Origin of the sequence: Burkholderia sp. AU31624, assembly GCF_020420065.1 — a bacterium.
Lineage (GTDB): Bacteria > Pseudomonadota > Gammaproteobacteria > Burkholderiales > Burkholderiaceae > Burkholderia.
The window spans coordinates 1-57,044 of record NZ_JAIZRT010000016.1; the positions used below are offsets into that span (position 1 = coordinate 1).

Below are 57,044 nucleotides of genomic sequence, written 5' to 3' on the forward strand. Positions count from 1 at the left end.
CGCCCGCCGAGCCGGCCGCCGCCGCCGCGCAAGCGCCGCAGCCGGCTCAGCCGGCGGCGCAGGCCGACCACGCGCCGCAACCCGCCGCGCATCACGACGACAAGCGCGCCCGCCCGGCGGCCGCGGCGGCATCGGGCGCCGAAGGCAGCTCGATTCGCGTCGGTGTCGAGAAGGTCGACCAGCTGATCAACCTGGTCGGCGAGCTCGTGATCACGCAGGCGATGCTCGCGGAAACCGCGAGCGCGTTCGATCCGGCGCTGCACGACCGCCTGTTCAACGGGATGGCGCAGCTCGAGCGCAACGCGCGCGACCTGCAGGAAGCGGTGATGTCGATCCGCATGATGCCGATGGACTACGTGTTCAGCCGCTTCCCGCGTCTCGTGCGCGACCTCGCCGGCAAGCTCGGCAAGCAGGTCGAGCTCGTCACGTTCGGCCAGGCGACCGAGCTCGACAAGAGCCTGATCGAACGGATCATCGATCCGCTGACCCACCTCGTGCGCAACAGCCTCGACCACGGGATCGAGACGGTCGACAAGCGCGTGGCCGCCGGCAAGGACGCCGTTGGCCAGCTCGTGCTGTCGGCCGCGCATCACGGCGGCAACATCGTGATCGAGGTGAGCGACGACGGCGCGGGCCTGAACCGCGAGCGGATCCTCGCGAAGGCCGCGAAGCAGGGCATGCAGGTGTCCGACAACATCAGCGACGACGAAGTCTGGCAGCTGATCTTCGCGCCGGGCTTCTCGACCGCCGAGACGGTGACCGACGTGTCGGGCCGCGGCGTCGGGATGGACGTCGTGAAGCGCAACATCCAGTCGATGGGCGGCCACGTGGAAATCACGTCGGTGGCCGGCCGCGGCACGACCACGCGGATCGTGCTGCCGCTGACGCTCGCGATCCTCGACGGGATGTCGGTGAAGGTCGGCAACGAGATCTTCATCCTGCCGCTGAACTTCGTGATGGAGTCGCTGCAGCCGTCGAACGACGACATCTACACGGTCGGCAACGGCGAGCGCGTGGTGCGCGTGCGCGGCGAATACCTGCCGCTGGTCGCGCTGCACGAGGTGTTCTCGGTCGACGACGCGCGCACCGACCCGACGCAAGGAATCGTCACGATCATGGAAACCGAGGGGCGCCGCTTCGCGATGCTGATCGACGAGCTGGTCGGCCAGCAGCAGGTGGTCGTGAAGAACCTCGAAACCAATTACCGCAAGGTGCACGGCATCTCGGCGGCGACCATCCTCGGCGACGGCAGCGTCGCGCTGATCGTCGACGTCGCGGCGCTGAACCGCGAAACCCGTGCGATGCACGGCGCCCGTGCCGGCGCCGAGCTCGCGATGTTCTGATGTCACTCGCCATTCAACCGATTGGGGGCAAACGTGTCTGCTGAAGTCCAAATGATCAATCCGGCCGCGGCGAACGCGGCGACGAGCCGCCGCGACGCGGAACAAGGCGACGCGACGGGCCAGGAATTCCTCGTGTTCACGCTCGGCGACGAGGAATACGGGATCGACATCCTGAAGGTGCAGGAAATCCGCGGCTACGACAGCGTCACGCGCATCGCGAACGCGCCGGAGTTCATCAAGGGCGTGATCAACCTGCGCGGGATCATCGTGCCGATCGTCGACATGCGGATCAAGTTCCATCTCGGCCGCGTCGAGTACGACCACCAGACCGTCGTGATCATCCTGAACGTCGCGCATCGCGTGGTCGGGATGGTGGTCGATGGCGTGTCGGACGTGCTGACGCTGCAGACCGACCAGATCATGCCGGCGCCGGAATTCGGCGCGACGCTGACGACCGAGTACCTGACGGGCCTCGGCACGGTCGACGGCCGGATGCTGATCCTGATGGACATCGAGAAGCTGATGTCGAGCCGTGAAATGGCGCTGATCGAGACGCTCGGCGGGTAAGCGCGCTGCGCGCGCAGGAATTTCGGGAGAATCTGCAATGTTGCAAAACTGGTCGATCCGCACGACGCTCACGGCGGTCGGACTCATCCTCGTGGCGCTGGCCGCAGCCGTCGGCGGGCTCGGCCTGGTCGCGCTGAATCACGCGAGCCGCTCGCTCGACGCGATCGCGCACGTCGACCTGCCGGCGATCCACTCGCTCGACGATACGTCGTCGTACCTGCTGCGCGCGCGCGTGTCGCTCGACCGCTTCCGCTCGCTGACGGAAGCCGGCAACACGGCCGAAGCGGCCAAGGTGCTCGACCGCGCGCAGGAGCTGTACGCGAAGTCGAACCAGAACTGGCAGGCGTTCCAGGCGACGCCGAAGCTGGGCGTCGAGCAGGCGCTCGTCGACGAGCTGGCCACCCGCTACGCGACGATCGTGAAGGAAGGCGTCGAGCCCGAGTTCGCGGCCGCGCGCGCGGGCGACATGGCCGCGTACCACGCGGTCGCCGATACCAAGATCAGCCCGATGTTCGTCGCGTACGACCAGGCCGCGGCGGCCGTGGTCGCGTCGCTGCAGAAGCGCGCGGAAGATCGCCAGGCCACGACGCAATCGCAGATCTCGCTGATGATCGGGTTGATCGCGGCGGGCATCGCGATCGCGTTCGTCGTCGTGATCGCGATCCGCTTCGCGCTGCGCGGGCTGATCGTGCAGCCGCTGGAAGACGCGATCGCGCACTTCGAGCGCATCGCCGGCGGCGACCTCACGCAGCCGGTCAACGTGTTCAGCACCAACGAGATCGGCCGCCTGTTCGGCGGCATCAAGCGGATGCAGGACGCCGTCACGACGATGGTGCAGGCCGTGCATCGCGGTACCGAGTCGATCGACGTCGGCGCGCGCGAGATCTCGACCGGCAACACCGACCTGTCGCAGCGCACCGAGGAACAGGCCGCATCGCTGCAGGAAACCGCGTCGAGCATGGAGCAGCTGACGGGCACCGTGCGGCAGAACGCGGAAAACGCGCGACAGGCCAGCCAGCTCGCGGTGAACGCATCGGACATCGCGACGCAGGGCGGCGAGGTGGTCGGCCAGGTCGTGTCGACGATGCAGGACATCGCGGCAAGCTCGGGCAAGGTCGTCGACATCATCGGCACGATCGAAGGCATCGCGTTCCAGACCAACATCCTCGCGCTGAACGCGGCGGTCGAAGCCGCGCGTGCGGGCGAACAGGGCCGCGGCTTCGCGGTGGTCGCGGGCGAGGTGCGCTCGCTCGCGCAGCGCAGCGCGAGCGCCGCGAAGGAAATCAAGCAGCTGATCGGCGATTCGGCCGAGAAGGTCGAAAGCGGGTCCGCGCTCGTGTCGCGCGCCGGCACGACGATGGACGAGATCGTGCAGGCCGTGCGCCGCGTGACCGACATCATGGGCGAGATCAGCGCCGCGTCGGACGAGCAGTCGACCGGCATCGAGCAGGTCAATCGCGCGGTCGGCCAGATGGATTCGGTCACGCAGCAGAACGCCGCGCTCGTCGAGCAGGCGGCTGCCGCGGCGGCGTCGCTCGAGGAGCAGACGCGCCAGATGAAGGCGATCGTGTCGGGCTGGCGCGTGGCGGGCGGTATCGTGCTCGCGCCGTCGCGCGGTGTCGCGCGGCCGGTCGCCCATGAGCACGCGCCGGCGCTGACGTCGGAGCCGCGTTTCGATGCGACGCCGGTCGCCGCGCTGCCGGCGCCGCAGGCTGCCGCACAACCGGCACGGCGCGCCGCGCCGGCGCCGCGTGCCGCCGCATCGGGTGCTGCGGGTGCGGGCCATGAAACGAAGCGTGCGGCCGATACGGGCGCGCACGCGCACAAGGATGCACCGGCTTCCCGCGGCACCGCTGCGGGTGGCTATGGGCCGCGTCTCGCAAAAACCGCCGCACCGGCCGACAAGCCGGCCGCGAAGCCCGCGCTCGTGCGCCCGGCGCTGAACGGCGAGAAGCCGGCGGCGGCCACGGCCGGCACGTCCGACGACGATTGGGAGACCTTCTAAACCATGCCGCACGCGCGCGCGCCGTTTCGACCCGATGCACCGGATGCCTCGCCTCGCGCGGGCGAGCCGGGGCGCGATTTCGCGTTCACCAGCGCGGATTTCGCACGCATTCGCGCGCTGATCCATCAACGCGCGGGGATCTCGCTGTCCGAGCACAAGCGCGACATGGCGTACAGCCGTCTCGCGCGCCGCTTGCGGGCACGCGGCCTCGACACGTTCCGCGACTACCTCGACCTGCTCGAGCAGGAAGACGATCCACTCGAGTGGGAAGCGTTCACCAATGCGCTGACGACGAACCTGACCGCGTTCTTCCGCGAGGCCCACCATTTCCCGATCCTGTCGGATTTCGTGAAAGGGCGGCCGGCGCCGGTCTCGGTCTGGTGCTCGGCGGCGTCGACCGGCGAAGAGCCTTACTCGATCGCGATCACGCTGATCGAGGCGCTCGGCGAATCGGCTGCGCGCGGCGCGTCGATCCTCGCGACCGACCTCGACACGCAGGTGCTTGCGAAGGCGGAGGCCGGCATCTATACGTACGACCAGGTCAAGCACCTCGCGCCGGAGCGGCTGAAGCGCTTCTTCCTGAAGGGCACCGGCGCGCAGGCCGGCCGCGTGAAGGTGCGTCCCGAGCTGCGCGCGATGATCCGCTTCGAGCAGCTGAACCTGACCGATGCGGATTACGGGATCGCGAAGCCGTTCGACGCGATCTTCTGCCGCAACGTGATGATCTATTTCGACAAGCCGACGCAGGGGCAGGTGCTGTCGCGCTTCGAGCCGCTCGTGAAGCCGGGTGGGCTGCTGTTCGCCGGCCATTCGGAGAACTTCACGTATGTCACGCAGGCGTTCCGGCTGCGCGGGCAGACGGTGTACGAACTGACCCGCGACGCCGCCCAGGGCGCGCGGCCGCGGGGCGCGCAGGCGTCCGCGATGCCGTCTCCCGCGCGCATGCATGCCGCGGGCGCCGCATCCGCTCTGGGAGAGCGCGGATGAGCGCCTTGCCGATCGCCACCAATCGCTACTTCGACAACCACTTCGGCCGTCCCGGCGTGAAGCTGCTGCCGAACGAGTTCTACACGACGGCCGAGGACATGGTGCTGATGACCGTGCTCGGCTCGTGCGTCGCCGCGTGCCTGCACGATCCGTACGCGGGCATCGGCGGGATGAACCACTTCATGCTGCCCGACGACGGCGCCGATCCGGGCGCGGCCGCGTCGGAATCGATGCGCTACGGCGCGTATGCGATGGAAGTGCTGATCAACGAGATGATCAAGGCCGGCGGGCGCCGCGAACGCTTCGAGGCGAAGGTGTTCGGGGGCGCCGCCGTGCTGGCAGGGATGACGACGATCAACATCGGCGACCGCAACGCGGATTTCGTGCGCCGCTACCTCGCGCTCGAACGCATCCGCATCACGGCGGAAGACCTGCAAGGCGTGCACCCGCGCAAGGTCGCGTTCATGGCGGCCACGGGGCGCGCGGCGGTGAAGAAGCTGCGGCTGCAGGTGCCGGGCGTCACCGAGCGCGAAGCCGCGCTCGCCCGCGAGGCCGATCGCGCCCGCACCGCACGGCCGCGTCCGCAAGTCGAGCTGTTCGCGGCGAAGCGTCCGGCGCCGCCGCAGCCGACGCGGCCGCGCATCGAGCTGTTCGGCGCGCGCAGCGCGGCGCCGGCCGCCGGCGTGCGGCCGGCGAACCTATCAAGAAAGCAGGAGGCATGACCGCAGTGCAGAAGATCAAAGTGTTGTGCGTCGACGATTCGGCGCTGATCCGCAGCCTGATGACCGAGATCATCAACAGCCAGCCCGACATGACGGTGTGCGCGACCGCGCCCGATCCGCTCGTCGCGCGCGAGCTCATCAAGCAGCACAACCCCGACGTGCTCACGCTCGACGTCGAAATGCCGCGCATGGACGGGCTCGACTTCCTCGAGAAGCTGATGCGCCTGCGGCCGATGCCGGTCGTGATGGTGTCGTCGCTGACCGAGCGCGGCTCGGAAATCACGCTGCGCGCACTCGAACTCGGCGCGGTCGATTTCGTCACGAAGCCGCGCGTCGGGATTCGCGACGGGATGCTCGACTACGCGGAGAAGCTCGCCGACAAGATCCGCGCGGCGTCGCGGGCGCGCGTGCGCCAGGCGCCGCAGCCGCAGGCCGCCGCGCGCGCGGCGGACAGCCACCCGGCCGCGCCGATGATCAACAACCCACTCGTCAGTACCGAGAAGCTGATCATCATCGGCGCGTCGACGGGCGGCACCGAGGCGATCCGCGAAGTGCTGACGCCGCTGCCGCCGGATGCGCCGGCCGTGCTGATCGCGCAGCACATGCCGCCGGGTTTCACGAAGTCGTTCGCGCAACGGCTGAACGGCCTGTGCCGGATCGCGGTGAAGGAAGCCGAGCACGGCGAGCGCGTGCTGCCGGGGCACGCGTATATTGCGCCGGGCCACGCGCACCTGTTGCTTGCGAGAAGCGGGGCGAACTATATTGCGCAACTGTCGGACGAGCCGCCGGTGAACCGGCACCGCCCGTCGGTCGACGTGCTGTTCCGCTCGGCGGCGACGCACGCGGGCAAGAACGCGATCGGGGTGATCCTGACCGGGATGGGCCGCGACGGCGCGGCCGGCCTGCTGGAAATGAAACGCGCGGGCGCTCACACGTTCGCGCAGGATGAAGCAAGCTGCATCGTGTTCGGGATGCCGCGCGAGGCGATCGCGCTCGGCGGCGCGGACGAGATCGTGCCGCTCGCCGAGATGAGCCGTCGCGTGATGGCGCGCCTGGCGACGATGGGCGACCGCGTGCAGCGCGTTTGAATGGAATGTCACGGGGCGCGTGCCACGATACGCGTCCCGACGGAAACGAATCTGGAAAGGAACGACGATGGACAAGAGCATGAAAATCCTGGTGGTGGACGATTTCCCGACGATGCGCCGGATCGTCCGCAACCTGCTCAAGGAACTGGGCTATTCGAACGTCGACGAGGCCGAGGACGGCGCGGCCGGCCTCGCGCGGCTGCGCGGCGGCGGTTTCGACTTCGTGATCTCCGACTGGAACATGCCGAACCTCGACGGCCTCGCGATGCTGAAGGAAATCCGCGCGGACGCGACGCTCACGCACCTGCCGGTGCTGATGGTCACGGCCGAGTCGAAGAAGGAGAACATCATCGCGGCCGCGCAGGCCGGCGCGAGCGGCTACGTCGTGAAGCCGTTCACGGCCGCGACGCTCGACGAGAAGCTGAACAAGATCATCGACAAGATGGCGAAGACCGGGAGCTGACGTGAACGAGCCGATCCATGCCGCGCTGACCGGCGCCGGGTTCAGCGCCGACGGCCAGGCCGAAGGCGCCGATTTCGCGAGCGACCGCATCCTCGCGCGCATCGGCCATGTCACGCGCGCGCTGCGCGATTCGATGCGCGAGCTCGGGCTCGACAAGCATGTCGAGCGGGCGGCGGAAGCCGTGCCCGATGCGCGCGACCGGCTGCGCTACGTCGCGACGATGACCGAACAGGCCGCCGTGCGCGTGCTGAACGCGATCGAGGTCGCGAAGCCGATGCAGGAGCGCATCCAGAACGAGGCCGAGGCGCTCGACGCGCGCTGGGCGCAGTGGTACGCGGCACCGATCGAGCACGCGGAAGTGCGCGAGCTGATGGACGATACGCGCACGTTCCTGCGCACGCTGCCCGAGTCGGCTTCGGCCACCCGCGCGCAACTGCTCGAGATCATGCTCGCGCAGGATTTCCAGGACCTGACCGGGCAGGTGATCAAGAAGATCATGGACATGGTCTACCTGATCGAGCAGCAGCTCCTCACGGTGCTCGTCGAGAACATCGCGCCCGAGCGGCGCGAGCAGTTCGCCGCCACCGCGGCTGCGCTCGCGGCCGAGCAGGTCAGCCCGACCGGTAGCCCCGAGTCGCTGCTGAACGGCCCGCAGATCGCGCCGGAAGGCAAGACCGACGTGGTCCAGGACCAGGGGCAGGTGGACGACCTGCTCGCCAGCCTGGGCTTCTGACCTGCCGCAGGCATCGGCGCGCCGCGTATCGCAGCGGCGCCCGATGCCCGCGTCACACGTTCCCCGCACCGCTTTCCCACGCACGTCTCACCTGCGAGGCCCAGGGTCGTCCTGCGTCAAATTGACACTTCGACACACTCAGCAGGCATACTACGCGTCAGCAGCAACGTAGCGTCATTCGTACGATTTCATATGTTGGCAGGTGGCGCGGGCGCGATGGCCGCACCGCCGGCAACAAAGCCAGTCCCTTGGGGGGGAACGTGAAGCTGAAACGCTTGGGCTGGGCCGTCGCGCACGCGACGGCTGCAATGGGTGTGCTGTGGAGCGTCCACGCATACGCGGAACTGGGCGGCGCGCCGATGTCGCCGCCGGCGGACGATCGGGCCGCGACCGTGCGCGCCTTGCAGCGCGCGATGCGTTCGGCGGACGGCATGCAGACGAGCACGGCCGCCTATACCGTCCGCGAGATCACGCTCGGATCGGGCACCGTCATCCACGAATACACGTCGGCCGCCGGCAGCGTGTTCGGCCTCGCATGGCAAGGGCCGACGATGCCGGATCTCGCGTCGCTGCTCGGCAGCTATTTCCCGCAGTACACCGCAGGCGTCCAGGCGGCGCACCAGGCGCGCGGCTGGCGCGCGCCCGTGTCCGTCGACACCAGCGGCCTCGTGATCCGGACCGGCGGCCACATGGGCGCCTTCTCGGGCCAGGCGTGGCTGCCGGCGGCGCTGCCTGCCGGCCTGACCGGCACCGACATCCAGTGACAGCGGGAGAGCGATCTTGAGAATTCCTCGTACATTCAAGCGCTGGCTCGGCGTGCTGGGCCTCGCGGCGGCGACGGCCGTCCTCGTGACGGCTTGCGGCGGCGGAGACGGCGGCGGCAGCAGCTCGGGCAGCAACGGCAACGGCGGCAACAACGGTAACGGCGGCTCGGACGGCAATTCCGGGAACACGGCCGTCATCACCGTGAGCGCCGGCGTCGCGAACGTGATCAACATCCCGACCATCAGCCTGAAGGTCTGCGCGCCGGGCACGTCGAACTGCCAGGTGGTCAACAACGTGCTCGTCGATACCGCGTCCTACGGGCTGCGGCTCGTCGGCAGCGCCGTGTCGGGCGTGCTCGGCAGCCTCCCGCAGGTGACGAGCGGCGGCGCGCCGGTCGCCGAGTGCGGCAAGTTCGTGTCGAGCTATACGTGGGGGTCGGTGCGCACGGTCGACCTGTCGATCGGCTCCGAGCAGGCGAGTTCGCTGCCCGTGCAGATCATCGGCGACCTCGGCACGACCAACGTGCCGAGCTCGTGCACGAACGGCGGCGCGTCGGCCAACTCGGCGAGCGCGCTCGGCGCGAACGGGATCCTCGGCATCGGGCCGGCGCCGGTCGACTGCGGCACGACCTGCGCGACGTCGACGTCGACGAACAACAACTATTACGCGTGCCCGAACGGCAACAACGCGAACTGCACGGTCGCACTCGTGCCGGTGGCGCAGCAGGTGGCCAACCCGGTGCATCGCTTCGCCGACAGCAGCGGGGTGAGCGTGAGCATGCCGCAAATTTCGGACAGCGGGCAGGCCAGCGCAACCGGGACGCTGACGTTCGGCCTGCCCGACCTGACCGGGAAGACGGTGATGACGTCGACCACGACGGGCGACGTCAGCGCGACGTTCCAGGGGCGCAACGTGACCGCGTTCTTCGATACGGGTTCGAATGCGTACTTCTTCAACGATACGTCGGGCAAGTTGCCGGCCTGCTCGAAGAACACGCAGTTCTACTGCCCGTCGACGACGATCAGCAACTCGGCGACGCTGACCGGCCAGAACGGCGTGAGCGGCACGGTGACGATGCCCGTCGTGAACGCGGATTCGCTGTTCTCGAACCCGTCGACGTTCGCGTTCGACGACATCGCCGGCCCGTTCGGTTCGTCCAGCTGGCTCGATATCGGCATGCCGCACTTCTACAACCGGACGATCTACTTCGGGATGGACAAGACCGCGAGCGGCGGCGCGGCGCCTTTCGTCGCGTTCTGACGCGGCACGGCGACACGCAGGACCCAGGGGGCGAGCGATCGCCCCCTTTTTTATTCGACGGCCGTGCGCGGCACGACGGGTCCGACCGGTGCGCCGCCGCGCGCGGGCACAGCGCCTACGATGTAATACCGGCACCCATGCCGGCACGACATCGAGGAGGCAGCGCCATGAACCCGCGCATACAACGCATCACGCCGTTCCTGTGGTTCGACCGCGAAGCAGAGGCGGCCGCCGGTTTCTACGTATCGGTGTTCGACAACGCGCGCATCGTGCACGTCGCGCGCTACGGCAAGGCCGGCGCGCATGCGTCCGGCAGCGCGGAGGGCGCGGTGATGACCGTCGCATTCGAGCTCGACGGGCAAGCCTTCGTCGCGCTGAACGGCGGCCCCGTGTTCCAGATCACGCCGGCCGTGTCGTTCGTCGTCAACTGCCGGGACCAGGACGAAATCGACCGCTACTGGGCGCGCCTGTCGGAAGGCGGCGACGAGCGTGCGCAGCAGTGCGGCTGGCTGCGCGACCGCTTCGGCGTGTCGTGGCAGGTCGTGCCGGCGCAGATGAGCGAGCTGATGACGGGCGATCCGGCGCGCGCGGAGCGCGTGATGGCGCAGGTGATGACGATGAAGAAGCTCGACCTCGACGCGCTGCAGCGGGCGGCGGCGGGCTAGGCGGCGGGAACCCGTTGCAGGCGTGAACCGGCGAACCGGCGCTAGGCCGGCGGCCGGCCGTCGCGCATCAGGCGCGTGTGATCGAGAAAGCGGTGGCCGGGCCCGTACGCGGTGCTTTCGATCCGGACGGCGTCGGCCGGCGCGACCGGGCGCCCGGCGGCATCGACCGGCACCGATTCGATCTCGACGACCGGCACGCACCAGGCCGCGCGGGCGCGTTCCGCCGGCTCGCCGCGCGTGTCGACGCAGCGGAAGGTGAAGCTCGCGGGAAAATCCTGCGCGTGCAGGGTTTGCGTCGATCCGTTCCACGCGTGGCGCAGGGCGATCGTGCCGGGATGCGGCGCGTCAGGCGCCTGCGCGCCGGGCGGGCGGGCCGGCGTGCCCGCGCAGCCGGCGGCCAGCGCGCAGGCAAGCGACAGCAACGGAACGAGCGGATGACGGAGCATGGTGCGGTTCGACCGGAATCGGCGAGTCATGGCGAAGCGTAGCGCGCTTTGCGCGCCCGCGTAATGCCGGCCGGTTAATCGAATGCGGCACACTCGTTGCCGATTATCGATCGCACTCGATTTCATTCGGACGTAATCAAATGCTGGATTATCCAGGGCTGTCGTTTCTGTCAGGTCTTCAAGATTATTAAAATGACGCGGCATGCAAGCCGATGGCCCCGGATTCTGCTATTGCAGCCATTCCCGCACCATGCGGGGCGGCGAGACGGCGCGGTGCGCGCACTACCCGGCATGTGAAAAGAGATGGAGTCCGTCGACATTCAAACATATAATGCCGGCGTTGTTTCCGGGGTCGTCTATATAAAACAGGAGGGTAATAAAATGAATTTTTCCGAAGCCGTTCGTGCCGTACTCAATAAATACGCGACATTCGAAGGCCGTGCGCGTCGTGCCGAATACTGGTATTTCGTGCTGCTGACCACGGTGCTGTCGATCGCCGCGCAGATCATCGGCGTGGCCGGCCGCGACGGCGGCCTGATCACGCTGCTGCTGCTCGGCGTGCTCGCCCTGGTTTCGCTGGCGCTGATCATTCCGGGCATCGCGGTCAGCGTTCGCCGCCTGCACGATACGGGCCGCTCGGGCTGGTTCCTGCTGCTCGGCCTGATTCCGGTCGTCGGCGGCATCCTGCTGCTGGTATGGACGTGCTCGCGCGGCACCGAAGGTCCGAACCGCTTCGGCGCGGACCCGATCGTGGCGGCCTGACCGACGCCTGCCCCGACGCGCGACGCCGCCGCGTCGGGGCCCGATTTCGCGTCGCCCCCGCTGCACCGCTTTACTGCTTCACCGTTTCCGCGTTTTTCCCCGCTTCACGCCGTCGCCGCTCCGCCCGGAGCCGACACCCGCCATCGCCCCCGCCGGCACGTTTTTCCGCCGCGCCGCACACCGTTCCGTCCCCCGTCCAGCGCCGTTCGCACCGGCTCGCCCGATTCCCCGAAATACCCCCCTTTCCCGGCTTTGCTCGACCGATCGGCGTTTGACGCCTCCATGAATAATCGGTGTCACTGGAAAGCGGCATTCCGCCGTACCCGACTGGAGGCCCCGTGGCAGACGAGAGCGATCTCGACAAGACCGAAGCCGCCACTCCCAGGCGCCGCGAGAAGGCGCGTGAGGAGGGGCAGGTCGCGCGTTCGCGCGAGCTGGCTTCGTTCGCGCTGCTCGCGGCCGGGTTCTATGGCGCGTGGCTGCTCGCGGGCCCGTCGGGCGGGCATCTGCAGGCGATGCTGCGTGGTGCGTTCACGTTCGATCGCGCGACCGCGTTCGACACGAGCCGGATGCTGTCGGCGGCCGGCAGCGCGAGCCTCGAGGGCTTCGCCGCGCTGCTGCCGATCCTCGCGCTCACCGGCGTCGCCGCGCTGCTCGCGCCGATGGCGCTCGGCGGCTGGCTGATCTCGTCGAAGACGTTCGAGCTGAAGTTCGACCGCCTGAACCCGATCTCGGGCCTCGGTCGGATCTTCTCGATCCAGGGGCCGATCCAGCTCGGGATGTCGTTCGCGAAGACGCTGGTCGTCGGCGGCATCGGCGGCATCGCGATCTGGCGCAGCAAGGACGAGCTGCTCGCCCTCGCGACGCAGCCGCTGCGCGTGGCGCTGCCCGATGCGCTGCACCTGATCGCCGTGTGCTGCGGCACGACGGTCGCCGGGATGCTGGTGGTCGCCGCACTCGATGTGCCTTACCAAATCTGGCAGTACAACAAGAAGTTGCGCATGACGAAGGAAGAAGTGAAGCGCGAGCATCGCGAGAACGAAGGCGATCCGCACGTGAAGGGGCGGATCCGCCAGCAGCAGCGTGCGATCGCGCGCCGCCGGATGATGGCGGCCGTGCCGAAGGCCGACGTGGTCGTGACGAACCCGACGCACTTCGCCGTCGCGCTGCAATACACGGACGGCGAGATGCGCGCGCCGAAGGTCGTCGCGAAGGGCGTGAACCTCGTCGCCGCGCGCATCCGCGAACTCGCGGCCGAACACAACGTGCCGCTGCTCGAAGCGCCGCCGCTCGCGCGTGCGCTGTATCACAACGTCGAACTCGAACGCGAGATTCCCGGCTCGCTGTACTCGGCCGTCGCCGAAGTGCTCGCGTGGGTCTACCAGCTCAAGCGCTTCCGTTCGGAAGGCGGCGCGTTCCCGGCGATGCCGGTCGATCTGGAGGTGCCGGCCGACCTCGACAAGGGCGCGTCGGTGTCCGCCGAAGACGAGCGCGAAGAACAGGAAGACACGCTCGGTAACGGAGGCACTGCATGATTAGCCCCCACGCTCACTTTCGTTCGCTGCCCCCCGAGGGGGTGGCTGCCTCCCTTGGGGCGGCCCGGCGGGAGGCAGCATGAGCACCCCGACCGGCCTGTTCGCGAAGCGCCCGAACCCGTTCGCGGGCACGAACCTGCGCGCGCTCGCGGGCCCGATCCTCATCTGCATGATTTTGGGGATGATGATCCTGCCGCTGCCGCCGATGCTGCTGGATCTGCTGTTCACGTTCAACATCGCGCTGTCCGTGATGGTGCTGCTCGTCAGCATGTACACGATGAAGCCGCTCGACTTCGCGGCGTTCCCGAGCGTGCTGCTGTTCTCCACGCTTCTGCGCCTGTCGCTGAACGTCGCGTCGACGCGCGTCGTGCTGCTCGAAGGCCACACGGGCCCGGACGCGGCCGGCCAGGTGATCGAGGCGTTCGGCCACTTCCTGGTCGGCGGCAACTTTGCGGTCGGCATCGTCGTGTTCGTGATCCTGATGATCATCAACTTCATGGTGATCACGAAGGGCGCGGGGCGGATCGCCGAAGTGTCCGCGCGCTTCACGCTCGACGCGATGCCCGGCAAGCAGATGGCGATCGACGCCGACCTGAACGCCGGCCTCATCAACGAAGAGCAGGCGCGCAAGCGCCGCCTGGCCGTGTCGCAGGAAGCCGAGTTCTACGGGTCGATGGACGGCGCGTCGAAGTTCGTGCGCGGCGACGCGATCGCCGGCCTGATCATCATGGCGATCAACGTGATCGGCGGGCTGATCGTCGGGATGGTCCAGCACGACATGACGTTCGCGGCCGCCGGCACGAACTACACGCTGCTGACGATCGGCGACGGCCTCGTCGCGCAGATCCCGTCGCTGGTGATCTCGACCGCGGCCGGCGTGATCGTGTCGCGCGTCGCGACCGACGAGGACATCGGCACGCAGATCACCGGCCAGCTGTTCACGAACCCGCGCGTGCTGAACATCACCGGTGCGATCATCGTGCTGATGGGGCTGATCCCCGGCATGCCGCACTTCGCGTTCCTTGCACTCGGCGGCGGCGCGATCTGGCTGGCCCGCACGCTGACCAAGCGCGCGGCGGCCCGCAAGGCGGCCGGCGACCTGACCGACATCGCGCCGCCCGCGGTGCTGCCGGTGGACAGCCACGAGGCGACCTGGGACGACGTGCAGCTGATCGACCCGCTCGGCCTCGAAGTCGGTTACCGGCTGATCCCGCTCGTCGACAAGAACAGCGACGGCGAACTGCTCAAGCGCATCAAGAGCATCCGCAAGAAATTCGCGCAGGAAATCGGTTTCCTGCCGCCGGTGATCCATATCCGCGACAACCTCGAGCTGCGGCCGAACGCGTACCGGATCGCGCTGAAGGGCGTCGAGATCGGGGTCGGCGAAGTGTTCCCGGGCCAGTGGCTCGCGATCAACCCCGGCCAGGTGACGGCCGCGCTGCCGGGCGCCGTCACGCAGGATCCCGCGTTCGGGCTGCCGGCCGTGTGGATCGACGTCGCGATGCGCGAACAGGCGCAGGTGTACGGCTACACGGTGGTCGACGCGAGCACGGTCGTCGCGACGCACCTGAACCATCTGGTCGTCCAGCACGCGGCCGAGCTGCTCGGCCGCCAGGAAGTGCAGTCGCTCATCGAGCGCACCGGCAAGGATGCGCCGTCGCTCGTCGAGGACCTCGTGCCGAAGACGATCTCGCTGACGACGCTGCAGAAGGTGCTGCAGAACCTGCTCGAGGAAGGCGTGCCGATCCGCGACATGCGCACGATTCTCGAAGCCGTGTCCGAACACGCGGGCCGCGGCGATGCGTTCGAGATCACGGCCGCCGTGCGGCTGTCGCTCGGCCGCGCGATCACGCAGCAGTGGTATCCGGGTGCCGGCGAGATGCAGGTGATGGGCCTCGACTCGAATCTGGAGCGCGTGCTGTCGCAGGCGCTCGCCACCGGCGCGAACCCGGGCCTCGAACCCGGCCTCGCGCACAACCTTCTGACCGGCACGCAACAGGCGATGCTGCGTCAACAGAATCTCGGGCTGCCGCCCGTGCTGCTGGTGCAGCACGCGCTGCGCGCGATGCTCGCGCGTTTCCTGCGCCGCAGCCTGCCGCAATTGAAAGTGCTGTCGTATGCCGAAGTGCCGGACACACGCACGATCAAAGTCGTTAACGTCATCGGGGGTTCCGCTTGAACATTCGCAAATTCACCGGCGCAACGAGCCGCGACGCACTTCGTCTCGTGCGCGAGGCGCTCGGCGCCGACGCGGTCGTGCTGTCGAACCGCACGCTCGATGACGGCAGCGTGGAAATCGTCGCCCTGGCAGATTCGGACCTGGCCGCCGTGGCGCCGCCGGCCGCGGCACGCCCGCGCATCGCCGCGTCGCGCCCGCCGGAATCGGTGCCGGCCGCCGCCGTGCCGGGCATCGTGTCGCGCCCGGGCGCGCCGCTGGCCCGCCCGACGGTCAATCCGTATGCGGCAGGCGAAGGCGGGCTGCCGGACGTGTTCTCGTCGGTGTTCGGTGCAAGCGCCGACGCGGACGCGGCGATGCCGCAACCTTCGGCGCTCGATGACGAAGCGCCGGCCGCGGCAGTGCCGTCTTCCGCCGCCCCCGCGCCGACCGCCGCCGCACCGGCCGCCGCGTCCGAACCCGCGCCGTGGCTCGTCGAGCACGCGAAGCGCCTGACGCAGCAGCGCGACGCGCTGATGGCGCGTGCGCAGGCGGCGCCCGCCGCGCCGCCAGCGAGCGCGCCTGCGCCGCAGGCCGCCGCGAGCGCGACGCCGCCCAACTGGGCGCGCGACATCGTGCGCGACGCCGAACGCCGGATGCCGGCCGCCGCCACCCGCGCGCCCGACGCGAACACGAGCGCGGCGCATGCCGCGAAGGCGGCCGAGCGCACGCGCCTGTCCGCCGACGCAGCCGCCGCGGTGGCCGACGCCGTGAAGTCGCGCATCGAGCGGATCGTCAACGATACGGTGATGCAGGAGCTCGGCGAACTGCGCGGGATGATGGCAGAGCAGTTCGACAGCCTGATGTGGCACGACCGCCAGCGTCGCAGCGCCGTGCATGGCGCGCTGACGAAGCACCTGTTCGCGGCCGGCTTCTCCGCGCAGCTCGTGCGGATGCTGGTCGACAACATGCCGGCCGGCGACGGCGCGCAGACCTTCGAACAGGCCGCCGAATGGGCGCAGTCGGTGCTCGCGTCGAACCTGCCGGTGCTCGACAGCGAAGATGCGCTGATGGAGCGCGGCGGCGTGTTCGCGCTGATGGGGCCGACGGGCGTCGGCAAGACGACCACCACCGCGAAGCTGGCCGCGCGTTGCGTGATGCGCTTCGGCGCGAGCAAGGTCGCGCTGCTGACCACCGACAGCTACCGGATCGGCGGCCACGAGCAGTTGCGCATCTTCGGCAAGATCCTCGGCGTGCCCGTGCACGCGGTGAAGGATGCGGGCGACCTCGCGCTCGCGCTGTCCGAGCTGCGCAACAAGCACATCGTGCTGATCGACACGATCGGCATGAGCCAGCGCGACCGCGCGGTATCCGACCAGATCGCGATGCTGCACGGGGCGAACGCGCCGGTGCAGCGCCTGCTGCTGCTCAACGCGACCAGCCACGGCGACACGCTCAACGAAGTCGTGCAGGCGTACCGCAGCGCGGGCGAGCATCCGGACCTGGCCGGCTGCATCCTCACGAAGCTCGACGAGGCGACCCACCTCGGCGGCGTGCTCGACACGGTGATCCGCTACAAGCTGCCGATCCATTACGTGTCGACCGGCCAGAAGGTGCCGGAGAACCTGTACGTCGCGTCGACCAAATTCCTGCTGAAGAGCGCGTTCTGTGTACCGCGTGACGGCTCGCCCTTCGTGCCGCAAGACGAGGACATGCCGACGCTGCTTTCCGCACTGACCGCACGTTCCACCGCCGAGCTTCACGAGGTGCGATTTGGATAAACGAATCATCGACCAGGCCGAAGGGCTGCGGCGCCTGCTGGCCGGGCGCGCGTCACGCATCGTCGCGGTGGCGGGCGGGCCGGCGGGGGTCGGCTGCACGTCCACCGTCGTGAACCTGGCGGCGGCGCTCGCGTCGCTCGGCAAGGATGTGCTCGTCGTCGACGAGCGTGCCGACGTGCATTCGGCCAGCGCGACGCTGGCGGGCGCGTGGCTGCGCGACGGCGAGCGCACGCGGGTCGCGGCCGGCTTCGGCCTGTGCGCCGCGGCGCGGCTCGCGCGCACCGGCTACACCGACGCGCAGCTGAGCGATTTCATCGACGGCCCGGCCGACATCGTCCTCGTCGACGCGCAGCTCGGCGCCGACGGCTCGTTCTCGGCGCTCGCCCGCGAAGCGCACGACGTGCTGGTCGTCACGCGGGTCGCCGCGCAGGCGATCACCGAGGCGTACGCGTACATGAAGCGGCTGCATTTCGCGCATGCGTTCGCGCAGTTCCGCGTGCTGACCAATCACGTCGGCAGCCACGCGGACGCGAAGACGGCGTTCGACAACCTCGCGGGCGTCGCGAGCCGCTACCTGACGGTGTCGATCGCCGACGCGGGCTGCGTGAGCGCCGATCCGCTCGTCGAGCATGCGCGCGAGCTGACGCGTGCCGCGGTCGACGCGTTCCCGTCGTCGGCCGCCGCGCGTGACTACCGGCAGATTGCCGCCGACCTGCTGTACTGGCCGATGCGTCCGCGTTCGGGTGCCGGCCGCGCCGTGCACGCGGGCGGCAAGCCGTCGTATGAGGCGGGCGCGGCACACGCCGCGTGAGCGCCACCGGAAGGAGAGAGCCATGATGTACAACGCTCAAGGAAAGATGTCCCAGGCCGACGTGCTCGCGCAATATGCGCCGCTCGTGCGACGCCTCGGGCTGCAGCTCGTCGCGAAGATGCCGGCGAGCGTCGACCTCGACGACCTGATCCAGGCCGGCATGATCGGCCTGATGGACGCGGCCGGCCGCTACAAGGAAGACCAGGGCGCGCAGTTCGAGACCTACGCGACGCAGCGTATCCGCGGTGCGATGCTCGACGAGCTGCGCAGCAACGACTGGCTGCCGCGCAGCCTGCGCAAGACGTCGCGCGAGGTCGAGCACGCGGTGCACCAGGTCGAGCAGCATCTCGGCCGCTCGGCGAGCGAGACCGAGATCGCGCAGCACCTGAACATGCCGCTCGACGAATACCAGGGGATGCTGCAGGATCTGCACGGCAGCCAGCTGATCTACTACGAGGATTTCGACCGTGCAGCCGACGACGAGCCGTTCCTCGACCGCTACCGCGTCGATCACGCCGATCCGCTGTCGGCGCTGCTCGACGAGCACCTGCGCGAAGCGCTCGTCGAGGCGATCGAGCGGCTGCCGGAGCGCGAGAAGCTGCTGATGTCGCTGTACTACGAACGGGGTCTGAATCTGCGCGAGATCGGCGCGGTGCTCGAAGTGAGCGAATCGCGCGTGTGCCAGCTGCACAGCCAGGCCGTCGCACGCCTGCGCGCCCGGCTGCGCGAACAGGCGTGGGTCGGCGCGGAGTCCTGACCCTTTACTGACGGCCGCGCGCGCCGACGCCGCGCGCCCCGGGTGCGCGTCGTGAGTGTGCGTGCTTGCGCATTCTGCGCGCCGATTTGCTACAATCCTCTCCGCTTTCCGAGGAGCGTTGCGACGGACCACCCTGCGTCCGCCAGGCTCGGAAGGCTTCACCAAGCAGCCGTGCGGCACAACCGCGTCGGCCCCGCTTCCTGAACGGCGCTCACGTCACCAATCTAGAAACTTTTTAGAAAGGAGGGCGTGATGAACGCCATTATCGATTCCAAAGCTTCCAACGATTACGTCGTCGCCGACATGGCGCTGGCCGGCTGGGGCCGCAAGGAACTGAACATCGCCGAGACCGAAATGCCGGGCCTCGTGCAGATCCGTGACGAATACAAGGCGCAGCAGCCGCTGAAGGGCGCGCGCATCGCCGGTTCGCTGCACATGACGATCCAGACGGGCGTGCTGATCGAGACGCTGAAGGCGCTTGGCGCGGACGTCCGCTGGGCCTCGTGCAACATTTTCTCGACGCAGGACCACGCCGCTGCCGCGATCGTCGAAGCCGGCACGCCGGTGTTCGCGTTCAAGGGCGAATCGCTCGACGAATACTGGGAGTTCTCGCACCGCATCTTCGAATGGCCGAACGGCGAATTCGCGAACATGATCCTGGACGACGGCGGCGACGCAACGCTGCTGCTGATCCTCGGCGCGAAGGCCGAGAAGGACCGTTCGGTGATCGCGAAGCCGACCAACGAGGAAGAAGTCGCACTGTACAAGTCGATCGCGCAGCACCTCGACGCGGACCCGACCTGGTACTCGACGCGCCTCGCGCACATCAAGGGCGTGACCGAGGAAACCACGACCGGCGTGCACCGCCTGTACCAGATGGAAAAGGACGGCCGCCTGCCGTTCCCGGCGTTCAACGTGAACGATTCGGTCACGAAGTCGAAGTTCGACAACCTGTACGGCTGCCGTGAATCGCTGGTCGACGGCATCAAGCGCGCGACCGACGTGATGATCGCGGGCAAGGTCGCGGTCGTCGCGGGCTACGGCGACGTGGGCAAGGGCTGCGCGCAATCGCTGCGCGGCCTGGGCGCGACCGTGTGGGTCACCGAAATCGACCCGATCTGCGCGCTGCAGGCGGCGATGGAAGGCTACCGCGTCGTGACGATGGAATACGCGGCCGACAAGGCCGACATCTTCGTGACGGCCACCGGCAACTACCACGTGATCAACCACGATCACATGAAGGCGATGCGCCACAACGCGATCGTCTGCAACATCGGCCACTTCGACTCGGAAATCGACGTCGCGTCGACCCGCCAGTACCAGTGGGAAAACATCAAGCCGCAGGTCGACCACATCATCTTCCCGGACGGCAAGCGCGTGATCCTGCTGGCGGAAGGCCGCCTCGTGAACCTCGGCTGCGCGACCGGCCACCCGTCGTTCGTGATGTCGAACTCGTTCGCGAACCAGACGCTCGCGCAGATCGAGCTGTTCGTGCGCGGCAACGAGTACGAGAACAAGGTGTACGTGCTGCCGAAGCACCTCGATGAAAAGGTTGCGCGCCTGCACCTCGCGCGCATCGGCGCGAACCTGTCCGTGCTGTCGGACGAGCAGGCTTCGTACATCGGCGTGCAGAAGGACGGCCCGTTCAAGCCGAACCACTACCGCTACTGATCCGATGCGCCGCTGCCGCGGTGCCGGGCGCGCGTCACCCGCGCGCACCCGGTACGGCGGCACGGCGCGGGATCGCCGGCTGCCGCGGCGCGCCTTCGGGCACCCGCGGCAGCCGGCGGCGGCCACTGATCGTACCGATCGACAACCGAACCGGAGCACTCCATGAGCGTCATCCTCACCTGGGTCATCAACGCGCTCGCGCTGCTGATCATCACCTACCTCGTGCCGTCGATCCACATCAAGAGCTTCGGCACGGCGCTGATCATCGCGGTCGTGCTCGGCCTGATCAACACGGTGATCCGTCCGGTGCTGATCCTGCTGACGCTGCCCGTCACGATCGTCACGCTCGGGGTGTTCATCCTCGTCGTGAACGCGTTGTGCTTCTGGTTCGCGTCGTCGCTGCTGAAGGGCTTCGAGGTGTCGGGCTTCTGGTCCGCGTTCTTCGGTTCGATCCTGTACAGCATCGTGTCGTGGCTGCTGTCCGCCCTGATCTTCGGTCAGCGCGACATCGGCTGACGCCCCAGGGCCTGTTCCCTCAGAATCATGAAACCGATCGAACTCTCGTTTGAATTCTTCCCGCCGAAGACGGCGGAAGGCGTCGAGAAGCTGCGCGCCACGCGTGCGCAGCTGCTGCCGCTGAAGCCGAAATTCGTGTCCTGCACGTTCGGCGCCGGCGGTTCGACGCAGCAGGGCACGCTCGATACGGTGCTCGACATGCAGAAGGACGGCCTCGAGGCCGCGCCGCACCTGTCGTGCATCGGTTCGTCGCGCGACAGCCTGCGCGCGATCCTCGACCAGTACCGCTCGTACGGCATCCGCCACATCGTCGCGCTGCGTGGCGACCTGCCGTCGGGGATGGGCGAAGTCGGCGAACTGCGCTATGCGTCGGAGCTCGTCAGCTTCATCCGTGCCGAGCACGGCGACTGGTTCCACATCGAGGTGGCCGGCTATCCGGAGTACCACCCGCAGGCGCGCTCGCCGAAGGCCGATCTCGAGAATTTCGCGCGCAAGGTGAAAGCCGGCGCGAATTCCGCGATCACGCAGTACTTCTTCAACGCCGACGCGTATTTCCGCTTCGTCGACGATGCGCGCAAGCTGGGCGTGGAGGTGCCGATCGTGCCGGGCATCATGCCGATCACGAACTTCTCGCAGCTGATGCGCTTCTCCGAGATGTGCGGCGCCGAAGTGCCGCGCTGGGTCGCGCGCCGGCTCGAGAGCTTCGGCGACGATCGCGAGTCGATCCGCGCGTTCGGCGCGGACGTCGTCACGAGCCTGTGCCAGCGTCTGGTCGACGCGGGCGTGCCGGGTCTGCATTTCTATACGCTGAACACGGCGGCCGCGACGCGGACGATCTGTGAACGGCTCGTCATGTAAGCGCGCTTACGCGATTGCATGCGTCAAAGCCCCGCCGGTTGTGCCGGCGGGGCTTTTTTTTCGATGACGGCGGCGCGCGGCCGCGTGCGTCAGCGCTGCGCCTGCATCAGCGGCGGGCGGCGCTCGAACCACGGCCGCGCCTGTTCGAGCTGGCGGGCGAGCCGGAGCAGCAGCGCGTCGTCGGCATGACGCGCGGCGAACTGCACGCCGATCGGCAGCCCGCGCGCGTTCCAGTAGAGCGGCACCGACATCGCCGGCTGGCCGGTCAGGTTGAACAGCTCGGTGCAGCCGGCCCACGTGAACGCCTTTTCCGACGACTTCGCGAGCATTTCCTTCAGCAGCGGCTTCACCGGCAGCGCGGCGAGCACCTTCATCTGCGCCGCTTCGAACGGCGTCGGCTGCAATTCGCCGATCTTCACCGGCGGGCCCGCGAGCGACGCGCACAGGATTGCGTCGTAGCGCGACACGAGGCCGGCCACCTGCACGGTGAGCTGGCGCTGCCATTCGAGCACGTCCGGCAGCCGCGTGCGCGCGAGGCGCCGGCCGATCACGGCCATCGCCCACGTCGCGGCCTCGAATTCGCCGCGCTTCGGCGTGCGGCCGGTCAGTGCGCGCGCGCCGAGCACCATCTCCTCGGCGATCGTCGCCCATAGCGTGAGGAAGGTTTCGGCCGCGCGCGCGTAGTTGACGTGCAGCGTCGCCGGCTCGACATGGTGGCCGAGCGATTCGAGCAGCGCGGCCGCGTCGTCGAGCGCCGCGCGCGTGTCGTCGGCGAGTGCCGGCGCGAGCATCGGATCGAGCACGAGGCCGATCCGCAGCGGGCCGGGCGGCGTGTCGAGCTCGCCGAGGAACGTGCCGGGCGCGCCCGGTGGCAAGGTCTGGCCGGTCGTCACGTCGAGCAGCAGCGCGCTGTCGCGCACGCTGCGCGTGACCGCATGCTGGACGACCAGCTCGCCGTTCGACGGCAGGTCGACGAGTACCGGGTTGCGGCTCGGCTTCAGGCCGAACAGCCCGCAGCACGACGCCGGAATGCGGATCGAGCCGCCGCCGTCCGACGCATGCGCGAGCGGCACGATGCCGGCCGCGACGGCCGCCGCCGCACCGCCGCTCGAGCCGCCGGGCGTGTGATCGAGATTCCACGGGTTGCGGCACGCGCCGAACAGTTCGGGTTCCGTGTACGGCATCTGGCCGATCTCCGACGTGTTGGTCTTGCCGAACACGTTGAGACCGGCCGCGCGGCTGCGCGCGATCACCGGCGAATCGTCGGCGGGCACGAAATACCGGTAGTGCCGGCTGCCCATCGACAGCGGCAGCCCGGCGACCGCCGCGCCGAGATCCTTCACGAGATAGGGAACGCCGGCGAACGGCGCGTCGGCGCCGCCGTCGGGTGGGGCGGCCGCGCGCTGGCGTGCGGCTTCGTAGTCCTGCAGCACGATCGCGTTGATCGCGCCGTTGACCGCTTCGGCCTGGCCGATCGCGGCGTCGAGCAGTTCGCGCGGGCTCGCCTTGCGTTCGCGTACCAGTGTGGCGAGGCCGATCGCGTCATGCGCGAGATAGTCCGAGTGCATCGCTGTCATCCCCGTGGTGGCTCGTGGCGATGACAGCAGCATAACGCGGGCCCGGTGCGCGGGGCCCGCGGCCGGCCGTTTTTAGAGGTGCTCGGCGAGGAACGTCAGCGTGCGGCCGTGCGCGAGCGCCGACGCGCGCTGGTTGTACGACGCGCGATCCGTGCAGTTGAAGCCGTGCTCCGCGCCCGGATAGTCGTGGAACGACGCGTGGCCGTGGCCGGCGAAGGCGGCCTTCACCTGGTCGACGGCCTCGGGCGGGATCGCGTGGTCGTGTCCCGCGTAGTGGAACAGGATCGGCTGCTTGATCTGGCCGGCCAGATCGAGCGCGTTCTGGATGCCGCCGCCGTAGTAGGCCACGGCCGCGTCGATCTTGCCGGTCGCGGCCGCGCGGTACGCGAGCTGGCCGCCGAAGCAGTAGCCGATCGCGGCGATCTTGCCGGCCACTTCCGGGCGCGCGCGCAACGCATCGGCGGCCGCGCCGATGTCCGCGACCGCGAGGCCCACGTCGGTCTTTTTCATCAGCTCGATGCCCTTGTCGCGATCCGCGCCTTCGTAGGTCAGCTCGACGCGCGGCTGCGTGCGCCAGAACACGTCCGGCGCGAGCGCGACGAAGCCGTCGGACGCGTACTGGTCGGCGACCGCGCGGATGTGCGCGTTCACGCCGAAGATCTCCTGGATGATGATGACGGCAGGGCCTTTGCCGCGCTTGGGCAGCGCGAGATAGCCGCCGAAAGTGTCGTTACCGGCGGGGATGTCGATCCATTGGGCAGTCACGTTCTGAACTCCTGGCGAACGGGGTGCGCGATGCGCGCCCCTAGGGGGAAGAGGGCGGCCTAGTGTGCCATCGATCGTGTGACGCTGCAGCGCACGCGCCCGCTTCTCGCGCAGCGATCGTTTCGATCTCGATAATTCATTTTTCGGCGCTGCGCCGCTTCGATAGAGTCGATGTGCCGGCCTTTACAAAGCGCTTTCGCGCACCGTCATCGAAGGATTCACCATGTCCGCCCGTCTGTTTTCCACGCCCTTTTCCGAACGCTTCGGCCTGCGCCTGCCGCTCGTGCAGGCGCCGATGGTCGGCGCGACCACGACCGCGATGGTCGCCGCCGCGTCGAATGCCGGCGCGCTCGGCAGTCTCGGTGCCGCCGCGTTCGCGCCCGAGCGCCTCGCGACCGAAGTCGACGCCATCCGCGCGGCGACCGATCGCCCGTTCGCGATCAACCTGTTCGTGCTGCCGGACGCGACGCCCGACGCGGCGACCGTCGCCCGCGCGCTCGCCGCGATCGACCCGCTGCATGCAGCGCTCGGGTTGCCGCCGGGCACCGCGCCCGCGCGCTACGCGCCCGACTTCCGCGCGCAGCTCGACGCACTCGTGGCGCTGCGCGTGCCCGTTGCGAGCTTCACGTTCGGCGTGCTCGATGCAGCCGACGTCGCGCGCCTGAAGGCGGCCGGCACCTACGTGATCGGCACGGCGACGCACGTGGCCGAGGGTCTCGCCTGGCAGGCGGCCGGCGCCGACGCGCTGTCCGCGCAGGGCGCCGAGGCGGGCGGCCATCGCGGCACGTTCATCGGTTCCGCCGACGATGCGCTGATCGGCACGCTCGCGCTCGTGCCGCAACTGGTCGACGCGACCGGCCTGCCCGTGCTCGCCGCGGGCGGCATCATGGACGGCCGCGGGATCGCGGCCGCGCTTGCGCTCGGCGCGCAGGGCGCACAGCTCGGCACCGCGTTCCTCACCTGCACGGAAAGCGCGATCGCGGCGGACTGGAAGGCGCGCCTGCTCGCGAGCGCCGACACGTCGACGCAGGTCACGCGCGCGATCACCGGCCGCCACGCGCGCGGGCTGCGCAACACGCTGATGGCCCGGCTCGGCGAACGCGTGGCCGACGCCGCGCCGTACCCGGTGCAGAACGCGCTGACGCAGCCGCTGCGCCAGGCCGCCGCGCGCGCGAACGACGGCGACTATCTGTCGCTGTGGGCCGGGCAGGGCGCACCGCTTGCGCGGCGGCGCGGCGATGCGCCGACGACGTCGCAGCTCGTCGCGGCGCTCGATGCCGAATGGCGTGCGGCGGCCGCCTGAATCGTTCATATCGGACGACGAAACGCGCGTTGTCACGCGCGTTTCATTCAATGATCACGGGCACAAAATACCGAATCGAAATGCCCCCGGAATGTTTTAAAACGACCTTTCAGCAAGTCGCCTGGAATTAGCGGAAACCCTTATCCGGCGGGGCTCGCGGCGATATTCGAGGAGTCGTTCCAAAGCGTGCATATCGGTAGTGTTACCACTACCCCAAAAAAGTCCCACAAATTAATTTGATCACCTACACTTGCGCGCAAGTACGGACGGGCGGCTGCTAAAAGCGGCGGTTTTCACGTGCTTGAGGCCAAGTGCATGAACGATGCAACCGGCGAATCGTCCAGTGATTGCAAACACAGGGATGGCAGCGGGGCACCGGGCGATGGCGTTTATTGGGACCGAAACTGGAGACTTACATGAATATCAAGATGCAAAAGCTGTTGCCGATCACCGCGGCCGCGATGCTGTGCGCTGCAGCTGCGGGCAACGCAGCGGCCGATCAAGTCGTCAAGATCGGCCACGTCGCGCCCTTGACGGGCGGCATTGCACACCTGGGCAAGGACAACGAAAACGGCGCACGTCTCGCGGTTGAAGAGATCAACGCCAAGGGTCTCACGGTCGGCGGCCAGAAAATCACGCTGCAACTCGACCCGCAGGATGACGCGGCCGACCCGCGGCAGGCCACGCAGGTTGCGCAGAAGCTCGTCGACGACAAGGTCGTCGCGGTGGTCGGCCACCTGAACTCGGGCACGTCGATCCCGGCCTCGAAGATCTACAGCGATGCGGGCATCGTGCAGATCTCGCCGTCGGCGACCAACCCGGCCTACACGCAGCAGGGCTTCAAGACCACGTACCGCGTGGTGGCTACCGATGCGCAGCAGGGCCCGGCACTCGCGAACTACGCGCACTCGAAGGGCATCAAGAGCGTGGCCGTGGTCGACGATTCGACCGCATACGGCCAGGGTCTCGCGAACGAGTTCGAGAAGAAGGCCAAGGCGCTCGGCCTGAAGGTGGTGTCGCATGACGCGACGAACGACAAGGCGGTCGACTTCCGCGCGATTCTGACCAAGATCAAGGGCGAGAATCCGGACGCGATCATGTACGGCGGCATGGACGCCACCGGCGGCCCGTTCGCGAAGCAGGCGAAGCAGCTCGGCCTGCGCGCGAAGATCTTCGCGGGCGACGGCGTGTGCACGGAAAAGCTGGCCGACCTGGCCGGCGACGCGACCGACAACGTGGTGTGCTCGGAAGCCGGTGCTTCGCTCGAGAAGATGTCGGGCGGCGCGGCGTTCAAGGCGAAGTACGAGAAGCGCTTCGGCCAGCCGATCCAGATCTACGCACCGTTCACGTATGACGCCGTGTACATCATCGTCGATGCGATGAAGCGCGCGAACTCGGCGGATCCGGCGAAGATCCTCGCCGCGATGCCGGCGACGAACTACTCGGGCGTGATCGGCACGACGACCTTCGACTCGAAGGGCGACCTGCAGCACGGCGTGATCTCGCTGTACAACTACAAGGGCGGCAAGAAGTCGCTGCTCGACGAAGTGAAGATGTAACGATACAAGCGGTCAACAGAAGGGGTGAAAGCGCGCATGCGGCAACGCATGCGCGCTTTCTTTTTGGGCCGGCGCGCGCCGCGCCCCGTCAGATCTTCAGCCGCGCGAGCACCTTCGGCGCGACGGCCGCGACGAGCGCCGCGCACAGCGCGACGACGGACAGGCCGATCGTCAGGTTCGACGCCTGCGCGACGGCGCCGATCACGACCGGACCGAACAGCATGCCGAAATACGCGAGCCCGGCCACGTGCGCGAGCCCTTCGGCTGCATGGATGCCTTTCACGCGCGCGGCGGCCGCGAACAGCACCGGCATCATGTTCGCGAGGCCGAGGCCCATCAGCGTGAAGCCGGTCTGCACCGTGGCCGAATACGGCAGCAGCAGCGCGCCGATCATCCCCGCGCAGGCGAGCGACGCGCTCGCGAACACGAGTTGCGGCGCGCCGAAGCGGGCGCGCACGGCGTCGCCCGCGAAGCGCGCGATGGCCATCCCGCCCGAGAACGCGGCATAGGCGGCGCTGGCGAGCGCGGGGCTCGCCACGACGACGTCGCGCATGTAGACCGTCGCCCAGTCGTACATCGCGCCTTCGGCGATCAGCGCGACGAGCGCGATGCCGCCGAGCATCCACAACGCCGGCGAGCGCCAGCGGTTGCCGCCGCCGTGCGCGTGTTCGTGATGCGGCACATGCGGGAGCACGGCCGGGCTGGCGACCACGAGCACCGTCGCGCTGGTCGCCGCCGCGAGCGCGAGATGCACGGCCGGCGCCATGCCGGCCGACAGCAGCGCGCCGCCGGCGGCCGCGCCGGCCATCCCGCCGATGCTGAACATGCCGTGCAGCGACGACATGATCGGCCTGCCGATCGCGATTTCGACCGCGCTGGCCTCGGCGTTCATCGCCACGTCGAGTGTCGCCATCGAGAAGCCGAACAGCGCGAGCACGGCGAGCAGCAACGGGTAATCGGGCACGACGAGGATCAGCGCCGCGCAGGCCGACATCACGAGCCCACCCGCGAGGCACGCGGTGCGCGAGCCGACGCGCGCGATCCAGCGCGCGATGGTCAGCATCGCGGCGATCGAGCCGACGGCGACCGCGAACAGCGCGATCGACAGCAGCCCGGGGCTCAGCGCGAACTTGTCGCGCACGGTCGGCACGTGCACGCCCCACGACGCGAACATCATGCCGGCGACGAAGAACAGCGCCATCGATGCCGCGCGGGCCCGCTGGCGGGCCGGCAGCGACAGCACGCGATGCGCGTCGGGCGGCGCGGCGAACGGGGACGACGATTCGGGGGAGGAGGATTCGGACACGATGACGCTCATCAAAGGAAATGCACGGACGCGTGCGGCGCCCGTCGGATCCGTCCGATTCTATCGAACCGCTTACGATCGTGCCGGGCGTTGGCCGTTCGGCCGATGATCCGGCGATGTCCCGGTGACCCGCGTTCGGCCGCATCGACTGCCTTGGCCGTTCGACCGATGCACGGCGCGCCGCGCCCGCGGGTAACATCGGAGCGCATGGCGTGCCCGGCGCGCCACCCTTCGACCGCAGGAGTCCTCTTGAACATCGATCCCGCTCTCGCCGTGCATCTGCTGCACCGCTGCGCGCTCGGCACGCTCGCCACCCATGCGCGCGATCCGCAGGGTTTCCCGTATCCGACGGTCGTCCCGTTTGCACTCGATGCAAGCCATCGTCCCGTGATCCTCGTGAGCGGCCTCGCGGAGCACACGCGCAATCTGGCCGCCGATCCGCGCGCGGGCTTCCTCGTCGTCGATGCGCCCGACGGCGACGTGTTGAACGCCGAGCGCGCGACGCTGCTCGGCCGGTTCGTGCCGCTCGGCGACGATCCGCACGTCACCGCGCGCTACTGTCGTTATGAGCCGGATGCCGCGCGCTATCTCGCGCTGGGCGATTTCACGTTCTGGGCACTCGATGTCGAGCGGCTGCGCTATATCGGCGGGTTCGGGCGCATGGGCTGGGTCGACGGCACGCATCTCGACACGCTGCCGCCGCTCGCGTTCGACGAGGAGCAGGCGTTATGGGACGCGTACGATGCCGGCGCGGCGCGCCGCGACGGGCTCGAATTGCTTGGCGTCGATCGTCACGGCGCCGACTGGCGACATGCCGGCCGCCGCGTGCGTACGCCGTTTGATACGCCATTGGCCGATGCGGGCGAATGGCGCGAGCGGCTGATTGCGTGCGCACGGGATGTGACGTGACGTCGCGGATACCGGCGGGTCCGCGCCGAGCCCGTTTAGCGATGCGCGCCATCCGATTTTCGTAAAACTGTCGTCCGATGAAAGCTTCTATTTTTCAAATGCAGGGTAATTGCGTATGTTGATAGACCTAATAGCCAATCGCTAATGTCCTAATCTCTGTGTAGGAACGTAAAAATTTGAGAAAAGGCCGCGGCCGGTCAAAATGACACGTGTGAAATTCCAATTGATCTCGGGATTTTCATGAATCCCGCTTCTATCAAATCTTTTTTGTGCTAATCTCTGCCTTCGAAAATCCGAGGCACATATATTTCATGAATGGTGAGCTGGCTGCAGACCGGCGCCATTGGTCAGATAGAAAGGGAAACTATGTCTTCTTACAAGGACCTGCTGGCCCAGCGGGAGAAGCTGGAGAAGCAAATCGAAGAAGCAAAGTCGCGTGAATACGCTGAAGTGCTGAATGACGTGAAGCAGAAAATTGCCGACTACGGCTTTTCGCTCGCCGAACTCGGTCTCAGCCGCGCGAAGGCAGGTAAGGTTGGTCGTCCGCGCGCAGGCGTTGCCGCGAAATACCGCGATCCGGAAACGGGCGCGACGTGGTCGGGCCGCGGCAAGCCGCCGCGCTGGATCGCCGGCAAGAACCGCGAACAGTTTGCGATTTAAACGCCCGTTTAAATAGCCTGCTCTTCAAAAGAGCCGCGTGTCCGTTAAGGAGCGCGGCTTTTTTGTTTTCAGCGGTCGCCGCGCACATGGCGTTGTCATGAAAATGTAATGATGGGGCGTGAATGAAAATACGACCCGTTCGCATAAGCGGTTGATTTAAATAAGAAATTTGTGGGTATTGGCGGGGTTCACGGGGCGCCCTTGATAGAATCGGGTATCGCTCACCGATATCTCATATTTCATGTCCACGTTTTCCGGCGACGCGCAGAGCGCAGATAAGCACGCGGTTGCACGCAAGAGCACGTTCGTCAGTATTGTGCTGAATGTCGTGCTTGCGACATTTCAGATCGTCGTCGGCGTGATTGCCCATTCGCAGGCATTGATTGCTGACGGGGTGCATTCGATTTCCGATTTGATCTCGGATTTTGTCGTGCTGGTTGCGAATCGGCATAGCGGCGCATCGCCGGATGCCGACCACAATTACGGCCACAGCCGCTACGAGACCGTCGCCTCGCTGTTTCTCGGCGCGATCCTGATTGCGGTTGGCGTCGGCATGCTGTGGCGGGCCGGCGACCGCCTCGTTAATCTCGAAAACATTCCGGCGGTACATTTTTCCGCGCTGATCGTCGCGCTGACGGTGCTCGTGTCGAAAGAGGCGCTGTTTCGCTACATGCTGCGTGAAGCGCGGCGCGTCCGTTCGGCGATGCTCGTCGCGAACGCATGGCATGCGCGTTCGGATGCCGCGTCGTCGCTCGTCGTCGCGATCGGCATCGTCGGCAGCCTGGCCGGCGTGCGGCTGCTCGACCCGATCGCGGCGGCGATCGTCGGTTTCATGGTGGCGCGCATGGGCTGGACGTTCGGCTATGACGCGTTGCAGGATCTCTCCGACCGCGCGCTCGATACGACCGATACGGCCGAGATCCGCGCGCTGCTCGCGGCGACGCCGGGCGTGCGCGACGTGCACGACCTGCGCACGCGCAAGATGGGCGACGCCGCGCTCGTCGACGCGCACATCCTCGTCGATCCGAAAATCTCCGTCTCCGAAGGGCACTACATCGCCGAGACCGCGCGTGCGCGCGTGCTGAACGACCCTCGCGTGCTCGATGCGCTGATCCACGTCGATCCCGAGAACGACGCGGCGCGCCGTCCGGCGCTCGCGCTGCCGCCGCGCGGCGAGATCGTGGCACGGCTCGAGGCCGCGCTCGCGCAGCGCGGGCTGCATGCGGCGGCCATCAACCTGCATTACCTGAGTACGGGGCTCGAGATCGACGTGACGCTTGCCTGCGATCCGCACGAGACGGATGCGGCGCTGGCTGGCCGGCTCGACGCCGACGCGCTGAAGCGCGAGTTCGGCGCGCGCCGGATCGGCTTCACGCGCACGATGCCCGCGCAGGCGTGACCCGCTGCGGGCACGCGGGATGGAGGGCCGCCAGCGCGTGCCGGCGCGTTACAGCGGCAGTTGCGTGTCGAACTTGATCTCGCGCAGCACGACGCTCGTGCGTACCTGCGACACGGCGGGGATCTTGAAGATGCGTTCGTGCAGGAACACGTCGTAGGCCTTGATGTCCGGCGCGACGATCTTGAGGATGTAATCGGCTTCGCCGGTCGTGCTGTAGCACTCGGTGACTTCCGGGCAGGTCGAGATCTCGCGCTCGAACTGCTCGACGCCGCCTTCGTTGTGGCGGGTCAGGTGCACGTGCGCGAGCGCGCAGACGTGCAGGCCGAGCTTCTCGCGATCGAGCAGCGCCGTGTAGCGCTGGATCACGCCCGACTGTTCCATGTCCTTGATGCGGCGCCAGCACGGCGTGCTCGACAGGCCGACCTGGTCCGAGATTTCCTGGACCGAGCGGCGCGCGTCGAGCTGCAACAGGCGAAGGATTTTTTGCGAAAAGGAATCGAGCGTCACCTGCGCCTCCATGCGGCAGCTACAACACGCTGAATGTTAGAGGGCCGGGAAAGGAAAGGCAATCTGGCGTCGCGTTGTTGAGCGAGATTCGCTAATTTGCTCGCGGATCCGTGGGATTTTGTCCCGCGCCTGCGCTTTCCGACCGATCGGTGTCCGACACCGCGAGACCCGCGAGCGCGGCCTGCTGGCGGCGCAGGTCGGCCAGCATGTTGCAGAACAGCGCGCCTTGCTCGATCGCGTCGTCGAGCGCGACGTGCGTGTGCGGATGGTCGTCGAACCAGTGCTTCGGAAAGCGCGGCTTGATCGCCTTGCGGTACGGCAGGCCCGTCATCGCGAACGCGAGCGTCTTGATGTCGAGCGCCGACCACGAGAACGGGCAGCGGCCCGCGAAGCGCATCATGTACCAGAACATGAACGTGAAATCGAAGCCCGCCGGCATCGCGACGAACACCGGCTTGCCGGGCAACGCCTCGACCCAGTCGACGTACGCGAGCAGCGCCGCTTCGGGCGCCTGCAGGTCCTTTCGGCACGCGGCCCATGCTTCGGGCTCGGTCTTCCACCACGCTTCCTGCACCGGGTGCGCCTGCGCGCCCGGCAGCGTGTCGAGATTGGCCGAGAACGTCGCGATCAGCTGCTTGTCCTCGGTATAGGCGGCCGACGCGAAGCTCAGCATCGAGTGCGGGCCGGGAATCGGGCCGTCGGCCTCGACATCGGTGCTGACGTAGATTTCCGGGATGGCGGTCTGGTTCATCCGAATACCTTGTCGGACACGAACGGGTTGGTGCGGCGCTCGTCGCCGAACGTCGACACCGGGCCGTGGCCCGGCACGAACGTCACGTCGTCGCCGAGCGGCCACAGCTTCTCCTTGATCGACCGGACGAGATCCTCGTGATTGCCGCGCGGGAAATCGGTACGGCCGATCGAGCCCGCGAACAGCACGTCGCCGACGATCGCGACGCGATGCGCGCGGCTGAAGAACACGACGTGGCCGGGCGTGTGGCCCGGGCAGTGATAGACCTCGAGCGTCTCGTCGCCGAACTGCACGGTGTCGCCGTCGTTCAGCCAGTGATCCGGCTCGAAGGTTTCGGCGGCAGGAAAGCCGAAGCGTTCGCTCTGCATCGGCAGCTTCTCGATCCAGAAGCGCTCTTCTTCCTGCGGCCCCTCGATCGGCACGCCGTAATGCGTCGCGAGCGTCTTCGCGCCCGCGCAGTGATCGATGTGCCCGTGCGTGAGCAGCACCTTCTCGACCTGCACGTTCTGCCGCGCGACTTCCTGTTCGATCCGGTCGAGATCGCCGCCCGGATCGACGACGGCGGCGCGGCCCGTTTTTTCGCAGACGAGCAGCGAGCAGTTCTGCTGGAACGGCGTGACCGGAATGAGCGTGACTTTCATGGAGGCACCGGCGGCTAAAAGGAGCGATTGTACCGGTCGCGCGTGCCGCCTGCCGGTCGCGCGATGCGCGTCGCGGTGCACGCCTCCGGGCATTCCCGGAGCATGTCGATTGTTACCGCCATAGTGAGAATCAATGGTCCCCGACGGGCGCTTTCCGAGACAACCTTTTGGTTTATGTATAATGCGCCCCATTGCACGTGAATTTCACGCAATTCGCTGGTGTTTCGGCCCCGTTAAAAAAGGGGCGTCGGAGGCACCGTCAAGCATCAGCCGCCGGGGAGTCCGGCGGTGTATCCAGCACTGAATATTCGGTGCTCACGTCTTGTCCGGCCGGGTGCTGCGCGCCCGCCTGCGGCCCTGCTGCCGCGCCGCCGGATGGGGCCTGTGCCGCCGTTCCTGTGAGTCGGTCGTTTCGACGCGCGCGAACGTGAAGCCATGTTCGATGGCGGCATGTGGGGTCTGGTCAGGCTGTTGGGGACAGGTTGTGCCAGACGTGAAAGCTAATCAGGACGGTTGCGGCCTAGACGAAAGCCGCGCCCATGCTAGCCGCCTGCTCGCATCCGAGCGGGGCGTGCACGCATTTGCCGTCCGGGCCGCATATCTGCGCCGTGAATCGGCGTGATGAAGCAGCGGCCCGAACCAGAAGGCGACACGTCGATGAATTTACGTTTTCCGAGTCGATTCGGGACCATTGCATTGTTTTTTGCGCTGACGGGCTGCGCGGTGCCACCCAGCCAGACCACCAGCAGCGCGAACCAGAAGAAAGCGGTCGACAAGACGGCCGCTGCCGCGAAGGCGGATAGCGACAAGCAGTTGAATTTTGATTCAGCGCTGGCATCGATGCCGGCTGCCGACAGCAAGGACGCGAAGAAGTCGTCGCTGGCGGACGCCGAGCCGATCGACGGCAAGGATGTGTCGGATTTCCGCCAGACGGGCCGCGCATCGTGGTACGGGCGGGATTTCCACGGCCGCCGCACCGCGAACGGCGAGCGCTTCAACATGAACGCACTCACCGCCGCACACCGCACGCTGCCGCTGTCGTCGTACATCAAGGTGACGAATTCGTCGACCGGCAAGTGGGTCGTCGTGAAAGTCAACGATCGCGGGCCGTTCAAGCGCGGCCGCGTGCTCGACCTGTCGTATGCGGCCGCCAAGATGATCGGCCTCGTGCACGCCGGCACGGGCCGCGTGAAGATCGAAGGGCTGTCGCCGCAGGAAGCGCGCGAGGCTCGCGACGAAATGTTCGCGTCGGTCTCGGCGAAGTAACGCAGCGGCTCGACCGCTCATGCAAAAGGGCTGCCCGAGGGCAGCCCTTTGTCTTTCCTGCGCGGCGCGATGCCGGTGCCGGCTTCCCGGTGCCGGCCGCCTCGCGCGTCAGCTTTCGTCCTTCAGCACCAGCGCACGCGCATACAGCGTGTTGCGCGACGCGCCCGTCAGCGCGGCCGCGAGCTTGGCCGCGCTCTTCACCGGCACCTCTTCCAGCAGCAGCTTGAGCAGCGCGTCGTGCGCGGTGTCGTCGGCTTCGCCGCTCTTCGCCGGGGCGCCTTCGACCACCAGCACGAACTCGCCGCGCTGCCGGTTCGCATCGCCGGCGAGCCAGGTCTGTCCTTCGGCCAGGGTGCCCTGGAACAACTGCTCGTGTAGCTTGGTGAGCTCGCGCGCGATCAGCAGCCGGCGCGCGGGGCCGAATGCGTCGGCGAGTGCGGCGACGGTTTCGGCAATCCGGTGCGGGGCTTCGTAGAACACCAGCGCATACGGGTGCGATACCAGCGCCTGCAGCGCGGTCGCGCGCTGCTTCGTCTTAGGCGGCAGGAAGCCCGCGAACGTGAACGCGCCGGCCCAGTCGCCGGCCACGCTCAGCGCGGTCACCGCCGCGCTCGCGCCCGGCAGCGGGATCACCGCGAAGCCGGCGGCGCGCACCGCGTCGACGAGCCGCGCGCCGGGGTCCGAGATGCCGGGCGTGCCGGCGTCCGATACGTAGGCCACGCGCTCGCCGCCGCGCAGCAGTTCGATCACGCGTTGCGCGGCTTCGCGTTCGTTGTGCTCGTGCACGGCGACGAGCGGTTTCGAGATCCCGTAGCGGGCGAGCAGCTGGCCCGTGTTGCGGGTGTCTTCGGCCGCGATGCGGTCGGCGAGGCCGAGCACGTGCAGCGCGCGCAGCGTGATGTCGGCGGTGTTGCCGATCGGCGTGGCGACCACGTAGAGGGCAGCGTCCGGGTAGTGCTGCGTGTGCGCGAGTTCGAGGAGGGCAGTCATGGCAGGCAATGCGCGCAATCGCGGCGCAAGCGGAACAAGGACGGCATTGTGCCACGCGGCGCCGGCCCGGCCGGGCGACGGGTGCGGTTTGGTGCGCGCCGGCGACAACTTTTCGGATGCGGCGCGATCCAAACCGGTCGGCGCGGCGTTCGAGCTGCGCGCGCGGCAGTTTCTCGAACGCCGCGGCCTCGGGTTCGTTGCGGCGAACGTGACGATGCGCGGCGGTGAGCTCGATCTCGTGATGCGCGAGCCCGACGGCATGCTCGTGTTCGTCGAGGTGCGCGCGCGGCGCAGCGCCCGGCACGGCGGCGCGGCCGCGAGCGTCGGCTGGCGCAAGCGGCGTCGCCTGGTGGCGGCCGCGCTCCAGTTCTGGGCGCGGCACGGCGCCGGCGCCGCGTGCCGCTTCGACGTCGTCGCGTTCGAGGCCGGCCGGCTCGCGTGGCTGCGCGACGCATTTCGTGCCGACGATGCGTAGCGGCGAGCTGTGACGAGATGTAAAGAGTTCTTGCCGGACCCCTGGAGAGGGTGCCGGAGTACGGTAAACTCGCCGCACCCACGATGTCGCGCGATGCGTGCCACGCGCCCAGTTCACCAGGAATCGATGTCAGTCGAACGTATTCAGCAACATTTCCGCGACAGCGCCGCGCTTCACGCCGAAGCGGCCGACGCGCTGTCGCTGCCGATCGCAGCCGCGGTCGATGCGATGTTCGCCGCGCTGGCGAACGGCAACAAGATCGTCGCGTGCGGTGACGGCCCGTCGGCCGCCGCCGCGCACTACCTCGCCGTGTCGCTCGTCGGCGGCTTCGAGCGCGAGCGCCCGGGCCTGCCCGCGATCGCGCTGGCCACCGACGCGTCGCAGGGCGGCCTCGCGGGCGCGGTGTCCGCCGATCAGCTGTTCGCTCAGCAGGTGCGCGTGCTCGGCCAGACCGGCGACATCCTGCTGGTGCTCGATCCGGCCGGCGCGTCGCCGCGCGTGCTGGCGGCGATCGACGAAGCGCACGAGCGCGAGATGACCGTCGTCGCGCTGACGGGCGGCGACGGCCATGCGGTCGCCGCCGCGCTGTCCGATACCGATATTCCGATCAGCGTGCCCGCCGTTCGCGCGGCGCGCATCCACGAAGTCCATCTGCTGACCATCCACTGCCTGTGCGACGGCATCGACGCGATGCTGCTGGGTGAGGATTGAACGAAGGAGAGCCGTCGATGAATCAAAGCCGCGTCAAACAGACGCTCGTCAGAACCACGCTGCTCGCTGCGCTGACGGCGGGCCTCGCCGTGTCGCTGCAAGGTTGTGTGCTCGGGGTCGTGGGCGCAGCGGCCGGCGGCGGCGCGCTGATCGCGACCGATCGCCGTACGCTCGGCGCGCAGACGGAAGATCGCGAGATCCAGGTCAAGTCGCTCACGCAGATCAACAACGGGCTGCCCGACCAGTCGCACGTGAACGTGACTGTGTTCAACCGGCGCGTGCTGCTGACGGGCGAAGTGCCGAACGATGCATCGAAGCAGCGCGCCGAGGAAATCGTGCGCGGTATCAACAACGTGAACGGCATCGTCAACGAGCTGTCGGTCGAGCCGGCGTCGTCGCTGTCGTCGCGCGCGAACGACTCGTACCTCGAAGGGCGCGTGAAGTCCGAGCTGATCGCGACGAAGGGCATCTCGTCGAACTACTACAAGGTCGTCAGCGAACGCGGCAACCTTTACCTGATGGGGCTCGTGACGGTCGACGAGGGCAATCGCGGCGCGGAAGCCGCCAGCCAGGTGCCGGGCGTCGAGAAGGTTGTGAAGGTGTTCCAGTACGTGAAGCCGCAGGACGCGCAGGCGCTGCAGAACGCGTCGCCCGCGAGCGGCGCATCCGGCGCACAGGCTGCCGCCGCGCCGGCGGATACCGCGACGGTGGGCGCCGTGCCCGACGCGTCGGTGCAGTCCACGCCGCTGCAGCCGCCCGCACCGATCTCGAATTCGTCGAACGTGCACCCGGGCAACCCGAAGGCGCCGGCGCAATGAAGAACAGGCAGATGAAGCAGATGAAACAATGGATGGTGCAGGGCGCCGCGGCTGCGGCGCTCGTGGCGGGTACGCTGGGCGGCGCGCATGCGGATGTCGGTGACGGCCTGAAGGTCGCGCGCGGCAACGCCTGCATGGGCTGCCACGCGGTGGACCGCAAGCTCGTCGGCCCGTCGTTCAAGGATATCGCCGCCCGCTACAAGTCCGATCCGCAGGCTGTGGCCAAGCTGTCGAAGAAGGTGAAGGAGGGCGGCTCGGGCGTCTGGGGTGCGATTCCGATGCCCGCGCACCCGCGCATGAGCGACGCCGACGTGCGTTCGGTGGTCGAATGGGTGCTGGCTGGCGCGCCGTCAAAGTAAGGTTTGAGGGGCGATTCAACCCCTATTGCCAAGCGCGGAAATGCGTGTGTATGATGGTTGACTGTTGGGGCGGTAGCTCAGCTGGGAGAGCGTCGCGTTCGCAATGCGAAGGTCGGGAGTTCGATCCTCCTCCGCTCCACCAACGGAATTCGAAGGGCTCGATCGTCTTGAGACAGGAAGGGTAATGCTGCACCGGGTGCAGCGTTGTGTTTCCGCCCGGGCGTACAGCCTTATGTATCGCAAGCAAAAAGCCGGCCTCGTGCCGGCTTTTTGCTTTTCTGCGCGACATCGGCGTGCGTGCACGTTGTTTCGTCGCCTTCCTCTTCAGCCGCGTGTTTTTCCGCGCGAATCGCTTGATCCCCCTCGGGCTGCGGCCGGCGCCTCCCCCCCGCCGCGTGATACCTGAATCCGTCATTTTTAGTCAGATTGTGTCGGCAACCGGCATGGATACACGTAGGGTTCCGAAATATTTCCGTTAATTTGATATGCTCGCTGTCACAAATCGGTAGTGTGACCGTGCCATCACGCGCGTCGCAAAGCCGAAGCCAACAGGTCGACAACAATATTGAGAGAACGGCTGTGTCGATAAACGAAACAATAAGCAGCTTTGCATCGGGGGTGGTCGACTGGAACAGTCGACCGGTCGCCTTGAATTTCGGCAAGGCGCAAGACGCATTGGGGCACTTGCTTGCGCTGCAGCACGCGCACGTGCACGAGGGGTTGATGACCGGCATTCGCGGGCATCTGACCTGCGTGTCGGCGCGCCACAACCTGCCGCCTCGGCTGTTCCTCGGCGTTCCTGTCTCGATCCGGCTCGTCACCGATCGGGGGCAGCTGCACTTCGTCAACGCGATCATCCAGGACGTGCAGATCGGCCAGAGCGACGGCGAGCTGTGCGTGTACCAACTGACGGTGTGCGATGCCCTGTCGTTGATGGACAAGCGCACGAATTCCCGCGTATTCCGTCAGAGTAGCGTCGTCGACATCCTCTCGACACTGTTTACCGAATGGCGTCAGCGCAGCCCGGCGCTGGCGGCGGCCTTCGAGTTCGACCTGTCTGGCTTGAGTCGCGACCGATATCCGGCGCGCGAACTGACTCGCCAGGTCAACGAATCGGATGCGAAGTTCGTGCGCCGCCTGCTGCGACGCGAGGGCATTACGGTGTTCGCCAAGGCCGGCGCGGGCAAGGGCAACAGTCACGGCGACACGCCCGCGCACACGCTCGTGTGCTGCGACGACCCGATGTCGCTGCCCCAGGCACCGGCCGGTACGGTACGGCTGCATCCGCGCGACGCCGCCACCGAAGAGCGCGACACCGTCACGCTGTTCGCCCTGCATCAGCGCCTGACGCCCGGCCAGGTCGGCCGCCCGTCATGGGACTACAAGAAAGCGCGTATCGACGAGTCGATGGTCGCGACGAGCCTCGATCAGGGCGCGGCCGGCAACGACCTGGCGCAATTGCTGACCGATGTCGCGATCGACATCCCGCATGCGGGCGATTCGTGGAACGATCACGAGCGCCTCACGCGTGCCCGGATGCTCGCGCATCAGTTCGAAGCCGAGCGTTACGACGGCGTGAGCAGCGTACGCGACCTTGCCGTCGGCGCATGGATCACGCTGACCGGCGATCCCGAACGGGACATGCAGCCCGCCGACCAGCGGCAGTTCGTGATCACGTCGATCGACCACGACGTCTGGAACAATCTGCCGAAAGGGCTGACCGACCGCGTGCAGGCGCTGTTTGCCGCGAGCCGGCACCTGGCTTATCCGTCGCCATTGCAGCAGCCTGCCGCAGGGACCGAGCCCGACACGCGCTACGAGAATCATTTCACCTGCGTGCGGCGTGGCGTACCGCTCGCGCCCGCATACGACCCGAAGATCGACCTGCCGCCCGTGCATCTGCTGACCGGCACGATCGTCGGCCAGCAGGGCGAGGAAGTGTTCTGCGATGCCGACGGCCGCGTACGCGTGCGGATCCACGGTCTCGATCCGGCGGATCATGCACATGCGCAGGGCGCGGGCACGAACGACAACGCCGGCGACAGCGCGCCGATCCGTGTCGGGGCGAGTCTCGCCGGCGGAAGCTTCGGCGCGCTCTTTCTGCCGCGTGTCGGCATGGAAGTCCTGATCGGCAGCCTCGGCGGCGATCCGGACCGGCTGGTCATCATCAACGTGCTGAGCAACGGCGTGAATCCGCCGGCGGCCTTCACCCACATCGGCAATCTCCCCGGCAACCGCTATGTGTCGGGGATCAAGACCAAGGAAATCAAGGGGAGCCGGTATAACCAGCTGCGTCTCGACGATACGCCGGGACAGATTTCCAGCCAGCTGGCGAGCGAGCACGCGCACTCTCAACTGAATCTGGGGTACCTGACGCAGCCCCGCCAGGACGGCCGGGGCCAGGACCGTGGAGAGGGTGCGGAATTGCGCACCGACGCGGCCGCCGCGCTGCGGGCCGCGCAGGGGATTCTGCTGACGACCTATGCACGCTCGCAGGCGAGCGGTGGGCAGCTCGATCGTGACGAGTTGCTGCGACTGCTCGGCGAGTGCACCGAGTTGTTCAAGTCGCTGGGCGACTACGCTGGCCAGCACGGCGGACAGGCCGCCGATACGGCGGGCCAGCAGGCGGTTGCGGCTGCGTTCAAGGGCTGGACACCCGGCAGCGGCGCGTCGGGCGCTGGCGCTGGCGATGCGGCCGGGTCGCAGGCGCTGATGGCGTTCGGCGCGCAAGCCGGTTCGGTTGCGATCACGCCGAAGACGCACGTGACCTACGCCGGCGAGAACATCGACCAGGTCGCGCAGCAACATGTCCAGTTGACCAGCGGGCAGCGCATCACGCTGCACGGCGGGCGCGGCGTCGCGATGTTCGCCCACAGCGATGGCGTGTCGGCGATCGCGAATCAGGGCAAGGTGACGCTACAAAGCCAGAACGACGACACGCAGATCGATTCCGCGAAGAACATTCAGTTCACGGCGGCCGGCGGCAAGCTCGCGGGCATGGCGAGCGAAGAGGTGGTCTTCACGACCTCCGGCGGCGCGTACCTGAAACTGCACGGCAGCGATATCGAGCTGGGGTGTCCGGGCAGTTTCACGGTGAAATCGGCCGGGCACTCGTGGCAGGGGCCGGCGAGCATGAGCACGGACATGCCGAAGTTCGATCACGCGCCGCTCGGGCGCGTGCCGAAGCTCGTGCGGGCGACCGATGGGCAGGCCGTCGAGGGCATGCAGGCGGAGATCACGAAAGCGTCGGGCGAGGTGATCAAGGGGCAGTCCGATGCCGCGGGCAAGCTTGCTCCGATCCAGAGTAACCAGTTCGAACCGTTCGTCGTGAATTTCTTCAAGAACAAGATCTGACCGGGGATAAAAATAATCATGGCAGACACAGCCGATACTGCACCGGCCAGTCCGGGTGCATCTGAAAACAATCCGTCGGCACCGGCCGCAGCGAGCGACGGTGGCGGTATCGATCCGCGCACGCCCGCGGGCGGCGGGGCGTCGGGAGGCGGTGACGATTCGCAGAATCGCTATTTGGTCGCCAACGGTAATGGCGTGGTAACGCTCAACCAATCCGACTACCTGTGCGTGATGCAGATGCCGTTGCCGGGCATCGTGATTTTCGTGCATGGGGTCAACTCGGAAGGGGAGTGGTTCGAGCCGGGTGAAGAGGGGCTTTGTGCGGGCTTAAATACGCGCCTTGGGCGCGAGGATGATCATCTGACGCACCGCGGGCCGCAGGGCGGCCAGATGGGGCCGATGCGCTACATGAAGAGCCTGACGGATGATGGGTTCATTAATCCGAAGCTCACGTCGAAAAGCTATCTTCAACCAGACGAAAACACCTACTCGCCGGTCATTCATTTTCGTTGGGGCTACAAAGCGAACGCCGAGGATCTGAAGCGGTACGGGAAGTCGATCTTCCTGAACGAGCAGAACTACTGGGGCGGCGGCCCATTCGCAAATGGTTGCGGCAGCCTGCCGGACCTGTGGAACGCGGGCGTCGATCCGCGCATCTTCGGGTTCATCAACATTCAGAGCATCAATCCCACGCCGCGTCAGATCTACGAGACGCCGCCACGTGCGTACAACGTGATGGGCGCGTTGCGTCTGGCGAAGCTCATCGGGTCGATCCGGAAGGTTCAGAAGGATGTCCCGATCACCGTGGTGTGCCATAGTCAGGGCAATATGGTCGGTATTGCCTCCGCGTTCCTCGGCGACCGACTGTCGAAGGATGAGGGTGTGAGGTGCGTGGCCGATACCTATGTGCTGGCCAATCCGCCCTACGGGATCGTCGGCTCCATCGAGGGCGACAACTCACCGTTTATGGAGCATTGGGCCGAGCGTAACAACCACGATTCCAAGGGCAATCGCGGCCGGGTTGAATCACTGGCGCGGGCGAAGACGCTGAAGGCTTTTTTCGAACTGATCGCGCAGAGCAAGGATGCCGAGGACCAGCGTGACCCGCTCGACTACCGGATGACGATGGCAAACATGAAGCCGGGTGAAGACGGCAAGCCCGCCTACGATCCCGACAATGACAGAAAGCAGTATGGCGTCCAGAACCACACCTACGGGCGCGTGACCTTGTACTCGTGCCCGCACGATCAGGTGATTTCCGCTGCTCCGGTGCAGGGCATGGGCTGGCGAGGATTGCATCCGAAAGAAGTCGAGCTCGTGAAGGGTTCGAGCCTGTTCACGCAGCGCGTGTTCGCCACCAACTTTCAGGTTGGCCAGCAGGATCCTGTTATTTATCGAACGTGGGAGCATGACTGGCGCTACCAAAAGGGTTCTTCGAAGCTGTTCTTCTATCCCGAATCGCCGCCGGCCAAATACAGCCTGGTCAAGGCGTTGCGAGGCAATGAGCGTTGGTATGGCCAGCTCGGCACCATTAGCGTGGCGCCCGTGTTGTATATCGCGACGTTAGTGAGCTCTGCTTTCGGCGTATTCCGCACCAACGCGGATCCGCCGAAGGACTGGCACGTACGGTGTGATGCGCCTGGTCTGCCGGAACCGTTCTTTCCGCAGGCGATCCGCTATGGTTCGATCGTGCATGTGAAAGACGGCGATGCGGAAAGCGATTTTAACGAGGACAACGATCCGGTGGCGGCTGCGCGTAACAAGAGCAAGACAACCATCAACATGGTTGATCCATACGATACGTACAAGGCTGAAGGCAAGCGTGCAGCCGAGATGGCGCCCAACGGCGATGCGGACAGCGAGGCGTCACAACGCTACGAGGACCATGCAATTGCGCGTATGGAGGCCCGTCACGACAATAATCCGGAGTGGGTCAAGAACGACCAGGTCATTGGAGAGGCTGGCCCCGCCGCGCAAATGCCCGACGGATATGAAAAATGGCGCAACAAGCAGATTGTCCACATCCTCGGCCAGGCCGTGAATAACCCGACGAACCATTCGACGATCATGACCAATCCCAAGCACGCCAGATTGGCGCTGGCTTACGATGTCGCGATCGGCATTTGTCGAATTTCCCCACAACAATTGAACGATTTTAGGATCGAGGCCGATTGGAGATTTGGTCGGCAGTTAGGTAAAGGTGATTCGAGCAAATCTTATTCAGAGTACTTTAGATTCGGCACGATGAACAAAGCATCGCTTGTTGATTGGATCAAGAAAGACCAGGAAGCGACGCTGCCGGATTCAATAGATGATACGCGGCAGGGTGGTGCGATGCTCGGTATCGGGAGGGTGATATGAGATCGCTGTTTACCCCCCGATCACGTCGCCTGGCACTGGCATTGTTGGGAGCACTACTGGTGATTTGTATTGTTGCCGTTGAAGCAGTCAATCACGGCACGCAGACACGAAGCATGGGAGAGGAAATGACTAGATGGATGGGATTGCCAGCATTGGCGGGAATTGCGGTTTTCGCTTTCGCCACTGCGTGGTCATCGTCAACTGCTGAGGCCGCGCAGCCCGTCAATGCATCGACACCGTCGGCGCCAGTCCAAGAAAAACCATTTCTCGCGCAGGTCGTAGGACTGGAATGGCTCAATCCCCTTCAGCGCCGTGACTATCCGACAGAATGGCAACTGCTATGGACAATGGGTCTCGTCAAACCGAACAAGAACGACGACATGGTCAGAACGGATCCAAAGAATTTTTCCTCCGTTAAGCCCGTTGCGATTGTTGCGGACGGCAACAACGGAAGGGAAAGTTTTGATGGGTTTTATGAAAAATACATTGATGCGTTTGTGGAATTGCTTTATGACAAGTATGCGATGAATGGGCATTATTTTTACACGGTCCAGCCATCCGATAAGCGACTCTGGAGAGAATTGGCAGGTATTCGAGTTGAATTCGCGATCCCCGCTCGCCTTTCTCCGAAAGAAGCTCGCTCGCATCTTAGCGACCAAATGATGACGGCATTTTCAATTGGAAGCAAATCATTCCCCGATCTGTGGAGCAGGGATACGCCTCCCGACATTCAGATCCACGTCGGCGGCGCAAATGCCGGCTTCACATCGCTGAACGCCGCACTCGACTATCTGCAGACGCATCCACAGGAAAGCGTGTGGGTGATGAACTGGGACGCGCCGAGCTTTCCGCCCAAAGACGAACAGATGAACGAGAACCTTACCGTGCTGTTCCTCGCGGGCCCCGATCTGAAGACCGAACGCGAGCCGCTCGCATGGATCGGTAAGGCTGCGACGGGCAAGGTGAGTAACTACGAGGCGAAGGCTGGCACCACGCGTGCGGTCCAGGCGTGGAAGGCGACGATCACGCAAGCAGCTCAAAACGCAAACGTCGACCTCGCAAGCATCCAGTTCGTCGTGCACGACGCAGGCAAGGGCAGTGACGCGGCATCGTCGCGTCTTGCCTCGCTGTCGCAGACGCTCACGGAAACGCTGCCGGAATTCGACTACACGAAGCAGGTTTTCAACACGCCGGCGCTGCTTGGCGACATGGGTGCGGGCACGGCGCTGACGGACATCGCGCTCGCGATCGGCCGGATCAACCATTTCGGTGGCAATGCGCTGGTCGCTGGCACAACGGATGCGGGCCATCCGACAGCCGTCGTCGTGCTACCGCCGTCGAAGCTCACGCCGATCAATTCAAACGCCGACTGGTTCCGCGCACGCGGTGAAAACAACGCGTATCTGCCGTGGTGGGGACGACGTCACGACACGAACTATGGCATCCAGGGTTATTCGTACTGAGGAGCATTCATGCGCGGCATTATTCGGGTGGGGGACGTGCATAGCCATGGTGGCCGCGTAGAGACCGGTGCCCCGAACAGTGAAGTCATGGGGCGCGCGGTCGCCCGTCAGGGCGATCGCTGCACGTGCCCGCTGCATGGCGAGGTCGTGATCATCGACGGCGAGGCCGGTTTCGATGTGGAGGGCGCACCCGCGTCGTTCGATGGTCATAAAACCTCGTGCGGCGCGGTGCTCATTTCGTCAGTCGCCACCTCCGGTCTTTCCTGATCCGGGTGTGATGACGCATTCCAATTCCCTGGATCAGGCAGCCAGCAGGATGCGGGCGTTTCCGGTGTTTGGCAACAACCGGCCGCGACCCGCCTTCACCTTCACCCCCGCCCGAAACTAGGCCGCTTCGGATCGTACGTCCACCCCGGCACGAGATAGCGCATCGCGACCGCGTCGTCGCGCGCCGTGCCGCCGACTTGCCGATAAAGCGCATGCGCGGCCTCGACCTGCGCCATGTCGAGCTCGATCCCGAGCCCCGGCCGCTCCGGCACGGCCACCTGGCCGCCGACGATCTTCAGCGGCTCGCATGTAAGCCGTGCATCGCCTTCCTGCCAGATCCAGTGCGTGTCGATCGCGGTGATCGTGCCGGGCGCGGCCGCCGCCGCATGCGTGAACATCGCGAGCGACACGTCGAAGTGGTTGTTCGAATGCGAGCCCCACGTGAGCCCCCAGTCGCGGCACAGCTGCGCGAGCCGCACCGAGCCCTGCATCGTCCAGAAATGCGGGTCGGCGAGCGGGATGTCGACTGCCTGCAGCCGCACCGCATGATCCATCTGCCGCCAGTCGGTCGCGATCATGTTGGTCGCGGTCGGAATGCCCGTCGCGCGGCGGAATTCGGCCATCACCTCGCGGCCCGAATAGCCGCCTTCCGGCCCGCACGGATCTTCCGCATACGCGAGCAGGTGGCCTTGTCCGCGGCATAGCGCGACGGCCTCGTCGAGCGACCACGCGCCGTTCGGGTCGAGCGTCGCGCGGGCGTCGGGGAAGCGCGCCTTGATCGCGGCGATCGCTTCCATCTCGTCGGCGCCGGCCATCACGCCGCCCTTCAGCTTGAAATCGGCGAAGCCGTAGCGCTCGACCGCGGCCTCGGCCTGCCGCGCGATCGCGGCCGGCGTGAGCGCTTCCTCGTTGCGCAGCCGGAACCATGCATCCGACGCCTGCGCCTCGTCGCGATACGGCAGGTCGGTGCGGCCGCGATCACCGAGATAGAACAGGTACGCGAGCATCGGCACCGCATCGCGCTGCTGCCCTTCACCGAGCAGTGCGGCGACGGGCACGTCGAGATGCTGGCCGAGCAGGTCGAGCAGCGCGGCCTCGATCGCGGTGATCACGTTGTCGAGCCGCAGGTTGATCTCGTGCGGCTGGCGCAGCACCGCGGCTTCGCCGGCCGACGTCACCTCGTGCCGGATCGTGCGGCCCGCACCCGGGCCCGCGCCGGACAGCGCCGCGCGCACCGCGTTGAGCGTCGCCTGGTAGCGTCCGATCGACTGGCCGACCACGAGATCCGTCATGCGCTCGAGCGCGTGGCGGATGCCTTCGCCGCCCGGCACTTCGCCGACGCCCGTGTGTCCGCTGCTGTCGTCGAGGATCACGAGGTTGCGCGTGAAGTACGGCGCGTGCGCGCCGCACAGGTTGAGCAGCATGCTGTCGCGGCCGGCGACGGGAATCACCTGCATGCGCGTGACGCGCGGGGTGCCGGCACGGCGGGATTCGGACATCGGTTCGCTCCTGGTTCCGGTGGGGCACGGGCCGCCGGCTGCGCCGGCGCGGCCCGTGCCGTTCATTGAAGCTCGACGCGGCGGATCTCGCCGACGACGAACAGGTAGCAGATCACGGCGACGAGCGCGTGCGCGACGACGTAGACGAGCGCGCCGTTGAACGAGCCGCTGCGGTCGACGATGTAGCCGATCGCGATCGGCGTCGTGATGCTGGAGAGGTTGCCGCACGTGTTGAGCAGCGCGCCGCTCAAGCCCGCGATCTGGCGCGGCGCGGTATCGGCGTTGACGGCCCAGCCGAGCGCGCCGAGCCCCTTGCCGAAGAACGACAGCGCCATGAACAGCACGACGAGCACGTGCGAATCGGTGTAGTTGCAGACGATCATCGACATCGACAGCAGCATGCCTACCACGATCGGCACCTTGCGCGCGACCGACAGCGAGCGGCCCTGCTTGAGCAGCCCGTCGGACACGACGCCGCCGAGAATCCCGCCGAGGAACCCGCACACGGCCGGGATCGACGCGACGAGCCCCGCGTTGAGGATCGACATCCCGCGCGCCTGCACGAGGTAGACGGGAAACCAGGTGATGAAGAAATAGGTGAGCGCGTTGATGCAGTACTGCGCGACGTACACGCCGATCAGCATCCGGCTCTTCAGCAGCGCCTTCACGTGGCGCATCGACGGGCCGCCGTCGCGTCCGCCAGTCGCCTGGTCGATGTTGACGAGCGCGCCGCCTTCGGCGAGGTAGTCGAGTTCCGCGCGGTTGATGGTCGGGTGGTCCTTCGGGTCGAACATCGTGCGGTTCCACACCAGGACGAACGCGAAGCCGAGCACGCCCATCACCGCGAACACCGACTGCCAGCCGAATGCGTGCACGAGCCAGCCCATCAGCGGCGCGAACACGACGGTCGCCGCGTACTGCGCGGCATTGAAGATCGCCGACGCGGTGCCGCGTTCGGCGGCCGGGAACCACGCGGACACGATCCGGCTGTTGGCCGGGAACGACGGCGCCTCGGCGGCGCCGACGAGGAAGCGCAGCCCGAACAGCAGCGCGAACGCGGCCGCGCCGCCGAAGAAGCCGATTCCGCCCTGCAGCAGCGTGAACAGCGACCAGAAGAAGATGCTGAACGCATAGACGATGCGCGAGCCGTAGCGGTCGAGCAGCCAGCCGCCAGGCAGTTGCGCGACCACGTACGACCAGCCGAACGCGGAGAAGATGAAGCCCATCTGCACATGGCTCAGGTGCAGCGCGCGGGCGAGGCTCGGGCCGGCGATCGCGATCGCCGCGCGATCCGCGTAGTTGATCGTCGTGACCGCGAACAGGACGGCCAGCACCAGCCAGCGCACGCGCGTGCGACGGGCCGTTGCCGACGCGGACGCCGGCAGCGCGTGAAGCGGATTCATGACTGTCTCCTCCGAAGGGCGGAAGGTGCCGTCGTGCGGCAGGCGCGTCGGTGCGCGCCATTCGTGTGGGTGCTGCCGGCCGGAGGCCGGACGCCGCTGCCCGTGGGCAGGGCGTCCGGGCCATTCTGTCATGTCGAAATTTGCGCCTTCATGCCAATTGCTGACTTGATCGATTCAGCAATTGAATCGATCGAGGAGCTGGCCCAGGGCCGTGCCAGGGCTGCCGGAATATTTTTACCCGGGTGATATTGACATCTGGTTTATACCCGGATAAAAATAGCGCTATTCCGATTCCAGCCTGCGAGTGACCACGATGAGCACCACCACACTGCTTCCTTCCTACACGGCGTTCGACGGCCACCGGCGGCTCGCGTCGGGCCCGCTCGTGACCGTCGCGCTCGCGGTCCGCCAGGCTGCCGGCGACGCGATGTCCACCACGATCCTGATCTTCGACGATGCGACGGGGCGCTCGATCGACCTCGACTTGCGCGGCACGGCGGACGAGATCCGCGCGCGCTATGCGCCGCCGTCGGGCGATGCATCGGCCGGCTCCGGCGAGCCGGCCGGCGCGGGAGAACAGCGCGGCCGCGGCCGGCCGAAGCTCGGCGTCGTGTCGCGCGAGGTCACGCTGCTGCCGCGTCACTGGGAATGGCTGGCCACGCAGCCCGGCGGCGCGTCGGTCGCGTTGCGCAAGCTTGTCGAGGACGCACGGCGCACGCACGCGGAAGCCGACCGGCGACGCGACGCGCAGGCGCGCGCCTACCACTTCATGTCGGCGATGGCAGGCGACCTGCCCGGTTTCGAGGAGGCCGCGCGCGCGCTGTATGCGAACGACCTGGCACGGCTCACCGAGCTGATCGCCGGCTGGCCGGACGACGTGCGCAACCATGCGCTCGCGCTGGCACGCGGCGAACTGCCGCCGTCCACCGAAGACTGCTGACAGGAGCATCGGACGCCATGACCGCATTCGATCTGAATCGCGGCGCGATCGCGCCGGTTGCCGACGAGGTCGATCTCGTCGACCTGCGCGTGACGGGCGCGATCCCGCACGAACTCGCCGGCACGTTGCTGCGCAACGGCCCGAATCCGCCGGGCGGCCGTTTCGAAGGAAACGACGTGCTGTCGTGGTGGCCGGAAGCCGCGATGCTGCACGCGATCGCGTTCGAAGGCGGCCGCGCGACCGGCTACCGGAACCGCTGGGCGCGCACGCAGCGCTGGGCCGCCGTGCATGCGCCTGAAGAAGCATCGCAACTGCCCGACACCAACCCGAACGTGAACGTGCTGCAGCATGCCGGCGAATTGCTCGCGCTGTCAGAGGGCGGCGCGCCGTTCGCTATCACGGCCACGCTCGATTCGCTCGGCGTGCCGGCGCGGCACGCGGGCCTCGGCGGCGGGATGACCGCGCATCCGAAGGTCGATCCGGTGACCGGCGAGCTGATCGCGTTCCGCGCGGACTGGCGCGCACCGTGGCTGCGCTACGGCGTCGCCGACGCGCAGGGCGTGCAGCGCGTCGATCTCGAGATCGCGCTGCACGCGCCTTCGATGATGCACGACCTCGCGATCACCGAAACCCGCAGCCTGCTGCTCGACCTGAACGTCGGCTACGACTTCTCGCTGCTGAAGCAGGGCCACCGGATGCCGCTGCGCTGGCACGACGACCGGCCTGCGCGCATCGGCGTGCTCCCGCGCCACGGCGGCGCGGTGCGCTGGTTCGACGTCGAGCCGTGCTTCATCTTGCACGTCGTGAACGCATACGACTGCGACGCGTCGTGCATCGTGCTCGATGCGGTGCGCTATCCGTCGTACCTGCGGCTCGACGCGGGCACGGGCCGCTTCGCCGACAACCCGGTCGGCGAGCTGTGGCGCTACGTGATCGATACGGCGAACGGGCTGATCGACGAAGGGCCGCTCGCCGACGGCGGCATCGAGATGCCGCGCATCAACGAAAGCCGGACGGGGCGCCGCTACCGCTACCTGTATGCGGTGGAGCAGCCGAACCCGGTGGAAATGCGCGGCGTGATGCGCTTCGACCACGCGAGCGGCACGACGACACACTACGCGGTGCCGCCCGGCGACCAGAACAGCGAGCCGGTGTTCGTGCCGCGCCCGGGCGGCGCGAACGAGGACGACGGCTGGCTGCTGGTGATGGTCTACCGCGCGGCGACCGATACGAGCGACGTCGTGATCCTGGATGCGCGCGCGATCGATGCGGGGCCGGTTGCCGCCGTGCACCTGCCGCGCCGCGTGCCGGCCGGGTTCCACGGTGCGTGGGTACCGCGCGAACGTTGAACGTGAGCGCCGGCGCGCGTCACTGCGCGCGCAGCGCGTCGACGATCTTCAGCCGCGCGGCGCGCATCGCCGGCAGGAACCCGCCGACGAGCCCCATCACGAGCGAGAACAGCAGCGTCTTCACGACGATCGCGGGCGTCAGCACGAAGCGGAACGACAGGTCGGCGAAGGTTTGAAAGTTGGTCGTCGAGAACGACGCGAACTGCATCAGCGACGCGCACGCGAGCCCCGCCACACCGCCGACGATGCCGAGCAGCAGCGCTTCCAGCAGGAACGCGGCGAGCACGTTGGTGCGCTTGAAGCCGAGCGCGCGCAGCGTGCCGATCTCGGCGACGCGGTTCGCGACCGACGCATACATCGTGATCATCGCGCCGATCATCGCGGCGATCGAGAAGATCGTCGACAGCGTGATGCCGAGGATGTTGATGAACGTCGACAGCGCCTTCGACTGGTCGCCGTAGAAGGTCTGTTCGCGTTTCGCCTCGTCGGTGAGGCGCGGGTCGACGTCGATGTCGGCCTTGAAGCGGGCGAAGCCGTCGGCACTCGGGATGCGCAGCACCATCGACGAATAGCTGGTACGGCGGAACGACTGCATCAGCTGGTCGACGTCGCCCCAGATCTCCGAATCGAAGCCGCTGCCGCCCGCGTCGAAGATGCCGACGATGGTCCAGTCGCGCTGCGCGAAATGCAGGCTGTCGCCGAGCTGCGTGCCGCTGAAGCCCTTCGCGATCGCGCTGCCGACGATGATGTCCGACGAGCCGGGCGCGAACATGCGACCGGCGGTGAGCTTCACGTGCGGACGCAGCGCGAGGCCCGTCGGCGACACGCCGCGGATCACGACGTTCGACGGCTTGCCGGTCGAGATCTTCACCAGCGAGATCAGCACGACCGCTTCCTTCGACACGAGCGGCCGGCCGTCGGGGCCGAGCGCGACGGCCGGATGCATTTCGAGCGCATTGGCCTGCTGGTGGTCGATCGAGCTCTGGATCTCGGTTTCGGCGCCCTTGCGGATCACCACCGCGTTGTCGGGTTCGCCGGTCGACACGAGCGTCTTCGTGAGCCCCGCGTCGAGCATCTGCACGGTCGCAAACACGAAGATCACGAGCGCCATCCCGCCGGCGGTCAGCGCGGTGGTGAGCCGCCGGGTCCACAGGTTGCGCGCGATGTAGTTGAGCGGGATCGCCATGTGCCAACCTAACCGATTGCCCGGAGGCCTTCGACGACGCGCACGCGCGCCGCCTGCCACGCCGGCACGATCGCCGCCGCGAAGCCGACCGCGACCGAGCACGCGGCCTGCAGCACGACCGTCTCGGTCGACACCTTGAACACCGGGAAGATGCCGCCGGCCGCCTGCTTGAAGAGGCTCGCGGCGGGCGGCGTCGCGAGGATCCCGAGCCCGCCGCCGGCCACCGCGATCACGACCGATTCGCCGAACACGATCAGCGCGAGGAAGCCGGGGCCGAAGCCGAGCGCCTTCAGCGTCGCGTATTCGGCTGTGCGCTCGCGCGCGCTCATCGCCATCGCGTTGGCCATCACGGCCATGATGATCAGGATCACCACGTACGACACGAGGCGGATCGCCGCGATGATCTGGTTCGACATCGCGACGAAGCCGAGCTGGAACGCCTGCTCGGTTTCGGTCAGCGTCTCGGCGAGCGAGTTCTTGAACACCGCGTCGACGTGGCGCGCGATCGCGGCGCCGTCGTCGGGGTTCGCGACGCCGAGCACGAACACGCCGACCTGGTCGGCCTGCTTCGGCGTGCGCTGGCGCACCGTTTCGTTCAGGTATTCCCAGTGGAACACCAGTTGCCGCGTGATCGTCGAGTCGTCACGGCCGTCCAGGATGCCGCGCACGACGAAATCCCACGTGCCCGGGTAGATTGTGCCCTTCAGCGGGATCACGTCGCCGATCTTGAAGCCGAATTGCGTCGCGAGCTGGCGACCGACGAGGCAGCCGCGGCGGTCGCGATCGTAGTCGGCGCGCTGCTGCGCCGGGATGATGAATTCCGGGTACAGGTCGAGATAGTTGTCCGATACCGCGAAGCTCGCGAAGAAGTTCTTCGGGTCGCGGTAGATGCCGCCGAACCAGTTCGAGCGGACCACGGCCGTCACGCCTTCGACGCCGCGGATCCGGTTCTCGTCGCTCACGGGCAGCGGAAACACGAGCGAGATCGCGTTGCGCGTGACGAGCCGCCCGCTGGAGGCGGCGGCCGCGCCCGCGTACCACGCGTCGACCACGGTGTGCAGCAGCCCGAACGCGAGCACGGCGATGGTGAGCCCGAGCACGGTCAGCAGCGTGCGCAGCCGGTGCCGCATCGCATTGCGCGCGATCAGCTTCAGCACGTACATTGCGCGCGCTCCCGGAGCCGGTCAGCCGGCGTGCCCATCGATCAGCTCCCCTTTTTCCAGATGCACGAGCGAGCGCGCGGCGCCGGCCGCGTGCGCGTCGTGGGTCACCATGATGATCGTCTTGCCGAGCTCGGCGTTCATCCGCTGCAGCATCGCGAGCACGTCGGTGGCCGACGTGCGGTCGAGGTCGCCGGTCGGCTCGTCGGCGACGATCAGCACCGGATCGGTGATCAGCGCGCGCGCGATCGCGACACGCTGCTGCTGGCCGCCCGACAGCTCGGACGGGTAATGGCTCGTCCGGTCGCCGAGGTTCACCATGTCGAGCACGAGTTCGACGCGCTCGCGCCGCTCGCGGCGCGACAGGTGGGTGAGCATCAGCGGCAGCTCGACGTTCTCGAACGCGGTGAGCACCGGCATCAGGTTGTAGAACTGGAAGATGAAGCCGACGTTCGCCGCGCGCCATTCGGCCAGTTGCGCCTCCGCGAGCAGCGAGATGTCGAGCCCGCCCACGCGCAGCTCGCCGCTGTCGGGCCGGTCGATGCCGGCCACCAGGTTCAGCAGCGTGCTCTTGCCGGAGCCGGACGGCCCCATCAGCGCGACGAAGTCGCCTTCGCGGATATCGAGCGTGATGTCGGTCAGCACGGGCACGATCTGGTTGCCGCGCCGGTACGACTTCGCGACGTGGCTGATCTCGACGAGGGGCGGCGGAGCGTCGTTCACGCGTGCGCTACTTCTTCGCGACGGTCACTTTCGCGCCGTCCTTCAGCTTCGCACCCGGCGCGAGCACGACCGTGTCGCCGGGCTTCACGCCGGTGAGCGCGACGAGTTCGCCGATCCGCATGCCCCGCGTCACGGGCACGGCGCGCACCACATCGTCCTTCACGACGAACACGACCGGCCGCCCGTCGCGCTCGACAACCGCGCTGGCCTGCACGGCCGTCACGGGCCGCCGGTCCTGCGCCGACACGGGCTTCGACAGGAACGCGATCTTCGCGCTCATGTCGGGCAGCACGCGGTCGTCGCGATCGACGAAGCGCACCTTCACGAGCACGGTGGCCTTCGAGCGGTCGACGGTCGGCACGATGCGCGACACGCGGCCCGCGAAGCGCATGTCGGGCAGCGCGTCGAGCTGGATCTCGCACGGTTGCTCGGCGCGGATCTTCGCGATGTTCGATTCGGCGACGTCGGCCTCGACCTCGAGCGTGTCCATGTCGGCGATCGTCACGACCGCGCCCTTGCTGTCCGATGCGGACGAGAACGGCGTGATGTTGTCGCCGACGTTCGCGTGCTTCGCGAGCACGATGCCGTCGAACGGCGCGCGGATCACCGTCTGGTCGACTGCCACCTGCGCGGCCTGTGCGTTGGCCTCGGCCGATGCGATCGCGGCTTGGTCGCTGTCGAGCGTCGCGCGCGCCTTGTTCACGCGGGCCGTGTCGGTGTCGAGCTGCGCGGCCGGCACGGCGCCGCGCGGCGCGAGCGCCGACGTGCGGTGCAACGCGATCTCCGCATCCTTCAGTTCCGCCTGCGCGACGCCGAGGTTCGCGCGGGACACCTGCACCTGCGCGCGCGCCTGCGCGAGCGATGCCCGCACGTCGTTGCTTTCGAGCCGCGCGATGATCTCGTCCTGCTTCACACGCGTGCCTTCGAGCACGCCGAGCCATTCGACGCGCCCCTGGCCCTTCGACGCGACCGCGGCCTTGCGCTGCGGCACGACGTAGCCGGTCGCATTGAGCTGCGTGTCGTTCTGGTACGGGTAGGCGGACGTGACGGCGGTGGTTTCGACGGCCGGCCGGCCGGTGAGCGCGAGGCCGGCGGCAAGCGCGCCGATGACGAGCGCGGCGGCCACCGCATAGTGGAGCCATCGGCGACGGCGGGGCGCCGGTGCGGGCGGACGCCGGTCGATCTTCAGTTTGTCCAGGTTGTGATCGGGCAATTTGAGCGCCTCGAGACGGCGGCGGTCTGGCGACCGGCCGCGATCCGGTTTCCGGGGAAAGGGACGGATGGACGCCAGTATAAGCGTCGCCCCGACGGTGCGCGAGCCGGTTTGCAGCGCCGCCGCGGCGGCGGCCGGATGGGGCGCCGACCGGGGGTACGCGTGCTCCTCCGGGGAAACCCGAGGGGCGCAAGCAACGTGTCAACTTGCCGCTAACACGGTGCGTTATGGAACCAGTGCGTCAGGTTTTGTCGCGACGGCACGGCGCAAGCCGGCCTCGCGGCCTGGGGCTCCGATGCGAATGCCTCGCATCTTTACTGACCGGTACGTTTGATTTTTTCTCCGCTAAAGGAAGAACAATGAAGAAGACGCTCGCTTCGATCATCGCCGCAGCATTCGCACTCGCATCGGTTTCGGCATTCGCACAGGCGTCCGCGCCGGCAGCCGACACGTCGGCAGCCGCTCCGGCACCGGCCAAGAAGGATCACAGCAAGCCGAAGCACCAGCTGAAGCGCCACGGTTCGGCCAAGGGCAAGGCGAAGGCCGAAGCCGCATCGGCCGCCGGCACGAACGACGCAGGCGCGCAGAACTAAGAAGCGCGTTGCGCTGCGGCCGGCACCGCCGGCCGCCAGTCGCGAGACCCCGCATGTTCACGCATGCGGGGTTTTGTTTTTTCAGGCCTCGTGTTCATCGGCGGGCGGCGGTGGCGGCGCGCGCATCGCGTCGACCACCGTGCGCATGCGCCGCCAGTGCGAGCCTTCCCAGAACACGCGCCGGCACACGTCGCACGCGGCGAAGCGCCGGTGCCGCTGCCGGACGCCGGCCGGCACGCGCGGCGCGGCAGCGGCCGCGTCGAGCGGATGCAGCGGCGCATTGCAGCGCAGGCACAGCCGGAATGGCCGCATGTGCGGCGCGAGATCGAGCCGCTCGAACAGTTCGCGCAACTGGTCGGCCGGCTGCAGCGCGTGCAGGTAGCAGCCGCGCTCGACCGCGCGCCGCTTGAGCAGCTCGCGGTCGCGGGTCAGTACGATCCGGCCCTCTCGCGCGGCGAGCGCCGCCAGCGCGTCGTCGCGGTAGTGGTTGTCATAGCAGGTGTCGAAGCCCGCGAGGCGCAGCAGTTGCGCGAGGCCGCCGAGATGCGCGTCGGCGACGAAGCGCCATTGCGCTGGTGGCGGCGCGGCGGCCCCGTTCACGGCAGCCGTCCGTGCACGCTCCGGAAAGGCTTCGACCCGGTCGCCGTCGTCGAGCGGCCGGTCGAGCGCGGCCGGCGCATCGTTCACGCACAGCCGGCCGATTTCGGTGTGCGGGACGCCGAGCGCTTCGATCGCGTGCTTTACCGTCGCGTCGCGCGCACACGCATGCCCGAACGCGCGGTCGCGCTGGGCGCGCGGGAGAAAGGCGTTCAGTTCGTCGTGGAAGCGGAAGGTCGCAGTCGCCATGCGGGCAGTATGGCACCGCGCTCGGCCGGCCGTGTGCCCTGCAGCCGCCACGCATCTGTGTTTAACTCCCCGCTTCACGGAGCGAAGGAGCGGGAAATGGATCTCGGATTTATCGGGCTGGGTGAAATGGGGCAGGCAATTGCGACGAACCTGCTGAAGGCCGGGCATACGGTGCGGGTCTGGAACCGGTCGCGCGAGCGCGCCGAGCCGCTCGCGGCCGTCGGCGCGCAGATCGTCGACACGCCGGCCGACGCGTTTCGCGGCGACGCGGTGTTCTCGATGCTGGCCGACGACGCCGCGGCGCGCGCGATCTTCGACGACGCGCTGCTCGCCCAGGCGCCGCGCGGCCTGATCCACGTGAACATGGCGACGGTGTCGGTCGCGCTGGCCGAATCGCTCGCGCACGCGCATGCGTCGCGCGGCATCCATTACGTCGCCGCGCCGGTGATGGGGCGGCCCGACGTCGCGGCCGCCGCGCGCCTGACGATCATGGCGGGCGGCCCGGCCGAGGCGATCGACCGCGTGCAGCCGCTGTTCGACGCAATCGGCCAGAAGACCTGGCGGTTCGGGTCGCTGCCGCAGCATGCGAACGTTGCGAAGATCGCCGCGAACTTCACGCTCGCGTCGGCGATCGAGACGCTCGGCGAAGCCTCTGCCTTGCTCGGCGCGCACGGCGTCGCAATGCGCGACTTCCTCGACGTGATCACCGGCAGCGTGTTTCCGGGCCCCGTCTACGAAGGCTACGGCTCGATGATCGCCGAGCGGCGCTACGAGCCCGCGCGCTTCAAGGCGCGCCTCGGG

The 57,044-nt window shown here is 67.4% G+C and carries 53 protein-coding genes, 1 tRNA gene and 1 riboswitch (1 of these 55 running past the window's edge); of the genes, 39 read left to right on the forward strand and 15 right to left on the reverse strand.

Annotated elements, in window-relative coordinates; genetic code table 11:
- From LGM89_RS36250 to LGM89_RS36300, 11 genes are all read left to right on the forward strand, one after another.
- Positions 1-1,343, forward strand: a 1,343-nt coding sequence (locus LGM89_RS36250) for a chemotaxis protein CheW (protein ID WP_226275726.1), incomplete at its 5' end; no start/stop codon positions are given.
- 51 nt (positions 1,344-1,394) lie between these two features.
- A complete protein-coding gene (cheW, locus tag LGM89_RS36255) occupies positions 1,395-1,910 on the forward strand; it encodes a chemotaxis protein CheW (protein ID WP_043185043.1) in 516 nt (171 codons plus the stop codon).
- A 37-nt stretch (positions 1,911-1,947) separates the two neighbouring features.
- Positions 1,948-3,915 (forward strand): methyl-accepting chemotaxis protein, encoded by a 1,968-nt coding sequence (locus LGM89_RS36260; RefSeq protein ID WP_226275727.1) that lies wholly within the window; start codon positions 1,948-1,950, stop codon positions 3,913-3,915.
- Between the two features lie 3 nt (positions 3,916-3,918).
- Positions 3,919-4,902 (forward strand): CheR family methyltransferase, encoded by a 984-nt coding sequence (locus LGM89_RS36265; RefSeq protein ID WP_089424235.1) that lies wholly within the window; start codon positions 3,919-3,921, stop codon positions 4,900-4,902.
- Positions 4,899-5,624, forward strand: a complete 726-nt coding sequence (gene cheD / locus LGM89_RS36270) for a chemoreceptor glutamine deamidase CheD (protein ID WP_226275728.1) — start codon at positions 4,899-4,901, stop codon at positions 5,622-5,624. The genes LGM89_RS36265 and cheD overlap by 4 nt, the downstream gene beginning before the upstream one ends.
- Positions 5,621-6,712 carry a protein-glutamate methylesterase/protein-glutamine glutaminase gene (locus LGM89_RS36275; RefSeq protein WP_174974784.1) on the forward strand — a complete coding sequence of 364 codons (1,092 nt, stop codon included), beginning with the start codon at positions 5,621-5,623 and terminating at the stop codon, positions 6,710-6,712. Before cheD ends, LGM89_RS36275 begins: the two co-directional genes overlap by 4 nt.
- A gap of 67 nt (positions 6,713-6,779) precedes the next feature.
- Positions 6,780-7,175, forward strand: coding sequence for a chemotaxis response regulator CheY (cheY, locus tag LGM89_RS36280; protein ID WP_039346818.1), 396 nt, complete (start codon positions 6,780-6,782; stop codon positions 7,173-7,175).
- Between the two features lies 1 nt (position 7,176).
- On the forward strand, positions 7,177-7,908 hold the full coding sequence (gene cheZ / locus LGM89_RS36285; RefSeq protein WP_089493894.1) for a protein phosphatase CheZ: 732 nt from the start codon (positions 7,177-7,179) through the stop codon (positions 7,906-7,908).
- A gap of 260 nt (positions 7,909-8,168) precedes the next feature.
- Positions 8,169-8,672, forward strand: coding sequence for a DUF2844 domain-containing protein (locus LGM89_RS36290; protein ID WP_089424239.1), 504 nt, complete (start codon positions 8,169-8,171; stop codon positions 8,670-8,672).
- A gap of 16 nt (positions 8,673-8,688) precedes the next feature.
- Positions 8,689-9,933 (forward strand): DUF3443 family protein, encoded by a 1,245-nt coding sequence (locus LGM89_RS36295; RefSeq protein WP_089493895.1) that lies wholly within the window; start codon positions 8,689-8,691, stop codon positions 9,931-9,933.
- Between the two features lie 167 nt (positions 9,934-10,100).
- Positions 10,101-10,598, forward strand: coding sequence for a VOC family protein (locus tag LGM89_RS36300; RefSeq protein ID WP_089493896.1), 498 nt, complete (start codon positions 10,101-10,103; stop codon positions 10,596-10,598).
- 41 nt (positions 10,599-10,639) lie between these two features.
- Here LGM89_RS36300 and LGM89_RS36305 read toward each other — a convergent pair whose 3' ends face one another.
- Complete coding sequence (locus LGM89_RS36305) at positions 10,640-11,248, reverse strand: hypothetical protein (RefSeq protein WP_226275730.1); 609 nt, start codon at positions 11,246-11,248, stop codon at positions 10,640-10,642.
- A gap of 177 nt (positions 11,249-11,425) precedes the next feature.
- Between LGM89_RS36305 and LGM89_RS36310 the strand changes: the two genes are divergently transcribed.
- The 9 genes from LGM89_RS36310 to metF all read left to right on the forward strand — a co-directional run bounded on the left by LGM89_RS36310 (position 11,426) and on the right by metF (position 21,890).
- Positions 11,426-11,806, forward strand: coding sequence for a DUF805 domain-containing protein (locus LGM89_RS36310; RefSeq protein ID WP_226208049.1), 381 nt, complete (start codon positions 11,426-11,428; stop codon positions 11,804-11,806).
- 338 nt (positions 11,807-12,144) lie between these two features.
- Positions 12,145-13,341: a flagellar biosynthesis protein FlhB gene (gene flhB / locus LGM89_RS36315; protein WP_089493898.1), complete on the forward strand. Its 1,197-nt coding sequence runs from the start codon at positions 12,145-12,147 to the stop codon at positions 13,339-13,341.
- Between the two features lie 79 nt (positions 13,342-13,420).
- The gene (gene flhA, locus LGM89_RS36320; protein WP_226275732.1) at positions 13,421-15,520 is read left to right on the forward strand and encodes a flagellar biosynthesis protein FlhA; all 2,100 of its coding nucleotides are present in this window, start codon (positions 13,421-13,423) and stop codon (positions 15,518-15,520) included.
- Positions 15,517-17,277, forward strand: coding sequence for a flagellar biosynthesis protein FlhF (gene flhF, locus LGM89_RS36325; RefSeq protein WP_226275735.1), 1,761 nt, complete (start codon positions 15,517-15,519; stop codon positions 17,275-17,277). Before flhA ends, flhF begins: the two co-directional genes overlap by 4 nt.
- Positions 17,270-18,088, forward strand: coding sequence for a flagellar biosynthesis protein FlhG (locus LGM89_RS36330; RefSeq protein WP_089493901.1), 819 nt, complete (start codon positions 17,270-17,272; stop codon positions 18,086-18,088). Before flhF ends, LGM89_RS36330 begins: the two co-directional genes overlap by 8 nt.
- A gap of 22 nt (positions 18,089-18,110) precedes the next feature.
- Positions 18,111-18,845: an RNA polymerase sigma factor FliA gene (locus LGM89_RS36335; RefSeq protein ID WP_006484033.1), complete on the forward strand. Its 735-nt coding sequence runs from the start codon at positions 18,111-18,113 to the stop codon at positions 18,843-18,845.
- Between the two features lie 104 nt (positions 18,846-18,949).
- A riboswitch (S-adenosyl-L-homocysteine riboswitch) is annotated at positions 18,950-19,065 on the forward strand.
- A gap of 32 nt (positions 19,066-19,097) precedes the next feature.
- Positions 19,098-20,516 carry an adenosylhomocysteinase gene (gene ahcY / locus LGM89_RS36340; RefSeq protein WP_069246874.1) on the forward strand — a complete coding sequence of 473 codons (1,419 nt, stop codon included), beginning with the start codon at positions 19,098-19,100 and terminating at the stop codon, positions 20,514-20,516.
- 162 nt (positions 20,517-20,678) lie between these two features.
- Positions 20,679-21,032 (forward strand): phage holin family protein, encoded by a 354-nt coding sequence (locus tag LGM89_RS36345; protein WP_006477367.1) that lies wholly within the window; start codon positions 20,679-20,681, stop codon positions 21,030-21,032.
- Between the two features lie 27 nt (positions 21,033-21,059).
- Complete coding sequence (gene metF / locus LGM89_RS36350; RefSeq protein WP_089424248.1) at positions 21,060-21,890, forward strand: methylenetetrahydrofolate reductase [NAD(P)H]; 831 nt, start codon at positions 21,060-21,062, stop codon at positions 21,888-21,890.
- Positions 21,891-21,979: 89 nt separating this feature from the next.
- Here metF and LGM89_RS36355 read toward each other — a convergent pair whose 3' ends face one another.
- Both LGM89_RS36355 and LGM89_RS36360 read right to left on the reverse strand, forming a co-directional pair.
- Positions 21,980-23,458 (reverse strand): amidase, encoded by a 1,479-nt coding sequence (locus tag LGM89_RS36355; RefSeq protein ID WP_226275775.1) that lies wholly within the window; start codon positions 23,456-23,458, stop codon positions 21,980-21,982.
- An 81-nt stretch (positions 23,459-23,539) separates the two neighbouring features.
- Positions 23,540-24,232, reverse strand: coding sequence for a dienelactone hydrolase family protein (locus LGM89_RS36360; RefSeq protein ID WP_089493903.1), 693 nt, complete (start codon positions 24,230-24,232; stop codon positions 23,540-23,542).
- A 223-nt stretch (positions 24,233-24,455) separates the two neighbouring features.
- On the opposite strand from LGM89_RS36360, the gene LGM89_RS36365 reads away from it, so the two are divergent.
- Together LGM89_RS36365 and LGM89_RS36370 are read left to right on the forward strand one after the other, a co-directional pair.
- A complete protein-coding gene (locus tag LGM89_RS36365) occupies positions 24,456-25,535 on the forward strand; it encodes an NAD(P)H-dependent flavin oxidoreductase (RefSeq protein ID WP_089493904.1) in 1,080 nt (359 codons plus the stop codon).
- Positions 25,536-25,951: 416 nt separating this feature from the next.
- A complete protein-coding gene (locus LGM89_RS36370; protein ID WP_039346789.1) occupies positions 25,952-27,094 on the forward strand; it encodes a branched-chain amino acid ABC transporter substrate-binding protein in 1,143 nt (380 codons plus the stop codon).
- Positions 27,095-27,182: 88 nt separating this feature from the next.
- On the opposite strand, the gene LGM89_RS36375 is transcribed toward LGM89_RS36370, so the two are convergent.
- Positions 27,183-28,400, reverse strand: a complete 1,218-nt coding sequence (locus tag LGM89_RS36375) for an MFS transporter (protein ID WP_226275737.1) — start codon at positions 28,398-28,400, stop codon at positions 27,183-27,185.
- Between the two features lie 249 nt (positions 28,401-28,649).
- Here LGM89_RS36375 and LGM89_RS36380 point away from each other — a divergent pair, with 249 nt between their 5' ends.
- The 3 genes from LGM89_RS36380 (at position 28,650) to LGM89_RS36390 (ending at position 31,368) form a co-directional block, all read left to right on the forward strand.
- Positions 28,650-29,309, forward strand: a complete 660-nt coding sequence (locus LGM89_RS36380) for a HugZ family protein (protein ID WP_226275739.1) — start codon at positions 28,650-28,652, stop codon at positions 29,307-29,309.
- A 366-nt stretch (positions 29,310-29,675) separates the two neighbouring features.
- Complete coding sequence (locus LGM89_RS36385; RefSeq protein ID WP_006491875.1) at positions 29,676-29,969, forward strand: H-NS family nucleoid-associated regulatory protein; 294 nt, start codon at positions 29,676-29,678, stop codon at positions 29,967-29,969.
- A 241-nt stretch (positions 29,970-30,210) separates the two neighbouring features.
- Positions 30,211-31,368, forward strand: coding sequence for a cation diffusion facilitator family transporter (locus tag LGM89_RS36390; RefSeq protein WP_206150406.1), 1,158 nt, complete (start codon positions 30,211-30,213; stop codon positions 31,366-31,368).
- A gap of 48 nt (positions 31,369-31,416) precedes the next feature.
- Here the strand turns inward: LGM89_RS36390 and LGM89_RS36395 are convergent, their stop codons facing one another.
- The 3 genes from LGM89_RS36395 to LGM89_RS36405 form a co-directional block, all read right to left on the reverse strand.
- Complete coding sequence (locus tag LGM89_RS36395) at positions 31,417-31,887, reverse strand: Lrp/AsnC family transcriptional regulator (protein WP_011882933.1); 471 nt, start codon at positions 31,885-31,887, stop codon at positions 31,417-31,419.
- Positions 31,888-31,966: 79 nt separating this feature from the next.
- Positions 31,967-32,626 (reverse strand): exonuclease, encoded by a 660-nt coding sequence (locus tag LGM89_RS36400; protein ID WP_089471951.1) that lies wholly within the window; start codon positions 32,624-32,626, stop codon positions 31,967-31,969.
- Entirely contained in the window at positions 32,623-33,267 is a 645-nt protein-coding gene (locus LGM89_RS36405; protein ID WP_043185095.1) for an MBL fold metallo-hydrolase, read from the reverse strand. Before LGM89_RS36405 ends, LGM89_RS36400 begins: the two co-directional genes overlap by 4 nt.
- Before the next feature lie 657 nt (positions 33,268-33,924).
- On the opposite strand from LGM89_RS36405, the gene LGM89_RS36410 reads away from it, so the two are divergent.
- Positions 33,925-34,533, forward strand: coding sequence for a septal ring lytic transglycosylase RlpA family protein (locus LGM89_RS36410; protein ID WP_089493943.1), 609 nt, complete (start codon positions 33,925-33,927; stop codon positions 34,531-34,533).
- Between the two features lie 108 nt (positions 34,534-34,641).
- On the opposite strand, the gene rsmI is transcribed toward LGM89_RS36410, so the two are convergent.
- Positions 34,642-35,523, reverse strand: a complete 882-nt coding sequence (rsmI, locus tag LGM89_RS36415) for a 16S rRNA (cytidine(1402)-2'-O)-methyltransferase (RefSeq protein ID WP_089493907.1) — start codon at positions 35,521-35,523, stop codon at positions 34,642-34,644.
- 46 nt (positions 35,524-35,569) lie between these two features.
- Here rsmI and LGM89_RS36420 point away from each other — a divergent pair, with 46 nt between their 5' ends.
- From LGM89_RS36420 to LGM89_RS36460, 9 genes are all read left to right on the forward strand, one after another.
- The gene (locus tag LGM89_RS36420) at positions 35,570-35,998 is read left to right on the forward strand and encodes a YraN family protein (protein WP_179254782.1); all 429 of its coding nucleotides are present in this window, start codon (positions 35,570-35,572) and stop codon (positions 35,996-35,998) included.
- A gap of 126 nt (positions 35,999-36,124) precedes the next feature.
- The gene (locus tag LGM89_RS36425; protein ID WP_069246887.1) at positions 36,125-36,709 is read left to right on the forward strand and encodes an SIS domain-containing protein; all 585 of its coding nucleotides are present in this window, start codon (positions 36,125-36,127) and stop codon (positions 36,707-36,709) included.
- Positions 36,710-36,726: 17 nt separating this feature from the next.
- Positions 36,727-37,527, forward strand: a complete 801-nt coding sequence (locus LGM89_RS36430) for a BON domain-containing protein (protein WP_124584475.1) — start codon at positions 36,727-36,729, stop codon at positions 37,525-37,527.
- Positions 37,524-37,886 carry a c-type cytochrome gene (locus tag LGM89_RS36435; RefSeq protein ID WP_226275741.1) on the forward strand — a complete coding sequence of 121 codons (363 nt, stop codon included), beginning with the start codon at positions 37,524-37,526 and terminating at the stop codon, positions 37,884-37,886. Before LGM89_RS36430 ends, LGM89_RS36435 begins: the two co-directional genes overlap by 4 nt.
- 66 nt (positions 37,887-37,952) lie before the next feature.
- Positions 37,953-38,028: transfer RNA gene (locus LGM89_RS36440), tRNA-Ala, on the forward strand.
- Between the two features lie 437 nt (positions 38,029-38,465).
- Positions 38,466-41,240, forward strand: coding sequence for a type VI secretion system Vgr family protein (locus tag LGM89_RS36445; protein WP_226275743.1), 2,775 nt, complete (start codon positions 38,466-38,468; stop codon positions 41,238-41,240).
- Positions 41,241-41,258: 18 nt separating this feature from the next.
- Positions 41,259-43,601: a hypothetical protein gene (locus LGM89_RS36450; protein WP_226275745.1), complete on the forward strand. Its 2,343-nt coding sequence runs from the start codon at positions 41,259-41,261 to the stop codon at positions 43,599-43,601.
- A complete protein-coding gene (locus LGM89_RS36455) occupies positions 43,598-45,064 on the forward strand; it encodes a virulence factor (RefSeq protein ID WP_226275747.1) in 1,467 nt (488 codons plus the stop codon). Before LGM89_RS36450 ends, LGM89_RS36455 begins: the two co-directional genes overlap by 4 nt.
- A gap of 9 nt (positions 45,065-45,073) precedes the next feature.
- Entirely contained in the window at positions 45,074-45,331 is a 258-nt protein-coding gene (locus tag LGM89_RS36460; RefSeq protein WP_047851443.1) for a PAAR domain-containing protein, read from the forward strand.
- Between the two features lie 101 nt (positions 45,332-45,432).
- On the opposite strand, the gene LGM89_RS36465 is transcribed toward LGM89_RS36460, so the two are convergent.
- The gene (locus tag LGM89_RS36465) at positions 45,433-46,830 is read right to left on the reverse strand and encodes an enolase C-terminal domain-like protein (RefSeq protein ID WP_226275749.1); all 1,398 of its coding nucleotides are present in this window, start codon (positions 46,828-46,830) and stop codon (positions 45,433-45,435) included.
- Between the two features lie 62 nt (positions 46,831-46,892).
- On the reverse strand, positions 46,893-48,233 hold the full coding sequence (locus tag LGM89_RS36470; protein ID WP_226275751.1) for an MFS transporter: 1,341 nt from the start codon (positions 48,231-48,233) through the stop codon (positions 46,893-46,895).
- Between the two features lie 313 nt (positions 48,234-48,546).
- On the opposite strand from LGM89_RS36470, the gene LGM89_RS36475 reads away from it, so the two are divergent.
- Both LGM89_RS36475 and LGM89_RS36480 read left to right on the forward strand, forming a co-directional pair.
- Positions 48,547-49,173, forward strand: a complete 627-nt coding sequence (locus LGM89_RS36475) for a DUF2239 family protein (protein WP_226275753.1) — start codon at positions 48,547-48,549, stop codon at positions 49,171-49,173.
- Between the two features lie 17 nt (positions 49,174-49,190).
- Positions 49,191-50,522, forward strand: coding sequence for a carotenoid oxygenase family protein (locus tag LGM89_RS36480; protein ID WP_226275755.1), 1,332 nt, complete (start codon positions 49,191-49,193; stop codon positions 50,520-50,522).
- 19 nt (positions 50,523-50,541) lie between these two features.
- On the opposite strand, the gene LGM89_RS36485 is transcribed toward LGM89_RS36480, so the two are convergent.
- Genes LGM89_RS36485 through LGM89_RS36500 form a run of 4 tightly spaced genes read right to left on the reverse strand, consistent with a single transcriptional unit; the run spans position 50,542 to position 54,804 of the window.
- The gene (locus LGM89_RS36485) at positions 50,542-51,708 is read right to left on the reverse strand and encodes an ABC transporter permease (protein WP_226275757.1); all 1,167 of its coding nucleotides are present in this window, start codon (positions 51,706-51,708) and stop codon (positions 50,542-50,544) included.
- A gap of 8 nt (positions 51,709-51,716) precedes the next feature.
- A complete protein-coding gene (locus tag LGM89_RS36490; RefSeq protein ID WP_226275759.1) occupies positions 51,717-52,871 on the reverse strand; it encodes an ABC transporter permease in 1,155 nt (384 codons plus the stop codon).
- A gap of 21 nt (positions 52,872-52,892) precedes the next feature.
- Positions 52,893-53,591 carry an ABC transporter ATP-binding protein gene (locus LGM89_RS36495; RefSeq protein ID WP_089471978.1) on the reverse strand — a complete coding sequence of 233 codons (699 nt, stop codon included), beginning with the start codon at positions 53,589-53,591 and terminating at the stop codon, positions 52,893-52,895.
- 7 nt (positions 53,592-53,598) lie between these two features.
- The gene (locus tag LGM89_RS36500; protein ID WP_226275761.1) at positions 53,599-54,804 is read right to left on the reverse strand and encodes an efflux RND transporter periplasmic adaptor subunit; all 1,206 of its coding nucleotides are present in this window, start codon (positions 54,802-54,804) and stop codon (positions 53,599-53,601) included.
- A gap of 359 nt (positions 54,805-55,163) precedes the next feature.
- On the opposite strand from LGM89_RS36500, the gene LGM89_RS36505 reads away from it, so the two are divergent.
- Complete coding sequence (locus tag LGM89_RS36505) at positions 55,164-55,397, forward strand: hypothetical protein (RefSeq protein WP_089424267.1); 234 nt, start codon at positions 55,164-55,166, stop codon at positions 55,395-55,397.
- 81 nt (positions 55,398-55,478) lie between these two features.
- On the opposite strand, the gene LGM89_RS36510 is transcribed toward LGM89_RS36505, so the two are convergent.
- A complete protein-coding gene (locus tag LGM89_RS36510) occupies positions 55,479-56,243 on the reverse strand; it encodes a Mut7-C ubiquitin/RNAse domain-containing protein (RefSeq protein ID WP_226275763.1) in 765 nt (254 codons plus the stop codon).
- Between the two features lie 9 nt (positions 56,244-56,252).
- Between LGM89_RS36510 and LGM89_RS36515 the strand changes: the two genes are divergently transcribed.
- Positions 56,253-57,044, forward strand: partial view of an NAD(P)-dependent oxidoreductase gene (locus LGM89_RS36515; protein ID WP_226208068.1) — the 5' portion only. Its footprint extends 165 nt past the window's final position; the window shows 792 of its 957 coding nt (coding positions 1-792); it begins with the start codon at positions 56,253-56,255; its stop codon lies off the right edge, out of view.

Bases quoted from the DNA above. Each gene is read 5' to 3' on its own strand.
- LGM89_RS36450 (WP_226275745.1), top strand. From the start codon at position 41,259: ATGGCAGACACAGCCGATACTGCACCGGCCAGTCCGGGTGCATCTGAA.
- LGM89_RS36260 (WP_226275727.1), top strand. From the start codon at position 1,948: ATGTTGCAAAACTGGTCGATCCGCACGACGCTCACGGCGGTCGGACTC.
- LGM89_RS36455 (WP_226275747.1), top strand. From the start codon at position 43,598: ATGAGATCGCTGTTTACCCCCCGATCACGTCGCCTGGCACTGGCATTG.
- LGM89_RS36480 (WP_226275755.1), top strand. From the start codon at position 49,191: ATGACCGCATTCGATCTGAATCGCGGCGCGATCGCGCCGGTTGCCGAC.
- LGM89_RS36435 (WP_226275741.1), top strand. From the start codon at position 37,524: ATGAAGAACAGGCAGATGAAGCAGATGAAACAATGGATGGTGCAGGGC.
- ahcY (WP_069246874.1), top strand. From the start codon at position 19,098: ATGAACGCCATTATCGATTCCAAAGCTTCCAACGATTACGTCGTCGCC.
- LGM89_RS36335 (WP_006484033.1), top strand. From the start codon at position 18,111: ATGATGTACAACGCTCAAGGAAAGATGTCCCAGGCCGACGTGCTCGCG.
- rsmI (WP_089493907.1), bottom strand. From the start codon at position 35,523: ATGACTGCCCTCCTCGAACTCGCGCACACGCAGCACTACCCGGACGCT.
- LGM89_RS36300 (WP_089493896.1), top strand. From the start codon at position 10,101: ATGAACCCGCGCATACAACGCATCACGCCGTTCCTGTGGTTCGACCGC.
- LGM89_RS36470 (WP_226275751.1), bottom strand. From the start codon at position 48,233: ATGAATCCGCTTCACGCGCTGCCGGCGTCCGCGTCGGCAACGGCCCGT.
- metF (WP_089424248.1), top strand. From the start codon at position 21,060: ATGAAACCGATCGAACTCTCGTTTGAATTCTTCCCGCCGAAGACGGCG.
- LGM89_RS36345 (WP_006477367.1), top strand. From the start codon at position 20,679: ATGAGCGTCATCCTCACCTGGGTCATCAACGCGCTCGCGCTGCTGATC.
- cheY (WP_039346818.1), top strand. From the start codon at position 6,780: ATGGACAAGAGCATGAAAATCCTGGTGGTGGACGATTTCCCGACGATG.
- LGM89_RS36490 (WP_226275759.1), bottom strand. From the start codon at position 52,871: ATGTACGTGCTGAAGCTGATCGCGCGCAATGCGATGCGGCACCGGCTG.
- LGM89_RS36405 (WP_043185095.1), bottom strand. From the start codon at position 33,267: ATGAAAGTCACGCTCATTCCGGTCACGCCGTTCCAGCAGAACTGCTCG.
- LGM89_RS36395 (WP_011882933.1), bottom strand. From the start codon at position 31,887: ATGGAGGCGCAGGTGACGCTCGATTCCTTTTCGCAAAAAATCCTTCGC.
- LGM89_RS36370 (WP_039346789.1), top strand. From the start codon at position 25,952: ATGAATATCAAGATGCAAAAGCTGTTGCCGATCACCGCGGCCGCGATG.
- LGM89_RS36430 (WP_124584475.1), top strand. From the start codon at position 36,727: ATGAATCAAAGCCGCGTCAAACAGACGCTCGTCAGAACCACGCTGCTC.
- LGM89_RS36400 (WP_089471951.1), bottom strand. From the start codon at position 32,626: ATGAACCAGACCGCCATCCCGGAAATCTACGTCAGCACCGATGTCGAG.
- LGM89_RS36505 (WP_089424267.1), top strand. From the start codon at position 55,164: ATGAAGAAGACGCTCGCTTCGATCATCGCCGCAGCATTCGCACTCGCA.
- LGM89_RS36390 (WP_206150406.1), top strand. From the start codon at position 30,211: ATGTCCACGTTTTCCGGCGACGCGCAGAGCGCAGATAAGCACGCGGTT.
- flhA (WP_226275732.1), top strand. From the start codon at position 13,421: ATGAGCACCCCGACCGGCCTGTTCGCGAAGCGCCCGAACCCGTTCGCG.
- LGM89_RS36485 (WP_226275757.1), bottom strand. From the start codon at position 51,708: ATGGCGATCCCGCTCAACTACATCGCGCGCAACCTGTGGACCCGGCGG.
- LGM89_RS36310 (WP_226208049.1), top strand. From the start codon at position 11,426: ATGAATTTTTCCGAAGCCGTTCGTGCCGTACTCAATAAATACGCGACA.
- LGM89_RS36465 (WP_226275749.1), bottom strand. From the start codon at position 46,830: ATGTCCGAATCCCGCCGTGCCGGCACCCCGCGCGTCACGCGCATGCAG.
- LGM89_RS36385 (WP_006491875.1), top strand. From the start codon at position 29,676: ATGTCTTCTTACAAGGACCTGCTGGCCCAGCGGGAGAAGCTGGAGAAG.
- LGM89_RS36510 (WP_226275763.1), bottom strand. From the start codon at position 56,243: ATGGCGACTGCGACCTTCCGCTTCCACGACGAACTGAACGCCTTTCTC.
- LGM89_RS36410 (WP_089493943.1), top strand. From the start codon at position 33,925: ATGAATTTACGTTTTCCGAGTCGATTCGGGACCATTGCATTGTTTTTT.
- LGM89_RS36275 (WP_174974784.1), top strand. From the start codon at position 5,621: ATGACCGCAGTGCAGAAGATCAAAGTGTTGTGCGTCGACGATTCGGCG.
- LGM89_RS36355 (WP_226275775.1), bottom strand. From the start codon at position 23,458: ATGCACTCGGACTATCTCGCGCATGACGCGATCGGCCTCGCCACACTG.
- LGM89_RS36460 (WP_047851443.1), top strand. From the start codon at position 45,074: ATGCGCGGCATTATTCGGGTGGGGGACGTGCATAGCCATGGTGGCCGC.
- LGM89_RS36305 (WP_226275730.1), bottom strand. From the start codon at position 11,248: ATGCCGCGTCATTTTAATAATCTTGAAGACCTGACAGAAACGACAGCC.
- LGM89_RS36265 (WP_089424235.1), top strand. From the start codon at position 3,919: ATGCCGCACGCGCGCGCGCCGTTTCGACCCGATGCACCGGATGCCTCG.
- LGM89_RS36365 (WP_089493904.1), top strand. From the start codon at position 24,456: ATGTCCGCCCGTCTGTTTTCCACGCCCTTTTCCGAACGCTTCGGCCTG.
- cheW (WP_043185043.1), top strand. From the start codon at position 1,395: ATGATCAATCCGGCCGCGGCGAACGCGGCGACGAGCCGCCGCGACGCG.
- LGM89_RS36475 (WP_226275753.1), top strand. From the start codon at position 48,547: ATGAGCACCACCACACTGCTTCCTTCCTACACGGCGTTCGACGGCCAC.
- LGM89_RS36425 (WP_069246887.1), top strand. From the start codon at position 36,125: ATGTCAGTCGAACGTATTCAGCAACATTTCCGCGACAGCGCCGCGCTT.
- cheD (WP_226275728.1), top strand. From the start codon at position 4,899: ATGAGCGCCTTGCCGATCGCCACCAATCGCTACTTCGACAACCACTTC.